We start from the raw sequence: 55,580 nt of genomic DNA, 5'->3' as shown, positions 1-55,580 counted from the left end.
AGCGGCATGTGACGGATGTCTCCAACGCCTCGCGCACGCAGTTGTTCAACATCCACGAACTGGACTGGGATGACACGCTGTTGGATGAGCTGGAGATCCCGCGGGCCATGCTGCCCGAGGTCCGTGCCTCCAGCGAAGTGCTGGGCCATACGGGAACCGAGATGTTCGGTGCCAACGAGATCCCCATCGCGGGCGTTGCCGGCGACCAGCATGCGGCGCTCTTCGGGCAGACCTGCTTCGAGCGCGGCATGGCCAAGAACACCTATGGCACAGGCTGCTTTCTCCTGATGAACACCGGCATCGAGCCGGTCGCTTCGCACTCGGGCCTGCTCACGACCGTCGCCTGGAGCGTCGATGGCCAGGTCGAGTATGCGCTGGAGGGCTCCATTTTCATCGCCGGTGCCGCGATTCAGTGGCTGCGCGACGAGCTCAAGCTGATCGACTCGGCCGAGGACTCGGAATACTACGCGAGCAAGGTGGAGGACTCCGATGGTGTGTATGTCGTCCCCGCATTTGCGGGGCTCGGGGCGCCGTACTGGGACATGTATGCCCGCGGGGCCATCTTCGGGTTGACGCGCGGTACGCGCAAGGAACACATCACCCGCGCCACGCTGGACTCGCTGGCCTATCAGACGAAGGACGTGATCGACGCGATGGAGCAGGACTCCGGCATCGCGCTGAAGGGCCTGCGGGTCGACGGCGGTGCCGTCGCCAACAACGTGATGATGCAGTTCCAGGCCGACATGCTCGGAGTCAATGTCGAACGCCCGATGGTCACGGAGTCCACCGCCTTGGGGGCCGCCTATCTGGCCGGTCTGGCCGTGGGCTTCTGGACGCGCGACGAACTGGAGCAAAACAGCCAGCTGGACCGGGTATTCGAGCCGCAGATGGATGCGGCCACCCGCGACCGCTACTACCGGGGCTGGAAGAAGGCCGTAAAGCGTACGATGGGCTGGGCGCGCGAGGACGGCAACGAGGCGAGTGACTAGCGGGCGGGTGACTGGGCCGGCGTGGGCAGGGGCTTCGCCGCCAAGGCGGCTCCCACAGGGGGCAGTGGGTAGAGCGATGACTTTTACCCGGCGCTACCCTGAAGTCTGTGGGAGCGGGCTTGCCCGCGAAAGCCCCTGCCAGAGTCAGACCCTGCCGGATCAGTCGATGCTGGCCGGTTCGGCCGCGAGCTGGCCGGACTGGTAGTCGCTGATCGCCTGCTCGATCTCGTCGGGGGTGTTCATCACGAACGGGCCGTAGTGGGCGATCGGTTCGCCCAGCGGGCGGCCCTTGAACAGCAGCACTCGCGCGTCCTGCTGTGCGATCAGGTGGATCTGCGTCTGCCCGCTCCAGGTGCCCATTTGGCCCGTCTTCAGACCAGTGAGCTCGCCGTCATAGACATAGGCGAGCACCCGGTCTTCCAGCTGGACGGCCAGCGACAGGCGGTAGCCCGCGGGCAGGCTCAGGTCCGCCATGGCCGCACCTTCGCCGATCTGATCCAGCGGGCCTTCGGTATCCCCGGCGCTGGTTTGCCAGGAGCCGGCGATCGCCTTGAAGTGCAGCGGGCCGTCGTCTTCCGGCAGGTGGCGCATCGCGTCGGCGCGCACGTCGCGGTAGCGCGGAGGGTCCATCTTGCGCCGTGCCGGCAGGTTCACCCAGAGCTGGAAGCCGTGCAGCCCGTCCGAGTCCAGCAGGGGCATCTCGGAGTGGATGACCCCGCGCCCGGCGCTCATCCACTGCGCCTCGCCTGCCTCCACACGACCCTGGTTGCCCATCGAATCTTCGTGGGTCAGGCCGCCATGGACGAGGTAGGTCAGCGTCTCGAACCCGCGATGCGGGTGGGAGGGGAAACCACCGATGTAGTCCTCCTTCGCACTGGCCTTCAGCTCGTCCAGCATCAGGAAGGGATCCAGGCCGCCGCGAAAGTCATGGATGCGGCGAATCTTCACACCCGCGCCGTCCTGGGTCGGGTGGGCTGTGCGTACGCTGTCCGGCGGTGTGGGGGTCATGACTTCTCCTAGGGAAACACTGATGAATGTACACGCTCGCGCTCGAGTCGCTTTTGCGTGCGAACAAGGCGCGGTGACCGCCGTGCAGTCATTCTGCACAAGGGAGCCGCAACGCCGTGCGCGCGCAAAAGCGGCCGAGCCCTTGCATTCAATGGCTTGTGGGGTTGGCACCCCAGGTTCCCCGATCCTGCGTTGCGGCCCTTGCCGGTAGAACCACTACCGGCTGCGCACCGCGCCTTGTCTCGGAGAACCTGGGGTGCCAACGCGAGTGTGTACATTCATCAGTGTTTCCCTTGATTAACCCTGCAACCATACCGACCATAAAAGCAAAAGAAAATTGCAGTCAGGGCCTGTCATGGGGCGGCTGCAGCGATGTCAGTTCGAGCCAGCTATCAGCAAAGAATTCAAGACTCTCCACGAAATCCGGGTCGTGTTCCTGGCGGTTGATGGTCAGGTGCAGCATGACCGCCTCCGGCTTCGGCGGATGCCCGGTCGTCAGGGTCCAGGCGAGGGCGTTCGGGCAGCTCGGCAGGGTGAAGCGCACACCGCCATTGATGCACTCGCGCCGGACACGAAACTCGCCCCACAGGCAGTAGACGACGCCGGCATCGGGCCCGGTCTCTTCAACAAGGGCGTCAATGGCGGGGCAAAGCCGGGGCAGGGCCGGTACGGTCAGCTCGGCCTGCAGGGAATCGGCGACAGCTTGCAGGGGCAGGGTGCGAAAGAATTCCACCGGGATTCCTCGTTACGGGATGGTCGGCATGAAGACCGGCTGGCCGTCGATCTCGCCGGTGCTCAGCGGCTGGTTGTACAGCCGTTCCAGCGCGGAGGGCACCAGCATGGTTCGGGTGGGGCCCCAGCAGGCCTTTCCGTCGGGGAACATCAGCAGCAGGTGATCGCAGTAGCGTACCGCCAGGTTCACGTCGTGCAGCACCAGGATCGCGGCGCGGTTGTCCCGGGCGATGCCCCGTATATGGTCCAGCACCGCCACCTGGTGGTGCAGGTCGAGCTGGCTGGTGGGCTCGTCCAGCAGCAGGAGCCGCGGGTTCTGGGTGAGTACGGTGGCGATGGCCAGGCGCTGGCGCTCGCCACCGGACAGGGTATCCACCAGGCGGTGCTCCAGTTCCGCCAGATCCATGCGGGCCAGGGCGGCGCGGGCCTGGGCGTAGTCCTCGGCGGACTCGATGTCCCAGGGCCGCAGGTACGGGTGGCGGCCGATCAGAGCCGTCTCCAGTACTGTTGCAGGGAAGCCGTCGTGGTGCTTCTGAAACACCAGGCCTAGCTCGCGCGCCAGATGCGCTCGCGAGTATTCAGGGAGCGGGCGGCCTTGCACATGGATCTCTCCGGTGCGGGCCGCGCGCAGCCCGGCCAGGGTATGCAGCAGGGTGCTCTTGCCCGCGCCGTTCGGGCCGAGGATGCCCCAGCACTGTCCCGGGTTGATGGTCAGGTCCAGGGGTGAGCCGCTGGCGCGTTCCGGGATGTCGATGACCAGATCGTGGGTGGCCAGCAGGGTGTCCGGCCCTGGCACCTCGTGCACGCTCTCGGCACCCGGCGCATGGGGGTCGCCGTGACGTTGGGGGTCGGCAGTGTGCGGAGGCATCAGCGGCTCCGGTACAGCAGGAACAGGAATACGGGGACGCCCAGCATCGCGGTGATCACGCCGACGGGCAACTGCTCCGGGGCGATCATCGTACGGGCGAGGGTGTCGGCCAGCGTCAGCAGGATGCCGCCGCCGAGTGCCGAGGCCGGCAGGATCACGCGCTGGTCGTTGCCGAAGATCAGCCGGAGCATGTGCGGCACGATTAGTCCGACGAAGCCCACCGCACCGACCTGCATGACCGCCGTGGCGGTGATCAGTGCCGCCGCGACGTAGATCGTCCATTCCACCGGCCGCACGGCCACGCCCAGTGCGGCCGCCTGCATCGGGCCGCGCGCCAGCACGTTCAGCGTCCGTCCCAGCGGCAGGGCCAGCAACACGACCAGCACCAGCACACCCCAGGCGGGGTAGGGGTTGCGGGCGTGGGAGACATCGCCCATCAGCCAGTACAGCATCCCGGGCAGCTCCGCGGTCGGGCTCACGGCGAGCAGGAAGCTGATCACGGCGCCCCAGCCGGCCGCCACGACCACGCCGGTCAGCAGCAATCGGGTCGGCGTCCAGCTGCCGGTGCCGTGCGCCAGGCCGAACACGATCACCGTGGACAGCAGCGCGCCTGCGAATGCGGCGACCGAGACCGAGAACATCGACAGCCCCGCGAGCATGGCCAGCAGGGCACCCACCGAAGCCCCGCCGGAGAGGCCCAGCACATAGGGATCGGCCAGCGGATTGCGCAGCAACACCTGCATCAGGGCACCGGCGACGCCCAGCAGCCCGCCGGCGGCGAATGCGGCCAGGGCGCGTGGCAGGCGCAGTTCCAGTACCAGCGTGTTGTGCAGGCGGCTCCCTTCGCCCTGAATCACCGCGAGCAGGTCGCCGGGAGCAATGGCGACGCTGCCATAGGCCAGCGCGATCAGGATCGCAAGCAGCGACGCCGGGAGCAGGACCCCCGTGGCGAGGAGGAAGGAGCGCGTCACGGCTGGTCAGTCGTCCCGGCGTGAACGGGCCCGTTCCAGCTCTTCGCACATCAGCCGGGTCCCTTCGGCAATCCGCGGCGTGTGACGCTGGAGCAGCGACGGCGGGATAAAGAACAGGTTGGCGCGCTGCACCGCAGTCATGTCCTCCCATTGTTCCCAGGCAATTACCCAGTCCGGCCGGTCCTCGCCCATGCCGCCGCCGATGATCACCTCCGGATCGGCCTCGATCACGGCCTCGCGGTCCATGCGCGGCACCAGGCGGTCCAGGTGGCCGAACACGTTCTTGCCCCCGCACAGGCGGATGGCCTCGCCGATCAGGTGATCGTCGTTGACCGTCATCAGGGGCTGTTCCCAGACCTGGTAGAACAGCGGGACCGGGTCACGGTCGGAATAGTCCAGCCGCAACGTCTCGATCTCGTCGAGAAAGGCCTGCACCGCCTCCTCGCCGCGTTCCTCGGTACCGGCCAGCTGCGCCATGCGACGCATGCTGGTGGCCACGCCCTCGAAACTGCGCGGTTCCGAGACATAGACGGTCAGCCTCAGATCGCGCAGGCGCTCGATCTGCGAGCTGGAGTTGCCACTGCGCCAGGCGACCACCAGGTCCGGGTCCATTTCGACCACGCGTTCCAGGTCGATGCGGCTGTAGCCACCGACTCGCGGGATCATCTCCGCCTCCGGCGGGAAGTCGCTGTGCTGCGTGACGCCGACCAGCTGCTCTCCGGCGCCGACGGCGAACAGGACTTCCGTGATGTGCGGGGCCAGGCTGACGATACGTTCGGCGGGCCGGTCGAGCGTGACCTCGCGATCGTCATCGTCGGTCACCGTGACCGGTTCGGCCAGTGTCGGCCCCGCGCACAGGAGTAGCGCGGCAAGGGCCGTTAACTGGCGTTTGAGGGAAGTGAAAGTCATTAAAAATCCGACTGTTGTGGATTGTTCGTAACGTAAACAATACCGTGTTTTCGGGGCGCCGCACGGGCAGCGAAAGCGCCTCATCATAGCAGCAAGGGCAAGATGGTTTGGTGCCCAAATTGGTCGGGGGCACCCTGAGCGCGTATCATGCTCCGCTTTCGTCAGGTGCCTGCAGTTGGCAGGTGAAACGGGAAGCTGGTGCAAGTCCGGCGCTGCCCCCGCAACGGTAAGCGAGCGGTAAATCGCTCGGCAGACTGGCCACTGGGTCCTGTGCCCGGGAAGGCGTCTGCCGGTCGGCATCCTCCGACGCTCGCAAGCCCGGAGACCGGCCTGGCGGTGATTCATCCTGCGACCGTGCGGCGGGCAACGGTCGAGGGCGCAGGTGCGTTCCTAAAAGCCTGTTCCTTCGTGTCTTCGCCGCGCCGTCGCCTCGACGGAACCTCATGACGGCCCCAGCTCCCAACCAGTCAGAAGAGAATCCGAACGCGTTCGCCTCGGCGGAGCGCGCAGCGGTCTATCGCGTGATCGGCGAGCGCCGGGACATGCGGCATTTCCGCCCGGACCCGGTGGACCCCGATACCCTGCGGCGCCTGCTGGAGGCCGCGCACCAGGCGCCCAGCGTGGGCTACATGCAGCCCTGGCGCTTTCTGCGGGTGACCGACGCGCGGCTGCGCGATGCGTTGCACGGGCATGTGGCGGCGGAGCAGACACGCACGGCCGAGGCCTGCGGCGAGCGTGCCGCCGAGGTGCACCGGCTGAAGCTCGAAGGTATCCGCGATGCGGGCGAGCTGCTGGTGGTCGCGTTGACCGATGGGCGCGAGCGCTACGTGCTGGGTCGGCGCACCATCCCGGAGATGGACCTGTGCTCCGCCGCGTGTGCGATCCAGAACCTGTGGCTCGCGGCCCGGGCCGAGGGCCTGGGCATGGGCTGGGTGTCGCTGTTCGACCCGGACTGGCTGGCCGGGGAGCTGGGGATGCCGAAAGGGGCCTGGCCGATCGCGATCCTTTGTCTGGGTCATGTGGATGCGTTCTACGAGCGGCCGATGCTGGAAACCGAGGGCTGGGATCAGCGACGGTCGCTGGACGAACTGGTGTTCGAGAATCGCTGGGGCAGCCGTACCGACGCACCCGGCGGTTCCTCAGCGAGTGGATGACCCGATGCTGATCGCGTTCCTCACGCTGCTTGGTGCGCTGGTGCTGGATCGCCTGATCGGCGATCCGCGCCGCTGGCACCCGCTGGCCGGGTTCGGGCTGCTGGTCCAGCGCCTGGAGGCCCGGTTCTACCGCGATGGTCGGGCCCGCGGCGCGCTGCTTCTGGCCGTCCTGGTGGTGCCCTTTGTGCTGCTGACGGTCTGGTTGCAGCAGCTCCTGCCGGTCTGGCTGGTAGGGCTGCTGGTACTGGCGTTGGCGCTGGGCTGGCGCAGCCTCGACGAGCACGCCGAGCGCGTGGCCCGGGCGCTGGAGGCCGGCGATCTGGGCCAGGCGCGGCAGCAGGTGCAGATGCTGGTCAGCCGCGACAGCGAGGCCCTGGATGTGGCGGGGGTCAGCGGCGCTGCGGTGGAGTCGGTACTGGAGAACGGCAACGATGCCCTATTCGGCACCATTTTCTGGTTCCTGGTGGCCGGTGCGCCGGGGGTGGTGCTGTATCGCTTGGTGAACACGCTGGATGCGATGTGGGGCTACCGCAATGCGCGTTACACGCGCTTTGGCTGGACCGCGGCGCGGCTGGATGACCTGCTGAACTGGGTCCCGGCGCGCATGACCGCGCTGGCCTATGCCCTGGCCGGGCGCACTCGCGATGCCCTGCAGTGCTGGGGCGAGCAGGCCGCGGCCTGGAAGAGCCCGAACGCTGGGCCGGTAATGGCCGCTGGGGCGGGCGCACTGGGGCTGGTGCTGGGCGGTGCCAGCCAGTATCACGGCGAGCGTCAGTGGCGTCCGCGCCTGGGGATGGGCGCGGCACCGGATGCCGCCGGCATCCGTGCGGCGATGGGGCTGGTAGATCGGGCGCTGGCGCTGTGGATGGGCGTGCTTGTCATCGGGGTGAGCCTTGCGATCTTCTGACCCGAACAGAGCGCGGCCGGCACCGACCGGGGCCGTGCTAACCCAGGTGCATGGTGGCGGACTGCGCGCAGCTGCCAGGCATTACGGGGTGGCGCCGGAGCAATGGCTGGACCTGTCTACCGGCATCAACCCGCACGGCTATCCGCTGCCCATGCCCCCGGCGGACGTCTGGGCGCGCCTGCCGGAGCCCGACGACGGTCTGGAGGCGGCCGCGGCGCGGTACTACGGCTGCAAAGGGCTGTTGCCCCTGGCGGGCTCGCAGGCGGCCATCCAGCTGCTGCCACAGCTTCGCCCAGCGGCTGCTCGGGTTGGCCTCCTCGCGCCCAGTTACAACGAACACGCGCGGGCCTGGCGCATGGCCGGGCATCGGGTCGAGGCGCTTCCTGCGCTTGGCGACGCGGCGCCGGCCGCGATCGAGGCACGCCTGCCGCAGCTGGATGTGCTGGTACTGGTCAACCCGAACAACCCGACTGGACTGCGCGTGACCGTGGAGACGCTGCTGCGCTGGCATAAGGGGCTTGCGGCACGCGGCGGCTGGCTGGTGGTGGACGAGGCCTTCATGGATACCAGCCCCCGGCACAGCCTGTTGGCGGCCGACCCGGGCACGGACCTGGGCCCGGGGCTGCTGGTGCTGCGGTCGCTGGGCAAGTTCTTCGGTCTGGCCGGGGCGCGGGTCGGATTCCTGGCGGCGGAGCCGGCGCTGCGGGCGGCGCTGGCGGAGCGGCTGGGTCCGTGGGCGCTGTCTGGCCCGGCGCGCTGGGCGGCCACCCGAGCGCTGGAGGATCGCGCCTGGCAGGAGCAGACGCGCGCGAACCTGACCGCGGCGGGTGCGCGGTTGGAAGAGCTGCTGTGGCGGTACGGAATCGCTACCGAAGGTGGCACCGCACTGTTTCGCTGGGGGCGCCGCGATGATGCGGTCGCGGTTCAGGATGCGCTGGCGCGACAGGCGATCCTGGTGCGGCGTTTCGACGACCCCGCCAGCCTGCGTTTCGGGCTGCCGGGCGACGAGGCCCAATGGCACCGCCTGGAACAGGGGCTGGAGGCGTTGTGAGCGCGACCACGCTGATGGTGCAGGGGACCACCTCGGATGCCGGCAAGAGCGTGCTGGTGGCCGGGCTGGCCCGGGTGCTGCATCGCCGTGGGCTGTCGGTGGTGCCGTTCAAGCCGCAGAACATGGCGCTGAACAGTGCAGTCACCCTGGACGGCGGCGAGATCGGGCGTGCCCAGGCCCTGCAGGCCGCCGCCTGCGGCCTGGAGCCGCATACCGACATGAATCCGGTGCTGCTCAAGCCCAGCTCCGATCAGGGGGCGCAGGTGATCATCCACGGCCGTCCTGCGGCCGAGCTGGATGCTCGTGCCTACCACGACTACAAGCCCGTCGCCCGCGAGGCCGTGCTGGCCTCGCATCGACGGCTGACCACGCAGTACGCGCATGTACTGGTGGAAGGCGCGGGCTCGCCGGCAGAGATCAACCTGCGCGCAGGCGATATTGCCAACATGGGCTTTGCCGAGGCGGTGGACTGCCCGGTGATCCTGGTCGCGGATATCGACCGGGGCGGGGTGTTTGCGCATCTGGTTGGCACGCTCGCGTTGCTGAGCGAGACGGAGCGCGCGCGGGTGCGGGGCTTCGTGATCAACCGCTTTCGCGGCGATATCTCGCTCCTGAAGCCGGGGCTGGACTGGCTGGAGCAGGAGACCGGCAAGCCGGTGCTGGGCGTGATCCCGTATCTGCACGGGCTGTACCTGGACGCCGAGGACGCCCTGCCGCGCGAGGCGGTGCCGGAGAAGCGTGCGGATGCCCTGAAGGTCGTCGTGCCGGCCCTGCCGCGCATCTCCAACCATACCGATTTCGATCCGCTGCGTCTGCACCCGGGTGTGGACCTTCGCTTCGCCGGCCCGGGCGAGTCGCTGCAGCCGGCGGACCTGGTCATCCTTCCGGGGTCCAAGTCCGTGCGCGACGACCTCGCCTGGCTGCGCGAGCAGGGCTGGGAAGACGAGCTGCAGCGCCATGTGCGTTATGGCGGCAAGGTGCTCGGGATCTGTGGCGGCTTCCAGATGCTGGGTCGTGCCGTGCACGATCCTGACGGCGTCGAGGGCCGGCCGGGCTCCACGCCGGGGCTGGGCTGGCTGGACATCGAGACGCGTCTAGCACCGGAAAAGCGCCTGGAACGTGTTCACGGGGACCGTGTGCTGGGCCGGGAGGCCCGCGTGGAGGGCTACGAGATCCATGCAGGAGTGACGACCGGCCCCGGACTGGATCACCCGCTACTGGAGCTGCAGCATGGCTCGGACGGCGCGCGCAGCGAGGACGATGCCGTGGCGGGGACCTATGTCCACGGGGTATTCGATACCTCCGCTGCCGCCGAGGCTTTGCTGCACTGGGCTGGCATGCGCAATGGGAAGGAGCACGGCGAAGACCTGGCGACCGCACGCGAGCGCGGCCTGGAACGCCTGGCCGATACCCTGGAGGCGCATCTGGACCTGGGGCGCATCCTTGCCCTGCTGCGGACAGGGAAGACGGAGCCTGTGACATGAAGACGCTGGTGCTCGGCGGCGTGCGTTCCGGCAAGAGTCGGCTGGCGGAGCAGCTGGCCGATGCCAGCGGCCTGCACGTGACCTATGTCGCTACCGCGCGTGCCGACGACGCCGAGATGGCACGCCGCATCGAACGCCACCGCGCCGACCGGCCCGGTGACTGGGACCTGATCGAGGCCGATACCGGCCTGGCCGCCGCGCTGGAAGAGGCCGCAAGGCCAGATGAGTGCCTGCTGGTGGATTGTCTGACGCTGTGGCTGACCCAGCTCCTGTGCACCGAGGACGAGGCCCTGATCGAACGCGAGCGGGAGGCCCTGATCGCCACCGTGCCGCGCCTGCCGGGCACCCTGGTGTTCGTCTCCAACGAGACGGGCATGGGCATTACCCCGATGGACGCGCTGTCCCGCCGCTTCGCCGACGAGGCGGGCTGGCTGCACCAGCGCCTGGCCCCCACGATGGACCGCGTCGTGCTGACCGTCGCCGGCCTTCCTCATGTGCTCAAGGGTGAGCCGCTGGAATGAATAGACCAACGCGCGAAACAGGCACCGTCATTGCGAGGCGCGCAGCGTCGAAGCAATCGGCCCGGGGTGAACTGACGGATTGCCACGTCGCCTTCGGCTCCTCGCAATGACGGGCGTCATTGATGAAGAGTGTTGGTTTCAACATCGGAGGAACACGTGACCGAAGACTGTGACTGGCTGCAGGTGCCGCCGGCGTCCCTGAGTGCCGACGCGCGCCAGGCGGCCGCCGAGCGGCAGGCCCAGCTGACCAAGCCGCCGGGTTCGCTCGGGCGGCTGGAGGCGATCGCCGAGCGCTTGGCCGCCATGCAGGGCGTGGGCCAGCCCACGCTGGAGCGGGTTCATGTCGCGGTGTTCGCTGGCGATCACGGTGTGGTGGCGGAAGGCATTTCGCGTTTCCCGCAGGCCGTGACCGCGCAGATGGTCGCGAACTTCGCGAACGGCGGTGCGGCGATCTCGGTGCTGGCGCGGCACCTGGGCGCGTCCATTGAGGTGATCAACCTGGGTACCGTGGCCCAGCCACCGGCCGTCAGCGGTGTGCAGCAGCTGAACCTGGGCCCCGGCACCGCAAACCTGGCCCGCGAACCCGCGATGACGCCGGCGCAGCTGGAACGCGCGCTGAACGCCGGCCGCCAGTGTGCCGAGCGCGCGCGGCGGAGTGGCACACAACTGTTCATCGGCGGCGAGATGGGCATCGGCAACACGACCGCTGCGGCTGCACTCGCCTGCTCAATGCTGGACCTGCCGCCGGTCGATCTGGCCGGGCCCGGCACGGGCCTGGATGCAAATGGGGTACGCCACAAGGCCGAGGTGATCGAGCAGGCGCTGCGCACCCACGCCGCGGTGCGCGGCGAGGCACTGGGCAGCCTGCGCTGTCTGGGGGGGTTCGAGATCGCGGGGCTGGCCGGCGCTTACATCGCCGCGGCGCAGATCGGGCTGCCGGTGCTGGTGGATGGTTTCATCAGCACCTCGGCGGCGCTGGTGGCCGAGCGACTTTGTCCGGGTACGGCGGACTGGTTTTTCTATGCCCACAGCTCGGCGGAGCCCGGCCACCAGCGCCTGTTGGCTGCGCTGGCGGCCGAGCCGCTGCTGGATCTCGGCATGCGCCTGGGCGAGGGCAGTGGGGCGGCCACGGCCGTGCCCCTGCTGCGCCTGGCCTGCGAGCTTCACGCCGGCATGGCGACCTTCGCCGAGGCTGGCGTGTCGGGCGATACCCCATGACCAAATCGGTCCGTATCGGTCTGCTGCGCCACGGCGAGACGACGGGTGCCGGCTTTCGCGGGCGCGGCTGCGATGATTCGCTGACCCCGGAAGGCGAGCGGGCGATGTGTGCGGCGTTCGAGGCTTCGGGCGAGTGGGATCGTGTCGTGTGCTCGCCACTGCAGCGCTGCCGGCTTCCGGCCGAGGGCTTCGCCCGCGCGGCCGGGCTCCCCGTCCAGTGTGATCCCCGCCTGCAGGAGCTACATTTTGGGGACTGGGAGGGGCAAACGGCCGAGGCCCTGATGCAGACGGACGCCGAGGCGCTGGGTCGGTTCTGGGAAGACCCGTTCGGCTACCCGCCACCCAACGGCGAAGACCTCGGCAGCTTCCGCGACCGGGTGCTGGCCGGCTGGGAGCAGAGCGTGATCGCGCCGGGCGGTCGTGTCCTCGTCGTCACCCACGGCGGGGTGATTCGCCTGCTGCGTGCACAACTGGAGGGCTGGCCGTTGGAGAAGCTATTGTCGATCGAAGTGCCGTTGGCCTCTTTGCACGTTGTCGAGCCGGGCCAGCGCGAGGAGATGCCCTCGTGATCAAGCAAAACAAATGTAGGAGGCCAGCCCTCTGGCCGATCGGGAATATGCCAACGCCCCATCGGCCAGGGGGCTGGCCTCCTACAGCAGGAATGGAAGGGGGGGCGCAATGAACTCGGTATTAGCCCCCTTCTGGCTGGCCCTGCAGTTCCTGACCCGCGTGCCGACGCCGGCGCAGGAGCCGCGGCCCGAGGACCTCGGCCGTTCGGTCCTGGCCTATCCGCTGGTGGGGCTGATCCTGGGTCTGGTTCTGGTGCTGGTGGGGATCGGGCTTTCCGCGATCCCCGGAGCGCCGGTGTTGCTGGTCGCGGCGCTGGTGCTGACCTTCTGGGTCGCGCTGACCGGCGCACTGCACCTGGACGGGCTGGCGGACACGGTGGACGCCTGGGTCGGCGGTCAGCGGCACCCGGAGCGGGCCCAGGCGATCATGAAGGACCCGGCCTGTGGCCCGATGGCGGTCGCGGCGCTGATCCTGATCCTGTTGCTGAAAGGTACGGCGCTGGTGGCGGTGGTCGATACCGGCGCCTGGGTCGCGCTGCTGCTGGCGGTGCTGCTGGGGCGCGTGGTGCCGCCGGTGCTGTTTCTGACTACGCCCTACGTGAACCCCGTCGGATTGGGCGCGGACATGGCCAGGCACCTTCCACGCAGCGCCGCCATCGGCGTTGTCGCAGTCTCGGCTGCCGTGGTGCTGGTGCTCGGCCTGCTCTCCGGCCTTTGGGGGGTGATACCGGCGTTGCTCGCCGCTGGGCTGACGCTGTGGGTGGCAACGCGCGTACTGAGACACTGGCTGGGAGGCTTCACTGGCGACACGGCCGGTGCGACGCTGGAGCTGGTGGAGACCCTGACCCTCGTGATTCTGGTGCTGACGCTCGCGGGCTGAGCCCGGGTCGATCAGGCCAGGGTCAAGGCAGACGTTGTCACGAAACCGTCACGGGATTGCCACATACTGACGGGATGAGCTCATTCCCCTCTCGCCTGAACCCGGGCCTTCTGGTCCTGCGCACGCTGACGAACCCCCTGCGGGCGGTGCGGGAGGTGGGCGAACTGGAGGCGACACCCCCCTGGTGGCAAACCTTTCTGCGTCTGGCGCTCCCGGTGCTGCTGGTCAGCGTGATTGCCAGCCAGTGGCTGTACCAGGTCATCCCGACCGGGCTGCCGCCGGAGGCGATGCCGGGGGCCTGGGGCTTCGGCGTCTACAGCGTGCTGGCGATGAGCATCGGGGTGCTGGGTCTGGCCTGGTCCGCGCACTACCTGACCGAGCTGTTCCAGGGCTACTCCCATCCGGACCGGGCGATGCTGGCGGTGACCATCGGCCTGCTGCCCGCCTGGGTGGGCAAGGTCGCCGCCGCCTTTCCCTGGCCGTGGGGCAACACGGTCGGCCTCCTGCTGATCCTCTACAGCTTGTGGCTGCTGTACTGGTCGCTGCGCGGCATCCTCGGGCTGCGCCGCGGCAATCGCATTGGCCTGTTCGTGGCCACCGTCTTCTGCGGCGCCTTCATCACCCTCATCTTCGGTTGGCTGCTGATGGACCTGATCCCCGGTGCTACCCCCGAGACCCGCATCGGCACCACCTGGCTGATCTGAGACCCCTCGTTCGCGGGATAACACTCGTAGGAGCCCAGCCCTCTGGGCGATGGGGGGGTTGGCCAGCCCCAATCGGCGAGAGGGCTCGCCTCCTACTGTAGCGGGATCACACCTGGGGGAGATGCTGATCTAATCGCCCGATGGGCAGGGGCTTGTGACGCCTCAAGGAAACATTGATCAGTGTTTCCTTAATGGCTGGCGGGCCCGATCCTCAGGTGCTCCTGCGCGTAGGTGCGCAGGGTCTGGTAGTCGGTGTGCATCTGGTCGGTGAAGTGGCAGGCGCGCTGCAGGGCCGGGGCCAGGTCGGCCGGCTTTTCCATGTATTCGTGGACCAGACGGTTGCGCAACTGGCGCATCTGCAGCCACGCGTCGGCGTTCTGGATGAGGCCGAGCTTTTCCAGACGGGACAGGTTGTCGATAGCCGGACCCGCGTTCTCCCCGGCACAGGCGAGAAACGCCGGGATGAACTTGTCCATGATGGTGTCCTGCATGCGACCGAACTTTGCGCCAAAGGATTCAAGCCGGTCCACCCCGGTGTCGCTGGCGAGCAGCGCCTGAACGCGGTCGGGATCGACGGTGCAATCGCCTTCAAGCAAGCGTTCTCTCACCGCCAGCAGGTGCTTGTCCTCACGATCCACCAAATCAATCAGCCGCGCGAGCCGCTGCGGTGGCGTCGCGACGGTCACAGGGCGACACCCGTGCGGTCGGCATGCGCATCGATGGGGCGGTGCGGCGTCCCGCGTGGATGCACCACGATGTCCACACGGCGTTCGCCCAAGCGGCGTTGCAATGCCGCAGACAGCCGAAGTTCCCGGTCCAGCAGGTCATTCGGGGTGCCGTCTGCCTCGATGTAGAGGTCGATGTCGCCACCGCGCGCGGTATCATCCACGCGCGAGCCGAACAGCTTCACGTGTGCATCCGGCCCGAATGCACGGGCCACTTCCTCGCGGATAATCGTCTGTTGTTCGTCGCTCAGGCGCATCGCTCAAGTATATCAAGGCCCTGGGCACATACCCGAACCGTCTCGCCTTCAACCACCACCGTCATCCCGCGAACCCACCACACCCCTGTCATTGCGAGGAGCGCAGCGACGAAGCAATCGGTCGGGAGCAACAAGGTGCTGGAATCAAGCGGCTTGCCACATGCAGCCGATTGCCACGTCGCCTACTGCTCCTCGCAATGACGGGGTGAAATCGCCACCCTTGAGGGGCCGGGGCGCGGCGCCCGTTTCCGTACCATCCTGCCACCCGAGTCATCCCGGAAACCGCGCAGCGGTTATCCGGGATCTCGGCGGTGGGGATTGGCAAGGCCAGTGGGTATGCCCGGCGCGTGAGATCCCGGCTCTCCGCTTCGCTGCGGCCGGGATGACCGTGTTGATGGGGGCTGCGGGCAGGATAACGACAGGGGCGTACTGGTCGCGTTCAGGAGGGCGCTGGAAAGCGTTGCGGCGGGTGGGGTGGCAAGGATTTGCCGGGGGTATGAAAAAAAATAGTGATGTAGGCCTAAAGGTTCTGTGGGGGAGGTCGTTAAGGGTCCTGAGAGCGGGGATCGTCCCGTTCACCAGAACCGCCCGAGGCGGTGACGAACGACTCTACAGGAGAGCGATCATGTCCCAAGTAATCAACACCAACGTTCTTTCCCTGAACGCGCAGCGCAATCTGGGCAACTCCCAGGGCGCGCTGGCCCAGAGCCTGGAACGTCTGTCCTCGGGCCTGCGTATCAACAGTGCCAAGGACGACGCGGCCGGTCTGGCCATTTCCGAGCGCTTCACCTCCCAGATCCGCGGCCTGAATCAGGCGGCGCGCAATGCCAATGACGGTATCTCCTTCGCTCAGACCGCGGAAGGCGCGCTGGGCACTGTTGGCGATGCCATGCAGCGAATTCGTGAACTCGCAGTCCAGTCCGCCAACGATTCAAATTCCGCATCAGATCGAGAAGCACTGAACAACGAAGTCCAGCAGCTGATTGAGGAGATCAATCGGGTTGCGGATTCGACGGAGTTTAACGGTGAAAGCATTTTGAATGGCGAGCTGGAGGATCTGGTCTTCCAGGTGGGAGCCAACCAGAACCAGACCATTTCAGTCGATGGTGTGGATGCCCGAGGTTCCCAATTGGGTTCGGGCGCGCTGGCCACTGGAGAATCGCTGCGGAATGACGGGGATCTGTTTGACGAAGGTGATCTGGATGTCGACGGAGATACCGACATTACGATCAATGGCCGTGCGGTTGATCTCGATGGCGCTGGCGACTTGGACGATGTTGTTTCTGCTATCAATGAGCTAACAGAGTCCACTGGTGTGGAAGCGGCCCGCGCCGAAGAGGTAGTCACGGAGGGATTGGAATTCACGGCTGGTGATGGTACTGCAACGTTCACCGTTGGTGACGACACCTATAACGTGGACATGTCGGGGATTGAAGATGCTGAAGACGCGGTAGACGAACTCAATCGTGTATTGTCCGATTCGGGTATCGTTGCGAGCCTCAACGACGATGATGAGATCGTGTTCACCTCCGATAGTGACTTTTCAATCTCGGTTGATGCTGATGGCGAACCCTTGGAGTTCGGCAATATCGGGCATGAGGACGATGTCGAATTTCTGCGTGGGATCGAGTTGACTGGACCGCTGGGCGATGAGATTTCTGTGGGCGGAGAGAATGCCGGCGATCTGTTCGGTACTGGGCTGGAAACGGAACAGCAGTCCCTGAACAACGTGAATGTTCTGACGCGTGAGGATGCCACCGATACGATTGGCGTGGTCGATGATGCGCTGCAGCAAATCAGCGGGCTTCGTGCCGAATTGGGTGCGGTGCAGGTGCGCTTCGAGAACACCATCGCCAACCTGGAAATCTCCTCGGAGAATCTGTCGGCCGCCCGGTCCCGCATCATGGATGCCGACTTCGCATCCGAGACCGCCGAGCTGACCCGTGCCCAGGTGCTGCAGCAGGCGGGTACCTCGGTGCTGTCGCAGGCCAATGCGGTTCCGCAGAACGTGCTGGCCCTGCTGCAGTAAGCTCGATCACTCGAGCTTCCGAGTTGAGGGTGGGTGGCGGTTTCGCCATCCACCCCTTCTGACGAGGACAGTGTCATGAGTGATGGTATTGGAAGTATCAGCTCGCCACTGGTGGCTGTGAATGGCCGAGGTGCCCAGGGTGGAGAACGTATGGCCACCGGTATGGGGCAAATAGCCAAGGAAGGTGGCTCGGCGGTGTCGGCCAGCAGTGGGTCTGGTGCTTCGCGGGTGGCCGAGCAGGCCGTGGCGGAGCGTACCAAGCCGGCGGAACCGGTCGAGGCTTCGGACATGGAGCGTGTCGTGGAGTCGATCAATGCCTATTTGCAGTCGACGAAGCGTGCACTGGAGTTCAGCGTGGATGACGTCAGTGGCCGGACCGTGATCACCGTAATGGATGGTGATCGCGAAAACGTGATCCGGCAGATCCCGCCGGAGCAGATGCGGGCCCTGGCCGAGCAACTGCGCGACGAGCAGACGCTGGATGGGACCGGGCTGGTGGACCGGGCCTAATGGCCGTGGTTTTACCCGCACGTTTGATTTGTTGTTGAGCCGGGCCCGGTAACGGGTCCGGCTTTTTCGTTCCCGTCCCCCGGTATTCTTGCCCGGCAGGTCCTCGGCCTCTCTTTTCCTGCGCGGTACGCTCAGGCCGTCATCCCGGCCGGAGCGCAGCGCAGAGCCGGGATCTCGGGGGCTGGTGCCACCCCGGCAGTGTGGGTTGGTCACGCGCCGGAGATCCCGGATAACCGCTGCGCGGTTTCCGGGATGACGGTAGTGGCGGTGTGGTGTGATCGGGGGATGGTTGTGCCGGTGGCGGTGGTGGGCGCTGGCTTATGGTTGTTCGCAATGACCGGTAAGGCCTGCGGCTGGAGGTTGGGCCTTGGGTGTGGGGTATGCCTGCCGGTTTTTTCTGCGCGTGGCTCAAGATTTGGGCTAGGCTGTCGTAATAGCAAGTACAAGCACGTGCATGGGGCCCGAGACGTCGGGTGCCGAGGAGCGGAAAGACGATGGCAATCAGTTCACTGGGTGTGGGTTCCGGGCTGGATCTCAATCAGATCGTCGGGGACCTGGTCAACGCGGAGCGCGCGCCGCGCGAGGAGCGTCTGGATCGCCGCGAGCAGAAGGTCGAGGCACAGATTTCGGCATTCGGGGAACTGACCAGCAGCGTTGACCTGCTCGGCTCATCGCTGTCTTCGCTCGCGGGCTTCGAGCCGCAGCAGGTGGTATCAGTCGGTGACGAGAGCGTCGCCCGCGTAACCACGGATGGCACTGCCGAGAACCGCAGCTTTTCGCTGGAGGTGGAGCAACTGGCGCAGGCGGAGATTCGTGCGACGGCTTCAGGCGCGTTTGCCGATGGTGACGAAGAAGTGGGCGCCGGCCAGCTCACGATTCAGGTGGGCGATAACGACGTAACGCTGGATATCGAGGAGGGCATGACCCTTCGCGATGTGCGTGATGCGATCAACGAATCCGGCGCGGGTGTCGCCGCGTCCATCGTGAACGACGAGAACGGCGCTCGGTTGGTTTTTGAATCGGGTGAGACTGGCGCGGCCAATACCATTGGGATTTCGGTAACCGGTGGCACGCCCGAGGGGCTGGGACGACTGGAAAATACCGAGGTGGCGCGCGAGGCGCAGGATGCCAGGGCGTTCATCAATGGTCTGGAGATCAACAGCGCCAGTAACACCCTGGGCAACGCGATCGATGGGGTGGAAATCGAGCTGACCGGCACCTCGGGGGGCGCACCGACGACCGTCTCGATCGACGAGGACCGCGACGAGCTCCAGCAGCTGCTGGAGGGCTTTGTCGAGAACTACAACGCATTGGTCGGACAGACCAGCCAGCTGACCCGGTTCGATCCGGAATCGGAAGAAGGCTCGGTACTGACTGGCGACAGTACGGTACGCAACATCCGCAGCCGCCTGGGCAATGCGCTGATGGGGAACGCACAGGTGCCGGAAGCGACGGCCTCGACGTTTGCGGAACTGGGCATTGTCTCCAACCGGGACGGGACGCTCAGCTTTGATTCCAGCCGTTTCAACGAGGCACTGGACCGGGATGGATTCGACACGGTGGCTGACGTGGTGCGCGACATCAGTGGTCAGGCGGAGGGTATCGCGAACAGCTTTACCGGGCGTGATGGCTTGATTGCGGCGCGCACCGATGGCCTGCAAGGAGAGCTGCGCCGCATCGGGTCGCAACGTGAAGACCTGGACATGCGTATGGAGCAACTGGAGCAGCGACTGGTGCGGCAATTCTCGCGGATGGACCAGATGGTGGCCCAGATGCAGAGCACTGGCGATTACCTCACCAACCAGCTGGCGAACATGCCGCTGGCCAACAACAACTCTCGTTGATGACCGCCGCCACGCGGTGAATAGATAACGGAGACACGCAGATGTATGGACCGGGGATGAATCGCGGCGTGAATCAGTACCGCCAGTCGGGGGCGTTGGCCGAGGCGCAAGTGGCCGACCCGCACCGGTTGATTCAGATGCTGTTTGAAGGTGCGCTGGAGCGGATTGCTGTAGCCAAGGGGGCAATGCAGCAGGGCAACGTGGGCCTCAAGGGCGAGAAGATCGGTAAGGCGATTGATATCGTCGAATCGCTGCGGGCCGTGCTGGACCACAAGCACAGCCCCGAGCTGTCCGGCAATCTGGATGCGCTATACGAATACATGAGCCGCCGTCTGCTGGAAGGCAACGCCCAGAACGACCCGGCGGCGCTGGACGAGGTCGCCAAGCTTCTGCGCGAGATCAAGGCCGGCTGGGACGAGATTCCGCCCGAGGAACGTCAGCGCAAGGCCGGTTGAGGCGTCTGACCTTGACCGCGGGATTGCCGCGTGCTGTCGTTCGCCGATCATGACGACAAACGATGCGGGTACAGAGGACTCCGGTGCAACGCTGGAGGATGCGGTGGAGGCCGTACGCGGCCTGATGGACCAGGCCATCCGCGAAGAAGACTGGGACCGCCTGGAAGAGCTGGATCTGAAGGCGCGTGTGCTGGTCGAGCGCGCGTTTGGCGAAGAGCCCGTACCATTGCGTGATGACACGGGCGAGGCCCTGCGCAGCGCGCTGGAACGCCTGTCGGCGTTCTACGAAGAAACCGTCCCGATCCTGGCCGAACGCCGCGGCGATGCCAGCCGCCAGTTGCGCGAACTGCGCGCGGGGCGGAAAGGCACCAACGCCTACGAGAACATCCGCCGTAACTCCATGCGCTCCGGGCCGATGAAGCCCGGCGGTTAGGGGCCTGTCCTACGTTGGATCGCGCAGAGGGCTGCGCTCCTACAGGTGGCCGTGTTGGCGTAGGAGGCCAGCCCTCTGGCCGATGCAGTAGTGCTTACGCAGCCGGAAGCTCAGGCTGATGGATTTGGGATGCGGCGCACGGACTGGACGCTGTCGAGGGATTGCAGGCGGTCGAACAGGGCGCTGAGTTCGCCGAGGTCGGTGATCTCGGCTTCGAGTTCCATGTGGACGCTGCGGTCGTAGGGGTCGGTGCGGGTGTTCACGCGCAGCAGGTTGATGCCGCTGGCGGAGAAGGCGTTGCCGACTTCGCCGAGCAGACCGGCGCGGTCGTGGGCCTCGAGCTCGAGGGTGATGGGTTCGCGTTCGGGTTCGTCGCCCCAGGAGACGGGGATCAGGCGGCCGCGCTTCTCCTCCGGCATACGCAGGATGTTGATGCAGTCGCTGCGGTGGACGGATACGCCGGCGCCGCGCGTGATGAAGCCGACGATCGGGTCGCCCGTTTGCGGGTTGCAGCAGCGCGCGCGGGAGGTCAGCAGGCCGCCGACGCCGCGGATGCGGATCTCGTCGTCCTGGATGCGTTCTTCCCGGCGCGGTTCGGTGGGCTGGGGCGGGGCCGCCTCTTCGGCACGGGCCTTTTCCGCCTGGCGCTGCTCGCGCAGCTGCTGGGAGATGCGCCCGGCGATCTGGTTCGTGGTGATATCCCCGGCGCCGAGCGCGATCAGCAGCTCGTCGAAGGTCTGGAACTTCATGGCTTCGGCGAGCGCATTGCGGTCCAGATTGGAACCGCAGCCCAGACGCTGACATTCCCGGTCGATCAGGTGTTTGCCGGTGGCCAGGTGTTCGTCCTGGTGCTGCTGGCGGAACCAGGTGCGTACCTTGGAGCGGGCGCGGGCGGTGTTCAGGTAGCCGAGATTGGGGTTGAGCCAGTCGCGGCTGGGGCCGCCCTCGCGGGTGGTCAGCACCTCGACGCGTTCGCCGGACTTCAGCTTGTAGGTCAGCGGGACGATATGCCCGTCCACCTTGGCCCCCCGGCAGCGGTGGCCGACCTCGGTGTGCACGGCGTAGGCGAAGTCCAGTGGCGTGGCGCCCTGGGTCAGGTCCATTACCTCGCCCTGGGGTGTGAGCACGAATACGCGCTGGTGCAGCGGCTCGCTCTGGATCTCGTCGAGCAGGTTCTGGTCGGAGTTGTCGGCGGCCTCCAGCAACTGGCGCAGGCTGCTGATCGCGCGGTTCAGCGCCTGATCCTCGCGCCCACCCTCCTTGTAGCGCCAGTGCGCGGCGACCCCGAGTTCGGCGAAGTCGTCCATCTCGCGGGTCCGGATCTGCACCTCGACGACCTTGCCCTCGGGGCCGACCACCGCGGTGTGCAACGACTGGTAGCCGTTGTCCTTGGGATTGGCGATGTAGTCATCGAACTCGCTGGGCAGGTGGCGCCAGTCGTTGTGCACGATGCCGAGCACGGTGTAGCAGGTGGCGAGCTCATCGACGATTACACGGGTGGCGCGCAGGTCGTAGAGCTCGTCCAGCGAGGTCTGCTTGCGCTGCATCTTCTTCCAGATGCTGTAGATGTGCTTGGGCCGCCCGAACACGCGCGCCTGGATGCCGGCTTCGGCCAGCCGGTCGCGCAGGGTATGGGCGAAGCGCTCTACATACGTCTCGCGCTCAGTTCGGTTCTCCTCCAGCCCCTTGGCGATCTCGCGGTAGGTCTCGGGTTCGAGGATGCGCAGCGCGAGGTCTTCCATCTCCCATTTCAGCTGGCCCACGCCCAGGCGGTTCGCCAGCGGGGCGATCACGTCCAGGGTCTCCTGGGCGAGCACACGCGCGCCGTCGTCCGGCTCCTTCACGGTCAGGCGCAGGTGCTGCACCCGGTAGGCGAGCTTGATCAGCACCGCGCGCACGTCGTCGACCATCGCCATCAGCATGCGGCGCAGGCGTTCGGCCTGTTCCGGTCGTCCGACCGGGGCCTCGAAGCGACGGCTGACCAGGGCCGCGACGTTGACGGTCAAGCGCGCAATCGAGTCGCCAAAGCGCTCCTTGAGGGCGCGCTCGTCGATCTGTCGGGCCAGATAGGCGCTGACCAGGAGCGCGGCGGTGATGGTCTGCCGGTCCACGTTCAGATGGCGCAGGACCTCGGCCACGTCCAGCGGATGAGACTCCAGGCCGGAGGCATCCACCGAAGCCAGCGCCAGGTCCAGCGCATCCGCCAGCGCGGTTGCCGACGCGGCATCGCCGTTGGGCCCGGCAAAGCGCGCGACCAGCTGGTCGCGGTCCAGGCCCTGCAGCTCGGTGTTGGTGAGTAGCGAATGGCGCATGATCGCTAGGTATTGTACGTCAGCCGTCCGCCGGGCAAAGGCTTTGTCCGAAGGGGATTCATACGACGGCCTACCGGTTTGGCTTGCCATCGGACCCCTGCCGGGTCACGATCGGATCATGCTGAACCTGTTCAAACTGGCGCTGATTCTGGCGGTTGGGTATGCCCTGTTCGTGGGGCTGATCTACCTGACGCAGGACCGGCTGATCTACATGCCCAGCAGCAATGTGGTCGGCAGTCCCGCGAACATCGGGCTGGAATACGAGGATGTGGCGCTCGAGACCGAGGACGGCGTGCGGCTGCACGGGTGGTATCTGCCGGGCCCCGAGGATGATGCGCCGGTCTTGCTATTCCTGCATGGCAACGCGGGGAATATCGGGCATCGCCTGGAGTCGCTCGAGCAGTTCCATCATCTGGGGCTCGCGGTGCTGATCATCGACTACCGTGGGTACGGCAACAGCCAGGGGCGACCTGACGAGGAGGGCACCTATGAAGATGCCCGTGCGGCGTGGAACTGGCTACGCGAGCATCTGGAGTACGAACCCGAGGAGATCGTACTGTTCGGCCGTTCCCTGGGCGCAGCCGTGGCGGCGCGGCTGGCCGAGACCAAGAGCCCTGCGGCCGTTATCCTGGAGGCGGCCTTCACCTCGGCAGCCGATCTCGGCGCGGAGGTCTACCCCTGGCTCCCGGTGCGTGCGTTGATCCGGCATGAATACGACGTGCTCGGACGGGTCGGGGCGATTGAGGCGCCGCTGCTGTTTGCCCATGCGCGCGACGACGAGATCGTGCCGTTTGCGCATGCCGAACGCCTGCTGGAGGCGGGCGGCGATGGGGCACAGTTGATGGAGATGGACGGCGGGCACAATGACGCCTTTCGGGCGACCGGCTCGCGCTACATCGAGGGGCTGCGCGAGTTTCTGGAGGATGCAGGCTTGGAGCTGCGCCCGCGGGATGCGACGAATGGGGACGGGGAGTAGGTGCGGTGCTAGAATCGGCGTCTTTTGTGCCCGTCTTGAACGGCATGGACGCATGAATGCCTCAGCTTGAATTAGGCCCACCGGGGCTCGCGATCAGCCGGCAGGAAGGCCGGGGTGACGCACCGGTACTCACGCTGCGTTTCGGTCCCGTTACCGGGGCCACGTTGCGCCCGGACGGGATCGATATTGCCCTTGGCCTCGAGCCACTGGAGATCCCGGAAGGCCGCGAGGCGGCGCCCGAGCTCTGGTACGCAGCGGGTGCGGTGCGCACCGAGCAGATCGATGACCTGATGCTGGCGCATGCGGGGGACCGGCTCGTGGGCTGCTGGTATCGGCCGCATGGCGCCGCCGAGGACCCCGGGGCCATAACCGAGCAGGCCTATCATGCGATCCTCGAGGCCTGCCAGGAGCGGGGGTTCGGACACCTGGTGCGGGCCTGGAACTACTTCCCTGCGATCAACCAGGAACTGAACGGCCAGGAGCGCTACCGCAGTTTTTGTGCCGGGCGCGCCCGGGTGTTCGAGGCCCTGCCGGATTTCGAGCGGCACCTGCCGGCGGCGACGGCCATTGGCACGCATGCCGACGGCATGCTGATCTACTTCATCGCCATGCGCGAGGCCACGCTGCGGATCGAGAATCCGCGCCAGGTCAGCGCGTTTCGCTATCCGCGGCAGTACGGGCCGCGCAGCCCGTCCTTCGCGCGGGCGCGGATGAGCCAGGAGGCGTGCGGGGCCGCGGAACTGTTCATCTCCGGGACGGCCAGCATCGTGGGCCACGAAAGCCGGCACGCGGAGGATCTCGAGGCCCAGATCGACGAGAGCCTGCGCAATATCGGGGTGCTGCTGGCGGCGGCCTCCGAGGAGGGCGCTGTGGCTCTGCGCGATCCCGGCGACCTGTCGATGCTGAAGGTCTATCTGCGCCACCGGGCAGACGGTGCTCGCGCGCAGCGGCATCTGCGCGAGTGCCTGGGCGAAGACGTCGACATCCTGCTGTTGCATGGGGATATCTGCCGCAGCGAACTGTTAGTGGAAATCGAAGGGCTGTACCGCGAGGGCTAGCCCGCAGGGCCCCGCCTCTCGCGGGCATTGAACTGGCATTGGGCGCGCGCGGCGCGCAGAAGGGGGAAGTGGATGAATGATCCGGGGTACAAGCCGCATCCGGTATTGAAGGACTATTACGGCGACGAGTCGGAAAAGCGGGCGTTTGTCGATGACCTGTTCGACCGGACGGCACCGCATTACGACCGCATCCTGCGCTGGGGCTTTCTGGGCACCGGCCAGGCGTATCGCCGCTACGCGCTGAAGCAGTCCGGCCTGAAGCCCGGTATGGATGTCCTGGATGTCGCGACGGGCACGGGCCCGGTGGCGCGCGAGGTGCGCAAGGTGGTCGGTGACGAGAACATCACCTGTGTCGATCCCAGCCGCGGCATGATCGACGTGGCCCGGCGCTCGATCAAGGCGCGCTTCATCGAGGGTCTGGGCGAGCAGTTGCCGCTGCCGGACAAACAGTTCGACCGCGTGTACATGGGGTACGGCCTGCGCCATGTGCGCGACCTGCATGAGCTGTTTGGCGAGTACTTCCGTGTGCTCAAGCCGGGCGGTCGCTGCATGATCCTCGAGGTCTCGCGCCCCAGCACGGAGCGCCAGTTCAAGATGGCGCGGTTCTACTTTCGCGACTTCATCCCGTTTCTCAGCCGCCTGCTGACCCGTGACCCGGATGGACATCTGCTGATGCGCTATTTTTGGGACACGATCAACGAGTGCGTGCCGCCGGAGAAGATCATGGGCGTGCTGGAGGATGTCGGTTTCTGCGACGTCGAGCGTGAAGTGCAGCTCGGCGTGTTCAGCGCCTACCTGGCGACGCGGCCGGCCGACTAGGCGGTTTGGCTCGCCTTAGGGTCCGCGTGGCGCCGGGCAGCAAGCGCGATGTTATCGGCCCCTGGATGGGGGATATCCTCAAGCTTCGCGTGCAGGCCCCACCAGAGAAGGGCCGGGCAAACGAGGCCGTTTGCGCCCTGCTGGCAAAGACGCTGGGCTGCCCGGCCCGTGACGTGACCGTCGTGGCGGGTGCGACCGCGCGCGACAAGACCGTGGCGATCGAGGGTTACGGCGAGGAGCAAATCCGCCGCGCGTTATCCTGATCGCCGGATACAATCAGCGTTTCCTCAATGGAGCCGCCAGGGCTCCCGCGACTCTTCCAGGATCCCATGAACCGTCTGACGATTACCCGACCCGACGACTGGCACCTGCATCTGCGCGATGGCGATGTGCTCGGCAGCGTGCTGCCGGATACCGCCCGGCGTTTTCGCCGCGCGATCATCATGCCGAACCTCAAGCCGCCGGTGACGACGGTCGAGGCGGCGGCCGAGTATCGCGAGCGCATCCTCGCGGCGCTTCCGGAGGAAGCGGACTTCGAGCCGCTGATGACGCTTTATCTGACCGAGGCGACCACGCCCGGGATGATCGAGGCGGCAAAGGCCAGCGGGTTCATTCACGGCGTGAAGCTGTACCCGGCGGGGGCGACGACCAACGCAGCCAGCGGCGTGTCGGATATCCGGCGTTGCTACCCCGTGTTCGAGGCGATGCAGCGGGTCGACCTGCCGCTCCTGGTGCATGGCGAGGTGACCGATCCGGAGGTCGACATCTTCGACCGCGAGGCGGTGTTTATCGAACGCCACCTGCAGCCGCTGATTCGCGAGTTTCCGGACCTGCGGGTGGTGCTGGAGCACACCACGACCGAATCGGGGGTGGCGTTTGTCGAATCGGGCCCGGAGAACATCGCGGCGACCATCACCCCGCAGCACCTTCTGTACAACCGCAATGCGCTGTTCGTCGGCGGCATCCGGCCGCATCATTACTGCCTGCCGATCCTGAAGCGCGAGCGCCACCGCCAGGCCCTGTTGCGTGCTGCTACCAGCGGGCACCCACGCTTCTTCCTCGGGACCGACAGCGCCCCGCACCCGCGGCATGCGAAGGAGTCCGCCTGTGGCTGCGCGGGCATCTATACAGCCCACGCGGCGATCGAGTTCTATGCCGAGGCCTTCGCCTCTGTGGATGCGCTGGACAAACTGGAGGGCTTCGCCAGCTTCCACGGCGCGGATTTCTACGGGCTGCCGCGCAACACGGACACCATCACGCTGGAGCGGGTGGACTGGACCGTGCCCGAAGCGGTGCTGTTCGGCCACGACCCGGGCGTACCCCTGCGTGCGGGCGAGACGGTCGCCTGGCAGCTGGCGCGCCACTGACCTCGCGGCGTGACGGACCCGGCACCGACGGTGGCGGGTCCGAACCTCAAGCCGTCCCCGTGGTCCCCGGTAGTACAGACATCGTTTGCATTGCGTAGCCAATTTCCGACCCCAGGGAGGGCACATGACCGAACCGGACGTACAACGCGGAACCCTGTGGTTCTGGCTGCTGATCAGTGTGGGGGTAGGCCTGCTGATCATCGCGCTGGGCGTGGGCCTGGAGCCGCATGGCGCGGCTATCCTGCGCGCGCCGCTGGAGTCGCCGGCCGCAGGCGCGCTGGCGTTTGGCATGGTGATGGTCTGGGCCGCCTATGGCTACGCGCTGACCGCGGGGCGTGCCGCAGGCTCGCAGGAGCTGGGCGTGGTGTTCCTGAACCTGGCGCTGCCGGTGGCCTTGATCGTGCTGTGGAGCAACGAGATCTTCGCACTGGCGTTTTTCGTCGCCTTCGGCTGGGCCCTGACGCTCATCGGGATGGCCTTCCGCCTGTTCCGGCGCGAGGCGCTGGCCGGGGTCATGATGCTGCCGGTGATCGGCCTGAGCATGACGGCCATCCTGCTGTCGCTGACGCTCTGGATGGTGCCGGCGTAGGGCAGCCATGATCTCGGTCGTACAGGGCGACATCACCACCCTGGAGGTGGATGCGATCGTCAACGCCGCCAACGAGAGCCTGCTGGGCGGCGGCGGTGTCGACGGGGCCATTCATCGCGCCGCTGGCCCCGAGCTGCTGGAGGCGACCCGGGCCCTTGGTGGCTGCCCGACCGGCGAGGCGCGCATCACCCCCGGGTTTCGCCTCCCGGCCAAATACGTGATCCACACCGTCGGCCCTGTGTGGCAGGGCGGCCAGGCGGGCGAGGACACGCTGCTGGCCTCCTGTTACCGCGCAAGCCTGGAACTGGCGATCGAATATGGCCTGCGCGAGGTGGCCTTTCCCCTGATCAGCACCGGCGTCTACCGCTTTCCCAAGGACCGCGCGGCCGGTATCGCGCTGAAACAGCTGCGGGCGCAGGAGGACCAGTTTCGCAGCTTGGTGGTCTGCGCATTCAGTGCGGCGGATGCGGATGTCTACCGCATCCGGCTCGAGCGGTGACGCATGCTGCTCTCCGAGACACAAGTCGAGGCGAAGCTCGCCGAGGCCGCTCGGCGGGGCGAGTTCGATGATCTGCCCGGGGTCGGGCGGCCGCTGGAACTCGACGATGACCGCGATGTGCCACAGGAGCTGCGGCTGGCGTTTCGAGTGATGAAAAACGCAGGGTATGTGCCGGAGGCCGTGCGCCTGCGCGGCGATATCGCCTCGGCGGAGGCCTTGCTGCAAGCCGCTGACGACGCGGCCACCCGCGACCGGGCGGCGCGGCGCCTGCGGATGCTGCTGGATCGGCTGAACCAGTCGGAAGAGGGGCGCGGCCTGATCTCCGAATCCGGGTATTTTCGCCAGCTCTGCGAGCGGCTAGGGAAACACTGATCCATGTACACGCTCGCGTTGGTACCCCAGGTTTTCCGAGACAGGGCGCGGTGCGTAGCCGGTAGTGGTTCTACCGACAAGGGACGCAACGCGGGATCGGGGAACCTGGGGTGCCAACCCCGAAGGGGCTCGGCCGCCCGTTGTTATCAAAAACGGGTGCGCGCACGGCGTTGCGGCTCCCTTGTGCAGAATGACTGCACGGCAGTCGCCGCGCCTTGTTCGCACGCAAAAGCGACTCGAGCGCGAGCGTGCACGTGGATGAGTGCTTCCCTTGACGGCCCGCGCCGATGAACCAGCGTGATGGACCGGTTCGTGGCCGCGGCGCGACGATCCAGCCCCTCGCGCGCTTCGAGACCACGCACCGCGAAGCATTTGACGATGGCTGGGTGGGTGAACACGAAGAGCCCCGGCCGCTGCGCACCGAGGTGACACCGGAACGCCCGCGCACGGTGCTGTCCTGGAACCAATCGCCGGATGTCCCGTTCGAATTGTCGCTGAACCCTTACCGGGGCTGTGAGCACGGCTGCGCGTACTGTTTCGCGCGACCGGCACATGCCTATGTCGGGCTGTCGCCGGGGCTGGATTTCGAGAGCCGATTATTCGCCAAGGTGGGCGCGGCCGACTGCCTGCGCCGCGAACTGGCACGCCCCGCGCACCGCGTGACCCCGTTGGCTCTGGGCATCAACACGGATGCCTATCAGCCCGTGGAGCGCGAGTGGCGTATTACGCGGGAGGTACTGGAGGTGCTAGCCGAGGCGCGGCATCCGGTCTCGGTCGTGACCAAGTCCGCGCTGGTTGAACGGGACCTCGACCTGCTGGGACCCATGGCGGAGGAGGGGCTGGTTCAGGTGGCGGTCTCCGTGACCACGCTGGATCGGGCGCTGTCGCGCCATCTGGAACCCCGCGCGGCCGCGCCCCAGCGGCGTCTGGAAACCATGCGGCGACTGAGCGAGGCCGGGGTGCCGGTGGCGGTGCTGGTCGCGCCCCTGATCCCGGTGCTGACTGACGGCGAGCTCGAATCGTTGCTGGACGCAGCGCGCGAGGCCGGGGCGAGCAGCGCCGGCTATGTCCTGTTGCGCCTGCCGCGGGAGGTGGCGCCGTTGTTCGAGGACTGGCTGCGCACGTACCACCCGCTGAAAGCGGACCATGTGCTGCAGCGCTTGCGCGAGGCGCACGGGGGCCAGTTGTACGATTCGACCTTCGGCCACCGGATGGTCGGGGCGGGCCCCTATGCAACACTGCTGCGTCAGCGCTTTCGCCTGGCCCGGCGCCGTGCGGGTCTGGCCGGCCGCCTGGCGGAACTGGATACGACGCGCTTCTCCCCGCCGGCAGCACCGGAGGCCGACCGCGGCCCCCAGATGGATCTGTTTTAGGAGTGCGCTACAGTGGTCGTCGAGCACATCGGCAACGGACACAGGACACCACCAGGGATGACCGACAAGGACAAGACAGGGAAGCGGCCGACCTGGTGGGGGCGCTGGTCGTTGCCACAGGGGCGTATCGGACGCTGGTCCGTCGGGCCGCTCGATATCTGGCTCGAACATACCCCGGCGGAATGGCGCCTGGGCCTGGACCGGCCGCGCGACGCCGCCGATGCGACGCTGGATATCGAGGTACCGACCGACGCCGAGTGGCCCGAGTCGCTCTCCGAGCGTCTGCGCTTCGCCGGTGCTACCGGCGACACCCAACCGGAACTGCGGATCGCTCTGGCCGACCGTCCGATGGTCAGTCGTCCGGAAAATCCGTTCTACGTGCCGGCTCAGGGCCGGATCACGCTGTTTCTCAGTTCGCCTGCCTGGGTCCAGTTCTATCTGGGCGATGCGCGGGCACATGAATTCCCGGTCTATGTGCCTTCGGACACCTGGTTCGGTCCCAGTACGGTCGAGGGGGAGCTGTGCTACGCCACGCGCACCCAGGCGCGGCTGGCTCTGGAGGATGTCCCGGAGCGTCCGCACCGCGTGGTCACGCCGCTGACGATCCACAACAAGGCGCTCGATGCGCTGTTCCTGGAGCGCGTGAACCTGCCGGTGCCGCGTCTGCCGGTCTATGCCGATCGCCACAACCGCCTGTGGACCCCGGCGGTCCGCATGGAGCGCGAGGAAGACAAGGACATGGCGGCGATGAAGATCGATGCCGGGCCGCCCGCTGAGGCCGAGGGGGCCGAGCGGATCGCCGAGCCGCGCGAGGTGGGCGGGCGGCATGTGATGGTGCGGGCGTTTAGCGCCCTGTTCCAATAGGGAAACACTGAATGGACGGCTGGATACAAGGCACCATGGACTTTCTGACCAGCGACGGCTTTCTGGCCGCGCTGCGGGCCTCGCTCTACATCGTCGTCGGGTTGATCGTGGCGCGACTGGTCTCGCGCAACCTTACGCGGGCCTTCGGCCGGCATATGGATGCCCAGCAGATCATGCTGATGCGCCGCATCAGCTTCTACGTGATTATCGTCCTGGCGGTTGTGTCCGGGCTGCGCGAGCTGGGTTTCGATCTCACCGTGCTGCTGGGGGCGGCCGGCATCCTGACGGTCGCGCTGGGCTTTGCCTCGCAGACCTCGGCGTCCAACCTGATCTCGGGGCTGTTCCTGATCGGGGAGCGGCCCTTCTCGGTGGGTGACATCATCAAGGTGGGGGACGCGACCGGGGAGGTGCTGTCCATCGACCTGCTATCGGTGAAGCTCCGCACCTTCGACAACCTGCTGGTGCGGGTGCCGAACGAGAGCCTGGTGAAGTCGCAGATCACCAATATGACGCGCTTCCCGATCCGCCGCCTGGACATGCAGATTGGGGTGGCCTATCGCACCGACCTGAAGGCGCTGCGCGACATTCTGATGGACGTGGCGGATCGCAATCCGGTCTGTCTGGAGGAACCCAAACCGCTGTTCATCTTCCTCGAGTACGGGGATTCCGCGCTGAAGATTCAGCTGTCCGTCTGGGCGCGGCGCGAGAAATTCCTGGATCTGCGCAACAGCATGCACATGCAGGTGAAGGCCGCGCTGGACGAGGCGGGTATCGAGATCCCGTTCCCGCAGCGCACGCTGAGCCATATCGATGGCGGGCCGATCCCCGTGCGGCTTATCCAGGACAATCTGAGCGACGAGGAGACGGAGGCCGCCGAGAAGGTTGGGGAAAAAGCCACCGAGCCGGAGGCCGACGCAGGAGCGTCAGAACAACTCCCGACCCGTGACTAGTCGACCCGCAGGTCCAGCCAGACGGGGTCGTGGTCGGAGGCGCGCCATGGCCCGTCGACGGGCTGGCTCCCGTCAAATCCCAGAAAGGCCGGTTCGTCGGCGTTGATCGCCCAGGAGCCGGCGTCCCCGACGTGTTCAGCGATTCCCCCGGGGCCGAGCAAGTAGTCCAGTTGCCCGGACTGGCCGCGAAAGACATAGCTGTAGGCCCGGTCAGGCTCGGTATGGACCAGATCCCGTTTCCCCGCCTCGCGTAGCACACGGAGCGGGTCTTCCGCGGCGTAGGCGTTCAGGTCGCCGGCAATGATCACGGGCAGCCCGTCGCGACGCTCCTGTTTGATCCACTGTGCCAGGCGTTCGGCCTGGGCCGTGCGCCGCTCGTTCCAGCAGCCCTGGCCGTGATCGACGTCACCGCTGGACGGACATCCGGATTTGGCCTTGAAGTGCACCGCCACGACTCCGAACAGGGGTTCACCTTCCGGTGTGCCGAACCATGCAAGCAGCGGTGGACGGTGATGCACACGGTCTTCGTCGGCGACGACTTCCAGTAATTTCAGCCGATCGGGGCGGTAGGTTATGCCCACCTTGATCGCGTCTGTCCCCGGCGCGGGGTGCCGTACCGCCTCGTAGGTGAGGTCGCCGTGCTGATTCAGGCGCTCGATCAGGCGTTCGCGGGCGACGGGGCGGTTTTCCAGTTCGATGGCCGCAATCAGGTCGGCGTTCAGAGGGAGCAGGGCGGCATTCAGCTTGGCCTCCTGCCGCTGGCGTTCGGCGCGATTGGCCGCGCCACGCTCGCCCAGCGTGACAAAGTCATTCTCCATGTTGGCAGTAACGATGCGCAGTGCACCACCTGTCGCCGGGTTCGGCGCCTCGGGTCGGGTGCCCCCCTCCCACTCAGGCGTTTCGGTCGGATGCAGGCGGTGGGCATCGAAGGCGTGGGTCAGGATGCCGGTCAGGCCCGTGACCTGGCTGCCGACGCGCCGCGTCCCCTGGTCGTCGAGATAGGGGATGGGGTCCGGACGGGCGCGGTAACTGCCGTCGTCCAGCACGATGCGGCGTTCGGCATGGTCGTGGTCGTCGAACGCGCCCGTTTGTCCCGGGTGCCACAGGCGCCCGCCGGCGGAGAGTTTCAGGTTGCCGTAGCGCTCGAGTTCATGGTGGCCCGATACGGTCAGCGTCTGATCAAAGCGCACGCGCACGTCCTCGAAGTCAGACAGTCGTTCGGCGTCGCGCGGGAGCTCGAGTGTCACCGGCTCGGGCAGCCGACCGTTTCCGCAGGTCTCGATGCCGTCGATGCGGGCGAGCTGGGGACGGCCGTGGTGATGGCCAAAGCGGCCCTGTACGCGCAACCGATCACCCGGCGTAACCGGCTCTTGGCGCGGGGCATAGACGAACAGCCCGGTTGGCCTGTCGGACTCGTCGTTCTGCAGGTAGAAGCCGCCCAGTTGATCGTCGCCCATGAAGACGCCGGTCACGATGCCCTCCAGAACGACGGAGGCGTCGTCCGCCGGAGGTTCGGCCAGCAGTCCGTCGGTCGTGAGGCTGGCTCTGTCGGACGGGCAGGCGGGTGCCAGCGCAAGCGCAGGCGGTGCGGCAAGCGCAAGGGCCACAAGCAGCAGGGTTGCGGCCGATAGCGGTCGGCGGGAGGTCACGTGCCGATCCATGGCGGCGTCCTCGGGGCAGTGGGGTCAGGCGCTATAGCGTAGCAGGGACCGCAGGTGCTCGGGTGACTGGGTGACATCGCGCACCGTGTATTGATCGAGCACCGCGAGGAAGGCATCGCGGGCGTCGTCCAGTACCCCGCGCAGCTGGCAGCCGGGCAGGATCGGGCACATCGGGCTCTCGCAATCGACGACCTTGAGGTTGGGCTCCATGTCGCGTACGACGGCCCCGATATTGATCGACTCGGGGGCGCGAGCGAGCGAGATGCCGCCGCCCTTGCCGCGGCGGGTGATCAGATACCCCTTCTGGCCCAGCTGGTGAACGATCTTGACCAGGTGGTTGCGCGGAATGCCGAAGCGTTCGGAGATCTCGGTGACGGTGACGCGCTGGTCGTCGGGCTGGACCGTGAGGTACATCAGGACGCGCAGGGAGAAATCAGTGAAGCGAGTTAGTTGCATGGGGTGACTCGTTGGCGGTTTGCAGGCCAGATCGGCGCTCGCCAGGTCCCGTACGTTCTCGCGGGTCGCACGGGTTCGGTTGGTCGGCTGCCAAATATACGGCGATGTGAATGTATAACGGCAAGATAAGGGTGTACTGGCGCAAAAACAAGTACGTTGGGTATATGAAAGCGAGTGCCGGGGCGCGAACCCGGTAACACCGTTTCCCGGGCCGTTTCCGTATACTGCGCCCGCCTTTGGGACAAAACCGGAATCGGAATGACAGTTTGGGTTGCCACCCTGCTCGGCGTCGTGCAGGGCATCTTCATGTTCTTGCCGGTCAGTTCGACCGCGCACCTGGTGCTCACCCAGCACTGGCTGATTCTCAGTGGCGAGCCGCTGCCGCCGCCGGAAAGCCCGGAGATGATCCTGTTCGATCTGGTTGTGCATGTCGGCACGCTGGTATCGATTATCTACGTATTCCGCCAGAGTCTTTGGCGCCTGAGCGGCGGGATCGCCCGCGAGAGCTGGCAATGGGCGTCGGCCGGTGGCAGCGCGGGCCGAGAGATGCTGTTCCTGCGCCTCGCGCTGCTCTGCGGCTTGTCGGTTTTCGCCACCGCCGCAATCGGCTTTACGCTGAAGGCGAGCTTTGAGCACGTGTTCGCCAATCCGACGCTGATCGCCGGCACCCTCACGCTGACGGGCATCCTGCTGTGGTGGACGGATCGCCTGAGCCGACGTCCGCTGGGGCTGCGCAAGCTGGGGCCGAAGATCGCCACGGTGATTGGCGTGGCCCAGGGCTTTGCGCTGGTCCCCGGGCTGAGCCGCAGCGGGATGACCATCACCTTCGCGCTGTTCTCGGGCCTCAAGCGGCGCTGGGCAGCCGAATACAGCTTCTTCCTCGCAATCCCGACGATCCTGGCGGCCACCGCCGTTCAGTCGCTGGATGTCTGGACGAATGGCAATGGGCTGGGGGATCTGACCTGGACGCCGCTGATCGTCGGGTTCGTGGTCTCCGCGGTGGTCGGGGTGGTCTCCCTCAAGATGGTGCTGTTCTTCCTCTATCGCGCGCGCCTGAAGGTCTTTTCCTTCTATGTCTGGGCGCTGGCGGCCCTGGTGCTGTTCGGCTTCCTCGACGTGGACATCATGTACGGCCACTGATGGTCGTCGGGCGCATCACTCGGGGCCGCGCAGGACCCCGAGTGGCGCCTGGCGCAGTACGCTGCGCGTCCCCAGCCATCCGGCCAGCGCGATCCCCAGGGTCCCGCCGACGATCCCGAAGACGAAGGTCATCGGATTGATCCGGTAGTCGAACTCGAACACCTGCCAGGCCAGCAGGGCCCCCACCGCGGTGGCGATGATGGCTGCCAGCAGACCCGCCAGAAAACCCAGGCTGCCGAACTCGGCCAGCAGTGCCCGTCGGATGTGGTGCCGCCGCGCCCCCAGCGTGCGCAGCAGTGCGGTCTCGCGGCGGCGGACGTCGCGCGTGGCCTGTACCGCCGCAAACAGCACGGTCAGGCCCGCGACCAGGGTAAACAGAAAGACGTACTCGACCGCGCGGGTGGCCTGGTCCATCACGTCGCGGACCTGCTCGATGATCGCGCCGACGTCGATCGCGGAGACGGCCGGGAATTCGCGCAGCCAGCGGTTCTGCTCCGCTCCCATATCTTCCGGCACATGCAGCGCGGTGATATAGGTGCGCGGCTGCTCGCCCAGCAGGGCGGGCGGGCCGATCACAAAGAAATTGACCCGGAAGCTGTCCCAGTCGACCTCGCGTACGTTGGCGATGACCCCGCGCACGGGTTGCCCGCCCACCCGGAAGGTCAGGCTGTCGCCGATCTCCAGTCCAAAGCGTTCTATCAGCCCGGCCTCGACGGACCAGGCACCGTCGGCCGCTTCGCCGGTCGGCCCGTGGTGGAACCAGTGGCCCTCCGTCACGCGGTTGTGCTCCGGCGGTTCCTCCGCGTAGGAGAGGTTGAACTCGCGATCCACCAGGCGCCGGGTCTGGTCGTCGTCAAAGTCATCGGGCTGGACCGGCTGGTCGTTGATCGCGATCAGGCGTCCGCGAATCATCGGGTCCATCTGCGGGCGTTCGAGCCCGGAGGCCTCGATCCGGTCGGCGAACGCCTCTTCCTGTCCGGGCTGGATATTGACGAAGAACTGGTTTGGTGCATCGGCGGGGATGCTGGCATCCCAGGCCGAGAGCAGGTCCACACGCACAATCGCCAGCAGCAATAGCGCAAGGATGCCGATGCTGAAGGCAACCAGTTGCACGGCGCTCAGCCCGCCGCGGCGGGAGAGGTTGGCCAGACCAAAGCGCATGGCCATGCCCCCGTGATTGCGCAGCGGGCGCAGGGCCAGCACCAGCAGCAGGCCCAGTGCGCCAAGCACGACCAGGGCGCCCGCGGTCCCCAGCAGGACCCAGGCGGCCAGGCGCGGGTCGGCCGCCTGCCAGTACAACAGCGCACCGAAGGCCAGAAGGGCCAGCAGCCCCGACAGCCAGACGGAGGCGGGCGGGAGCCCCAGATCACGGCGCAGTACGCGCAGGGGGGACACCTGGCCGATGCGCAGCAACGCGGGCAGGGCGAAGCCGATCGCGGTAATCAGGCCCACACCGAGGCCCGCCGCTACTGGGCGTAACCCCGGGGACGGCAGGTCGCCCGCCAGCCACTCACCGAGCAGCGCGGAGAGCACGAACTGCGCCGCGAACCCAATGACCAGGCCCAGTGCACTGGCCAGCAGCGCAATGATCAGGACGTGGCCAAAATAAAGCCTGAGTACATGGCGTCCGCTGGCCCCCAGCGCGCGCATGACCGCGGCGGCGTCCGCACGGCGCTGGGCAAAATGATGGGCGGCCACCGCGATCGCCGCGCCGGCTAACAGGACCGCCATCAGAGAGGCCAGCCCGAGGAAGCGCTCGGCTCGCTCGATCGCGACCTGCAACTGCGGATTGGCGTCGTCCAGCCCGCGCAGTCGCTGGCCCGGCTCCAGGCGCTCCTCGATCCAGTCGCGGTAGCTTTCGATCGGGGCCGCCGGGCCGGTCACGAAGAGCTCGTAGCGCACGCGGCTGCCGGGTCCGATCAGGCCGCTGACCTCGAGATCCTCATAGGCGAGCATCAGCCGGGGTGCGATATCCAGCAGGGCGCTGCCGCGGTCCGGCTCCCGCGTGATCTCGCCGGCCACTTGCAGTTCCAGTTCGCCGACCTCGACGGTATCGCCGACCTCCCGTTCCAGCGCCTGCAGCAGGGCGCCCTCCAGCCAGGCCGTACCGGGTTCCGGTCCCTGGGTGCGTACCTCGGGGTCCGCGTCCGGGTCGGTTCGTACGAGGGCCTCGCCCAGCAGGGGCCAGTCACGATCCACCGCGCGCAGCGCGGACAGGCGGGAGTCGTCCTCGGGGGTGAACAGCACGCTGGGCAGGGCCGCGGTGCGGGCGGTCTGCAGGCCTCGACGTTCGGCCTCCGCGAGCCAGTCCTCCGGGATCGGCTGGTCGCCGACCACGGCCATGTCACCGCCCAGCAGCAGGGTCGCCTGCTGCGCCATGCCGCGATCCACCCGATCAGTGAAGAACCCGACCGCCGCGACCGCCGCCACCGCGACGACCAGGGCTGCGGCGAGCACACGCAGTTCGGCACTGCGCCATTCGCGCCAGGTGCCACGAATCCATTCGCGCGGACCGCCGCGCCTAGAAAGCCAGGTCATGCCAGCACGCCGTCCTCGATATGAAGGATACGATCGCATTGCTGCGCGAGATCGGCGTCGTGTGTCACCAGGATCAGCGCCGTGCGCTGGCCCTGGTCATCCGGTTGGCGGGCCAGGCTGAACAGCAGTTCGATGATGCGGCTGCCGGTCTGGCCGTCGAGATTGCCGGTGGGCTCGTCCGCGAACAACACGGCCGGGCGATCCACAATCGCGCGGGCGATGGCGACCCGCTGCTGCTCGCCTCCCGAGAGCTGGTGCGGGTAGTGAGCTTCGCGCTCGCTGAGCCCGACGCGCTTCAGCGCGTCGCGGGCCCAGGCGGAGATCTCGGTTTGCGAGCGCGCCTCGTGCTCGGGGTTAAGCTCCAGCGGCAGGAGCACGTTTTCAAAGGCCGTCAGTGCCGGGAGGAGTTGGAAAGACTGGAACACGAAGCCGACGCGCCCGGCGCGCAGGGCTGCCCGGCCATCTTCGTCCAGCTCACTGATCGTTTGGCCGAGCAAGCGAACTTCTCCGGCACTTGGGGCGTCCAGACCTGCAAGAAGTCCGAGCAATGTGGACTTGCCGGAGCCGGAGGCGCCGAGGATGGCGACCGTCTCGCCGGCGTGCACCGCGAGCGAGACTCCGCGCAGAATATCCAGTACACCGCTGGGGCCGGCGATCCGCTGTTGCAGGTCGCGGGCTTCCAGAACCGAAGATGAGGATGCATCCATGTGGCGTTATTCCCTGGTCATTTTTGCGTGGCTCGCGTTGCTATGGAGTCCGCTTGGCCTTGCGAATTCCATCAGCTCGGAAAATTCAGGGGAAGAACCCGCGAAGGTGCTGGTGTTCGGTGATTCCCTGAGCGCGGCATTCGGGATGAACGATTCCGAAAGCTGGGTGGGGCTCCTGGAGGCGCGTCTGAGCGAGCGCAATCATCCCTGGCGTGTGGCCAATGCCTCGATCAGTGGCGAGACGACGGCCGGGGGGCGCGAACGACTGCCTGAGGTCCTCGAACGCGAGAACCCCGACCTCGTGATCCTGGCCCTGGGAGGCAATGACGGCCTGCGCGGGCTCTCGCCACGGGCCATGCGCGAGAACCTGGAGGCGATGCTGGAGGCGATCGACTCGGCGGGCGCCCAGACGCTGTTGCTCGGGATTCGCATTCCGCCCAACTACGGCCCCCAGTACAGTCAGCGCTTCGAGGCCGTCTTCGCCGATCTGGCCCGGGAGCGTGGGCTGGTGTTCGAGCCCTTCTTCCTGCACGAGGTTGCTCTTCGCGACGGGATGATCATGGATGACGGGATCCACCCGACGCCCGAGGCGCAGCCCTACATGCTGGATGCCGTGTGGCCTCATCTGGAGCCCATGATGCGCGGGATAGAGGCTTGTCTGGACGACGCGGTTTCAGTTTCCGAGCGCGCGGCGCAGATCGGTCAGGACGTCCTCGGGGAGGAGCTGGCGCAGCACCGGATGGATATCGCGTTCGACCTCGGATAGCAGCGGCAGGGTGCGAACCAGCGAGTGCCGCGAAAGTGGGTCGCCGTACTGATTCGTCTGAATCGGGCGGTCCAGGCCGGTCTCCATCAACGCGATACCCGGCTCGCCGCGGGGGCCCTCGTCGAGGACCTCGACCAGTTCCACCATGCGGCCATCCACTTCCCCCTGCACCCCGATCAGCGGTGCCAGGAGATCGACCAGTCGTTCGGCCTGTTCCGTGGTGAGCGTCTCCATTGGGGTACCTTACGGTGGATTTTCCGCCGACACCAGTTCGTTAAGGAAACACTAATGGAAGGTGGTGTCCCCGGCAGGATTCGAACCTGCGACCTGCCCCTTAGGAGGGGGCTGCTCTATCCAGCTGAGCTACGGAGACAGCCGCGCCGCGAGTATAAGCATGTGTCGGGATTCGCGCCAAAGCGATGTGGCGGTTCCCAGGCTGTGGCGACGGTCACCCTTGAACGTCCAGGCGATGGTGGGCCCAGGCGACAAAGTCCATCACAGGGCAGCGACCTTCCTCGGGGACGCCTGCGCCGCTAATGACGCGATACGTGATCAGGTCGCCATCTCGCGCCAGGACCTTGCGCACGCTCCAGGCGTGGTCCGCGGCGCCGTTGCTGTAGCACTGTCCGGGACGAACATCCGCAGGATCGATCGCGTCCGGGTGCGAATGGTGGCGTCGTGCCAGGAGGTACAGGCGGGCCAGGTCGTCCTCCGTCATGTCGAGATACAGATTGAGATCGCGCATCGCGTGTTCCAGGTCGGCCTGGCTGAGGCCGGCACGCTCCAGTGCACCGGATGGGCCGGCGGGCGAGGGCTCGCCCAGGCGCGCCAGGGCGGCCGGGTAGCGGCGCCATGGAAACGGGTAGTTGATCATGAAGGCGACCAGCAGCATGACAGCCACGCTGGAGAGAACGGGGTGCAGGATGAACAGCAACCCCAGCTCCTCGACCGAGGCGCCGCCCAGCACGGCATACAGCGCCGTGGCACCCCCGGGAGGGTGCAGGCAGCGCAGGTAGTACATCGCGTAGACGGTGAGGCCGACCGCGAGTGCGGCGGCCACCAGCGGGTGATCGACCAGGTGACGGACGGCGACCCCGACCATAGCCGCAATGGCATGCCCACCGAGGACATTCCAGGGCTGCGACAGCGCGGCCCGGGGTGCGGCAAAGAGCAGGACGGCGGTAGCTCCCAGGGAGGCGAGGATGAGCCCGTTGATGCCGCTTTCGGTGACCGAGGCCGCGACCTCCAGTGACAGATACAGGCCGATCACGGCCCCGATCAGAGCGATCAGCTTGTCCTTGTGATTGGTGGTGTCGAGGAAGTCGCCGAGTAGGAGGCCGCGTCCTGTGCGCATGTCTGCCCGTTGCTCATAAGCTGAATAACGTGCGCATCTTTATGGGCGCAGGGCCCGTGGTCAAGTGGTGGGTTGCGTGCTGCGGGATTCCCGGGGAAGGTATGGGAATCCCTCGGGCGTCATGGATCCGCGGCGGTTGGAGACTCGAGGATCAGCGCGACGCGCCGATTCTCGGCACGGCCGCGTGCGGTGTCGTTGCTGGCCACAGGCTGGGTGTCGGCGCGGCCCACGGCGCGCAGTCGCTCGGCGTCGAGTCCCTGGTCCAGCAGGTAGCGGACCACGCCGCTGGCGCGGGCGGAGGAGAGCTCCCAGTTGGAGGGAAAGCGCTCCGTCCCAATCGGGATGTTGTCGGTGTGCCCCTCGACGGTAACCAGGCCGTCGTGCTCGTCCAGTAGGGTCTCCAGCTGCGCCAGTAGCGCCCGGCCTTCCGGTTGCAGGTCGGCCTGTCCGCTGGCGAACAGGATCTCGTCCTGGATGCGCAGCTCGGTGCGGCCGGGGTGCTCGACGACCTCGACGCCCTGAGGTGCCTGCTCGCGCATCCTGGATGCGGTCGTGGCCGTGCCCTCGGGATCGGGGTCGTCCACTTCCGGCAGCAGTTCATGGAGCCGGCCTTCGAGATCGCCCAGGTCTCCTGTTAGGGGCGCGACCAACGGGTCGAGGAGGGCCTGGTGATCGGGGTGGGCGAGCTGGATCGGTTGGGCCGCGCTGGCCAGTGGGCGGTCGTCGCGCGGGTCCATGAAGGTCAGCATGATCACGAATATGACGATGACCAGGGTGAGGACGTCGAGATAGGTGAGGATCCAGGCGTGCTCGTCGTCGCGCTGGCGCTCGCCCGGATAGGAGCCGAGAAAGGCCTGTTCCGGTCGCGTGGCCGCCTGGGCATCCATCTCGGCCTGCATGGCCGCGCGGTTGGAGGTGGAGTATCCGGGGCTGGGCATGCTCAGGTGCGTTCCTGGCGTTCGGCTTCATCCGGATCGGGTTCGCCGTTGGGCTCGGTCTGGCGGATCTCGTCGCGGTGGTTCTCCATGAACGAACGCAGGGTCTCGCGGATGTACCCCGGGGTGCGGCCCTTGCGCATCAGCATGATGCCTTCGAGCACCATCGTCATCAGCACCACGCGGCCCTCGGTGCGCCGTTCCAGCTTGATCGCGATCGGGCGGAACACGAGGTTTGCCAGCAGGATGCCGTAGAACGTGGTGATCAGGGCGATCCCGAGGTTGACCGCGATGATGGTGAAGTCATCGGTCTCGGTGGTCAGCAACAGGTTAATCAGTCCGATCAGCGTCCCCAGCATGCCGAAGGCCGGGGCATAGGTGGCCATGGTGCGAAACATCTGCGCATCGGCCTGTTCGCGGGCGCGCAGGCGGGCCATGCGCCAGTTGAGCAGGTCCTGGATGTCGTCCATCGGGGTGTCATCGATCACCAGCTGGATGCCGGTGCGCAGGAACGGATTCTGGACCTGCTCCAGGCGCTGCTGGACGCCGCGCAGGTTCTGCGAGTACCAGTAGCGCGAGACCTGAACGATCTCTTCCAGGTCGCTGGCGATGTCGTAGCGCTCCTCGCGGATGGCATGCGCCCCCGCACGGAAGACTCGCACCACCTCGTGAAAGGGATAGCTCATCAGGGTCGCGGCGATCGTACCGCCGAGCACGATACCCAGCCCCGGCAGGTTCAGGAAGGCATGCAGGTCCTGCGAGGAAAAGGCGATCACGCTGCCGAAAACCAGCAGGCTGCCGATGATGCCGAGAAGGGTCGAGAGATTCATTCAGGAATCCGTAAGGCTCCGGGATTGATGGGGGTCAGGGTATAGCACGGCCGCGCCGGGTTCACGCAGTCCCGGGCGTTCGCCGGCGGCGTCGTTCCTGCGTACACTCGGGGCTTTGTTTGCTGAGGGAGAGGCCGGCATGGAATGGGTGCTGATCGCGATTGTGGTGCTGCTCGTGGTCTGGGCGGTCTGGACATACAACCGGCTGGTGACGGCGCGCAACCGCTACAAGAACGCGTTTGCCCAGATCGACGTCCAGCTGACCCGCCGCTACGACCTGATCCCGAACCTGGTGAAAGTCGCGGAACGCTACATGAGCCATGAGCGCGACACGCTGGAAGCAGTGATCCAGGCGCGCAATCAGGCGATGGACCGGCTGAAGCAGGTGGGCGGGGACCCCACGAACACTGAGGCCGTGCGCCAGCTGTCCGGGGCCGAGCAGGGGCTGTCCGGCGCCCTGGGACGCTTGTTCGCGCTGTCCGAGAACTATCCGGACCTGAAGGCGAACGAGAACATGATGCAGCTCTCCGAAGAGCTGACCAGCACCGAGAACCGGGTGGCCTTCGCGCGTCAGGGCTATAACGATGCGGTGATGCAGTACAACATCCTGCGCGAGATGTTCCCGAACACCCTGATCGCGAACAACTTCGCCTTCCGCCCGGCGCAATTGCTGGAGATCGAGGACCCGCAGAAGCGCGAGCCGGTCGAGGTCAACTTTTCCTAGGGACAGGGCATGAATTTCTTTGAACATCAGGACCGTGCCCAGCGGCGCACGCGGGTGCTGCTGGGCCTGTTCATGCTGGCTGTGCTGGCGATTGTGGTGGTGATGAACCTGATCGCGCTGGTGCTGTTCGGCCAGGCGCAGGCGACCGCACCGGGCGAACCCTGGCTGACCCGGGCGTTTCTCCGCGACAACCTGGACGTGGTTGGCTGGACCAGTGCGTTCACCGTGGGGCTGATCGGTCTGGGCAGTCTCTATCGCATGCTGAGCCTGCGCGATGGCGGTGGCGCGGTTGCGCGCGAGCTTGGGGGCACGCGGATTGAAGGGGACACCCGTGATCCGTTGCGCCGCCGCCTGATGAACGTGGTGGAAGAGGTCGCGATCGCCTCGGGGGTTCCGGTGCCCGAGGTCTACGTGCTGGAGCAGGAGCCGGGCATCAATGCCTTCGCGGCCGGGTATTCGCCGTCCGATGCCGCGGTCGCGGTGACGCGCGGCGCGCTGGAACACCTGAACCGGGACGAGCTGCAGGGCGTGGTCGCCCACGAGTTCGGGCACATCCTCAATGGCGATATGCGCATGAACATCCGCCTGGTGGGGATGCTGTTCGGGATTCTGGTGATGGCACTGATCGGGCAGCGTGTGCTGCTGGCGATGCGCTTTTCCCGCAACAACCGGAACGCCGGTGGGATCGTGGTCGCGGGCCTGGTGCTGATGATCGTCGGCTATATCGGACTGTTCTTTGGCCGCTGGATCCGGGCATCGGTTTCGCGTCAGCGCGAATACCTGGCGGATGCCTCAGCCGTGCAGTTCACGCGCCAGCCGGAGGGTATTGCGGGGGCGCTGAAGAAGATCGGGGCCAGCTACTCCGGGCTCAACGCGGACAGCGAAGAGGTCGGACACATGCTGTTCGTCAATGGGGGCCTGGGCCGGATGTTTGCGACCCATCCGCCGCTGGAAGATCGTATCCGCAAGATCGAGCCGAGTTTTGATCCCTCGGAGCTGGAGGCTGTACAAAAGCGCATGCAGGACGATGCGCGGCGCCGGCGCGAGGAGCAGGAGGCCGAGGCCGCGCGCGAACAGGCCGAGCCGAAGGCCGGGGGTGGGCTGGCGTTGCACCCCGAGGCCCTGCTCGAAGCGATTGGCGACCCCGGCCTTGCGCATATCCTCGGCGCCGGCTTCCTGGTCGCCGCAGTGCCCAGCGCCCTGGAACGCTCGGTGCATTCCGATCGCTGGGCCGCCGAGGCCGTGCTGTATCTGTTGATCTCCAATGACGCGGAGGTGCGAGATGCCCAGCTGATGCGCATCCTCGAGACGCGCGGCGAGGACAGCGAGAAGCGCGTGCGCGACCTGCTGCAGGCAGTACCGGAGCTCAGTCCCGATCTGCGCATCCCGGTGCTGGAGATGGCCTTCCCCGTGCTCCGCCGTCACCCCCCACAGGAACGCGAGGTCTTGTCAGGGCTTGTAGATGAGCTGATTCAGGCCGATGGACGGGTGTCGGCCTTCGAGTACGCGCTCGGGCGCCTTGTACGGCGTCAGCTGCAGGATATCGAACGGCCGTCGCAGGCCCGTTCAGGTGGCCGCCGCCGGCTGGCCGACAACAGTGGACAGGCACGCTACGTGCTGGCGGTCCTGGCCCACCACGGGCACCCCGACGATCCCGATGCGGCCATCACGGCGTTCAATGTCGGCGTGGCGGCGCTGACCGGCATCATGCCGCTGGAGTCGGAGGCCCCGCCCGAACTCGAGCAGGCCACCACCGGCAATGCCTGGGCAGCCGTGCTGGACAAGGCCCTGGAGCGGCTCGACGACCTACGGGTCAAGGACAAGCGGACGCTGGTAGAGGCGATGCTGGCGACGGTTCAGCGCGGCGGTGGCGTCCAGGTAGCCGAGATCGAGTTGCTGCGCGCGATGGCCGCTGCGCTGCACATCCCGTTGCCCATCGCCGAGATGGCGGATGGCTCGCAGGGGAGCGGGTCAGCGGGATAAGGCTCCACACCCGGCTGGTGTAGCCGGTATGATGCGAGTCCCCGGGGGCGTGGCGGAACGGGTAGACGCAAGGCACTTAAAATGCCTCGGCCGCAAGGCTGTGCCGGTTCGAGTCCGGCCGCCCCCACCATTATCTTTCCTTGCACTTGAAGTGCCACAGCTAATCGTCACTTCCAAAAGCATATTTCTGCGCCTCGGGTGAGCAGCGATCTCACCGTTCACAGGGGGGTGTTTTAGGCGCATAGTGGGTAATACCGCTGGTAGTGACAGGTCTGGGCATGGATGACAGCACCCACACGCGCACGGAAGCCCCGCACGACGCGCCTCGCCACAGGGGCCGGGATTCGGGGTCCACGGCGGGCCCCTTTGCCCTGGGCCTGGTGGCCGCCCTGATATTCCTTGGGCTGTTTCTGCTGATTGATCGCGCCTGGAAGATCGAGCTGGAAGATCGCCAGAGTGCCGCGGTGGCGAGCGAGCTCGCCAGTCTGCGCACGCAGGTGGAAAGCGTGATCAATGGGCTGGTGCATTCGACCATCGGGCTGGCGGCCTACGCCTATGTTCATCCGGACCTGGGGACCGACGAGTTCGAGCGCGTAGCCGAGCGCATTTACCGCGGGCATGAAGACCTCGTGATTTCCCTGACGCTGGCACGGGGGCCGATCGTCGAATTTGTCTATCCCCTTGAGGGGAACGAAGGCGTGGTCGGGCTCAACCTCGCCACCCACCCGGAACAGGCGGATTCCTTTCGCCGAGTCCTGAACGAACGAGAGGTGGTCGTAGCGGGCCCCTGGCCGCTGATTCAGGGCGGTTATGGGCTCCTGGTGCGCGCCCCGGTCGACACGGAGCCCGTTCCAGACAGTCCTGCTCACCTCGCCGCTGACGAGCCTATGGACCAGCTGAGTATCAGCAGCATAGCGCTGGATTTTGAGGCCTTGCTCGAGCGTGCGGGCATCGGCGAACAACTGGGTACGCTGTTGCTTGCCCTGCGCGGCCGGGATGGTGTGGGCGAGGCTGGGCCGTTTTTCTACAATCCTCATGACCTCGCCGAGGAGGCGCCACACCGGCATCGGATTCGTTTCCCGGGGGGCGAATGGCAACTCCTGGCCGATGTAGATCCGGCGCACAGGGAGACGGATCGTCCCATGGCCTGGTGGGCATTGGGGTTCGTGGGCGCACTGGCAGTGGGCGGCTACACCTATCGCGTCGGGACGGGCATGCAGGCACGTCGACGTGACCTTGATCGCTACCGGGGCCTGGTGAATCGCTTGGAAGACCCGACGCTCGTGGTGTCCGGGCGACGTATCCTCTGGGCAAACCCGGCGTTTGTTCGAATGCTGGGACAACAACCGCCTGTGAATACGGAGCTGGCACAGTTGGACCTTGTGCACCCGGATGATCTCGACCGGCTTCCACCCAACCTCGATTTCACCGATTCACCGCCCGAGACGCATGGACGCGAGGTACGGATATGCGTGTTTCACGGGGGATGCCGCTTTTTCCTGTTGCGCTGGGTGCCTGTGGACTGGGAGCGAGGCCGTGCGTGGCTGCTGACCTTCGTCGACGTCAACGAAAACCGATTGCTGTTCGATGCCCTGACCGCCGCGCGGGATCTGCAGGATGCGATGTTCGAGGCCATTCCGGGGTATGCCTTTGTGGTCGATTCGGAGGGCACGGTTCGACACGTGTTCGGGGAGGCTTGCCATCGACAGGAGATGGCCCCGGCCCTCCTTGGCGACACCCTGGATCGGTTGTTTCCCTCGGACGTGGCGGCGAACTTCCTCGAGATGGTGAACCGGGCGATCGATGAGGGGACGCTGCAGATGCACGAATACCGCCTGGATGTGGATCTGTTGAAGCGCCTGGGGATTCCCGAGCATGAAACCGGCGCGCGCTGGTTCGAGGCACGGATCCGGCCTCTGGCGCGCGCAATCAACGGCCTCCCCGCAGTCGTCTGGCACGCGCTTGATGTCACGGATCGGCGGGAGCTGGAGGTCAAGCTGAAGACCATGGCCTGGGAAGACCCCCTGACCGGGATGGCCAATCGGGCGGCACTGGATCGTGCGTTCCCGCGGCTGGTGGCGCGTGCCGAGCGTCAGGGGGGACGCCTCGCGCTGCTGTTCATCGATCTGGACCACTTCAAGCCGGTGAATGATCGCTATGGCCATGTCGTGGGCGATCAGCTCTTGCGCCGGGTCGCGGAAAGGCTGAAATCGCATCTGCGCCCGGACGACGTCCTCGTCCGTCTGGGCGGGGACGAGTTCATCGTCCTGACCGCGCCGCTGGAGGAGCGTGAAGAGGGCCTTCATCTGGCCCAGCGGGTGCAGCAGGATCTCGATAACGCGTTCGAGGTCCACACCGGTCCTGGCGAATTCGTGGAGCTAAAGGTCACATCCAGTATTGGTGTGGCCTTCTATCCGGATGTGGGCCGGCATCTGTCGGACCTGATGGTCGCAGCCGACCGGGCCATGTATCAGGTGAAGGCGCAGGGGCGCAATGATGTCGGCCTGGCCGGTGATGCACCCCCTAACCATGGGCGCCCCACGCCGAGGGTGTAGTCCACAACAACCGGCGAATGGGACGACTAGGCGAGCGGGCGTTGCGGGTCGAGGCGGCCGGCGGTGCTGTCCAGCAAGGGCTCTGGCAGACCCAACAGGCGGTCGGCCACCAATTCCGCGGCCAGGGGTGCGTACAACAGCCCGCGCGAGCCGTGGGCCACATTGAGCCAGACGCGGCGGCCGGGGTCGCGAAGACTCGCACCGGCCAGAGGCAAGCGATCACGTACCACAGCACGGTTACCCGCCCAGCGTTCCAGCGTCTCGACCTGGGCGGGGTCACCCAGACCGGGAACCCAGCTCAGGTGCTCGAGGTTGAGCTGGTCGTCCTCGCGGCGAGGCGTGGTGTCGGGTGCGGCTTCCACTGTATCCGGCATCTGTGTCCGCCGATACGTAGCGCCAATCCAGGCCTCGCCCGGGCCTAGCGGGATGCAGTACCCCTGGCCCGTCGTGACCTGTCCACCCCAGTCCGGGAGCGGGGCACGGATCCGGGTCATTTGCCCCGACACGGTCGATACCTGTTCCAGTTCGGGGCACAGGGCGTGTAATCCGGGAGCCGCTGTCGCGACCACTACGTGATCCCATGGGAGAGAATCGGCGCTGGACCCGGCCGGTTGGCCTTCCAGTATCAGGCCCTCGTCGGTGAGGCGCAGGCCGGCGATCCGGCGGGTCTCCACAGGCGGGAGCGACTGCGCGAGGGCCGTACAAAGCCGGGCGAGATTGAGGCCGCAGCCCCCGGGATAGTACAGACGTGGCTCCGGACCCGAATCCGGTCCGCCCTCGAGGTCGAACAAAGCCCCGGTGTACTCCCGCCCAGCGCGCAGCAGGCGCTGCACCCGTTTCCGGCCGTGGGCGCTGACACCATGAAAGGAGACCCCTTCCGCCAGCACGGGGTCAATGCCGGTTTGCGCGGTAATCTCGCCGAGCAGGCCCCGGGTCGAGCGCATGCCGGCCAGGGCCAGATGATTCAACTCCGTGTCCCTGGGGTGGGGGTTCGGCAACAGGACCGCGGCCGGGTTTCCGGATGCGCCGCCCCCGGCGCCGGCAGGGTCGAACAGTCGAACCTCGCAGCCTCTGTTATGCAATGCGAATGCAGAGGCCAGCCCGGCAACGCCGGCACCGATGATCGCAACCCGGGGCCGCTTGAGCGCGTCGGGTACAGGTCCGCGATAGCTGCCTTCCAGGCGTTCACGCTTCTGGCCATGTCCCGGGGCACGTTGGACTTCAAATCCCACTGCCTCCAGATCCCGGCGTACCTGTCCGGCGGCGGTATAGGTGCCAAAGGTGGCGCCGGGGCGCGAAAGGCGCGCGATCTGGCGAAAGACCGCCGTGTTCCACAGGCCCGGGTTCGAGCGTGGCGCGAAACCGTCCAGGAACCAGGCATCGATACCGCCGCGGATCTGCGCCAGCAGGGGAGCGGCATCGCCCAGGCCGAGCGTCAGGATTGCGCGGGCTCCGGGAAACACAATCCGGTGCAGGCCACTGATCGGTGGGGGGTACTGCGCACGGAGGGCCCGGCTATCGGCGTCGTCCAGGTCCAGGTGCCGATGGACCTCCCGCAGATCGTCGAGTGACAATGGATGGGCTTCCAGACTCAGTATCGACAGGAAGGCCCCGGGCGGCGCGTGTTGCCGCCACTGTTGCAGCGTCAGCAGGACGTTGAGGCCTGTACCAAAACCAGTTTCCCCGATGGCGACCGTTCCGCCGGCGGCAAATCGACGCGGGAGGTCGTTGGCCTTGATGAAGACCTCGAAGGCCTCGGCCCCGGGGTCGTCCGAGCCGAAATAGGCGTCCTGGTATTCGGGTGCGTACGGTCGCCCGTCGCGCCAGACGAGGCGCGCCTGCGCCAGTGGTTCACATGGAATAGCGGGAGAATGTGCGGGGGTCACAATCGAAGCGCGCCCCACCTGTAAAGGGGTGGGGCGCCGACCTTTGGCAAAAGCAATGCGTTACTGGCTCAGCAACTCGTCGTAGGGTGTGAACGCGACCTGCGTGTTGCGCACGCCGTTGTCGAGTTGCGCCAGGAGGGTCTGGCTCAAACTCTTGAACTTCTCCAGTTCCTCGCCCGCGAGCGACTCGCTTTCGGGGAGCTCCACACGCATCGGGTCGCGCGGCTGGTTGTTCACGTGGACCTCGTAGTGCAGGTGCGGCCCGGTCGAGCGGCCGGTGTTGCCGGACAGCGCGATACGGTCCCCGCGTTCCACGGTGTCTCCGACGCTGACCAGTTGCCGGTGCAGGTGGAGGTACCGGGTAGAGTAGCCCTGCCCGTGCTCGATCACGATAAAGCGGCCTGCGTAGGGATGGTTCTCCACACGGGTGACGCGGCCGTCAGCTGGCGCGTTCACCGGGGTGCCGATCGGCATGGCGAAATCCGTCCCGGAATGCGGTGCCACACGGCCCGTGACCGGATGCCGCCGACGCGGATCAAAACCGGAACTGATGCGGTAATTGCCCGAGAACGGACGACGATCAAATGGTGGCAAAAGGCTTTCGCCGTCCGGCGTGTAGAAGCGGCCATTGGAGTTGCGGGCCGCGCGTACCGTGATGCGCTGTCCCTCGTAGTCGAAGGCAAGCAGGCGGAGATTGTGCGGGGTGTCGTCACCGACCAGGGTTTCCATCTCCAGCAGCAGAGTGAACTCGTCGCCGGTACGGGCGTGTGTGCGGACCGGGAGGTAGCGGTCCAGCAGCACGGCGATGGCGCCGGCCGCGCGGGGCGAGAGGTCGGTGCGTTGTGCTAGCGCGGCGGACACATTGCCCTCAATCTCGGCACTGATCACCATGTGGCTGACTTCGCGCCCGTTCTCGACCTCACCGCGCTGGAAATCCCAGCCATCTTCCTCGCGGACCCATTCGTAGCCGCTTGCGCGGTCGGTCCAGAGACGCAGGTGGGTCAGGTAGCCGTCTTCGTCCACCTGCCACTCGATCTCCTGCCCCGGCCGTATGCGGTTGAGGATCGATGCGTTCTCGTCATCGTCCAGGAGTCGGTAGAGGGTTGCCAGCGGCAGGTCCCAGTCGCGTTGCCACAGGCTGGTCAGGCGCTCGCCGCTCTCGAGCTTGTGGTTGTTCCAGTCCGAGCGGTCCTCTTCGGCCACGCGGTCCTCGCCTTCGTCGAGGTCGAAGGTTTCGTATGAAGTGGGGTAGTCGGTCTCGTCGTCGAACCCGGAATCATTAATCAGGTCGGTTGCGTAGGCGACCTTGGTGGCTTCGGCGTCGAAGTGCGAACCGGCAGATCCGGCCGCTCCCGGTCCATGCGGCTGGGAGAGTTGCTCGGCCTGGCCGTTCTGGCTATCGGGGGAAACGGTGGGGACCATCGGCGACATCTTGCCGTTGGCCCCGGCTTGCAACGCCGCGATATCGAGCGGTTGCGAGGTTTCTGCGGGCTGAGAAGCGAGAAGAAGACTGGCGCTGATTGCAACAGCGACCCCGGCTGCGCCGAGAAGAAAGACGGGTGGGATCTTTCGTTTGACGCCCATATGGCCTCTGCCCGGAAAAGTTTCCGCTTTATACCACGTTTTTTCCGGTAATAAACCCCCTCTTGCCCACGTTGCGCGGTGTCGCAGGCAGGGTGGCGTTCTCGTGATGCATCAGGACCGGATCCCGATGCCCTTGTTCAACAGTATCAGGGCCGCCGTGTACAGGGCCGCGATGAAGGCCACAATTACGGCAAACGAGACCATGATCGGGAAGTCGCTGGACCCGAGGCTGCCGTAGCGGAAGCCGTCCACCATGTAGAGGATCGGGTTGAGCATCGATACGCCCTGCCAGAACTCCGGGAGCAGGCTGACGGAATAGAACACCCCGCCGAGATAGGTCAGGGGCGTGAGCACGAAGGTGGGCACGATCGCGATGTCGTCAAAGGTACGCGCGAACACGCCGTTGATCAGCCCGGCCAGTGCGAACAGGATCGAGGTGAGCAGGACCACGATCAGCATCACGCCTGCGTTGTGGATACTCAGAGGGCTGAAGAACAACGAGACCAGCAGCACTGCCACGCCGACGCTGAGCCCGCGGGCGACACCCCCGAATACAAAGCCCAGGATGATCACGCTGTTGGGGATCGGCGAGACCAGCATCTCCTCGATGTGGCGCTGGAACTTGGAGCCAAAAAAGGACGAGACGACGTTCGAGTAGCTGTTGGTGATTACCGCGAGCATGATCAGCCCGGGGACGATGAAGTCCATGTAGCGAAAGCCGTCCATGTCTCCGATGCGTTCGCCGATCAGCCCCCCGAAGATGATGAAGTACAGGGCGGTGGTAATCACCGGCGGCAGGATGGTCTGCACCCAGATACGCGCGAAGCGCAGCACCTCCTTGGTCACAATGGTGCGAAAGGCGACCCAGTAGTCATGCAGGTGGCGCTCGCTCATTGCGGGTTCTCCGGCTGCTCGGCGGCGCCCGTGGCCCCCTGCGTCAGGTGGCTGGGGGCGGCGTCACTGCGGGTCATGCGCAGAAACAGCTCTTCCAGCCGGTTCGACTTGTTGCGCATGCTCTGAACCCGCAGCCCGGCATGGTCCAGGACACGGAAGAGGTCGTTCAGGTGCTGCCCGCGCTTGATGTCGGCCTCCAGCGTCAGTTCGTCGATTTGCCGCAACGGGATCTCGGAGTCGTGGGGCAGTTGCCGGACCGGCTCGCTCAGGTCCAGAACCATGGTCTCGGTCTCGAGCTTCGCGAGGAGCTGCTTCATCGTGGTGTTTTCGACGATCTGGCCGTCATCGATGATCGCGATGTTGCGGCAGAGGGACTCCGCCTCTTCCAGATAGTGCGTGGTCAGGATGATGCTTCGGCCATCGGTATTGATGCGACGGAGAAAATCCCACATCGAGCGACGCAGCTCGATGTCCACTCCGGCCGTGGGTTCGTCCAGGATCAGCAGTTTCGGTTCGTGCACCAGGGCGCGGGCGATCATCAGGCGCCGTTTCATCCCGCCGGACAGGGTGCGTGCCATGTCCTTGCGCTTCTCCCACAGCCCCAGCTCGCGCAGGTAGTGCTCGGTGCGGCGCCAGGCCTCGTGGCGCGGGATGCCGTAGTAGCCGGCCTGGTTCACCACGATCTCGCCGATCGGTTCGAAGTTGTTGAAGTTGAACTCCTGCGGGACCAGGCCGATCGAGCGCTTCACGGACTGTTGATCACGGTCGAGGTCGTACCCGAACACGCGCACCTCACCGGCCGTCTTGTTGATCAGCGAGGTGATGATGCCGATGGTGGTCGACTTGCCCGCCCCATTGGGCCCGAGCAGGGCGAAGAAACTCCCGGGCGCCACCTCCAGGTCGATGCCCTTGAGGGCCTCGAATCCGTTCTTGTAGGTCTTGCGCAGGCCGCGAATTTCCAGCGCTGGTGTCATGCTCACATCCTGTGACGGTGGGTGTACCGGCCGGGGCGGCCGACGGGCGTTATTATGGCCATTTTGACCGAACCGGGAGGAAAGCCGCGTGGATTCTGCCTTTGTTGAAGCCGCCGACGATGCCATCGATCTGGTACCCGTCACCACCGACACCCTGGAGTCCCGTCTCGAGGCGGCCCCGCCAACGTGGCGTGCCTGGGCCGAGGCGGGGCGCTTCGAGGGCAAGGACGGGCAGGTCCTGCGTGTTCCCGGGGATCAGGGACAGCTTGCCGCGGTCCTGGTGGGATTCGATGCCGAGACACCCCTGTGGATGCTAGCCGCGGCGGCCGAGACCCTGGCGACGGGCCACTATCGCCTGGTCACGGAGGGTCTCGACCCGACCACTCAGGAGCAGGCCGCGATCGGCTGGGGTCTGGGGTGCTACCGCTTCGACCGCTATCGGGCGGCCGAGGATCGGCCGGCGCCCAGGCTGTTCTGGCCCGAGGCGGTCGATCGCAAGCGAGTGATGGCCTATATCGATTCCATCGCCATGACCCGGGACCTGATCAACACCCCGGCCGCCGACATGATGCCAGCGAACCTCGCCCTGACGGCGCGCGAGCTGGCCGAGGCCTTTGGCTGCAGCCTGCACGTGGTCAGCGACAGCGACGCGCTGGAGAAGTCGTTCCCCTGCGTGTACGCGGTGGGCGAGGCGAGTGCGCACGGCCCGCGGGTGATCGAACTCACCTGGGGCCCCGCGGGTGCCCCGTCCGTCGTGCTGGTGGGCAAGGGCGTCTGTTTCGATTCCGGAGGCCTGAACCTGAAACCGGGCAACTCCATGCGCCAGATGAAAAAGGACATGGGCGGGGCTGCGATCGTGCTGGGGCTCGCGCGCCTGATCATGGCGACGGAACTGCCGGTTCGGCTGACAGTACTGATCGGCGCGGTCGAGAACGCGGTGGGTTCGCGTGCGTTCCGCCCCGGGGACGTGCTGACCGCGCGCAATGGCAAGACGATCGAGGTGGACAACACCGACGCGGAAGGAAGGCTGGTGCTCGCGGACCTGCTGGACCGGGCGGGCAGCTTCCACCCGGACCTGCTGGTCGACTTTGCCACCCTGACCGGCGCGGCCCGCGTCGCGGTGGGGACGGAGATCAGCGCTGTCTTTGCCAGCGATGAGAACTGGGCGAACGCGCTGGAAGCCCCGGCCAGAGCCTGGGACGACCCGGTCTGCGCGCTACCGCTGCATGCCCCGTATCGCTACATGCTGGACAGCGACGTCGCCGACATCGTCAACAGCTCGACCGGTGGCTACGCCGGCGCGATCACCGCAGGGCTGTTCCTGAAGGAGTTCGTGCCGGAAGACGTGCCGTGGCTGCACTTCGACATCATGGCGTTCAACGTGCGCGCCCGGCCGGGCCGCCCCAAGGGGGGCGAGGCGATGGGGCTGCGCGCGCTGCACGGGGCACTCGAAGAGCGCTACGCCAGCCAGAAAGCGTAAGCGGGGATTCAGCGGGCGAGGCGTTCGATCGGGAAGGAGGCGGTATCAGTGATCGCCTGGGCCAGCCCCTCGGCGTAGTGGTCGATCAGGGCCTGACCCAACTCGGGCGTGGCGCGGTCCGCGGCGCCTACGACGCCCTCTGGATTGAGGTCATCCGCCATCCAGGCGAACGCAGTCTCGCCGGTGGGACCCAGGCGTCCGGTCGTGCCCTCGAGATCCTCGCCCAGCGAACGGGCGTCCGGCGCGCGGTCCATCTGGACGAGTGTCGGTGCCAGCACACGCATCATTGCGGTCTCGCTAAGACCACCGTGCAGGCCATGTCGGCACTCGCGTTCGGGGATGTCGATGGTGTCCGGCAGTGGCTGCAGGAAGTAGTGGTGCTTGGTGACCAGCAGTCCATGGTCCCGGCGCAGATCCAGTGCGGCGAGCTCCATGATCGCGGTGTTGCCCCCGTGGCTGTTGGCCAGCACCAGGCGGCGAAAGCCGGCGTGGGCGACGCCCGCGCCGATCTCGCGCAACACCGCGAGCGCCGTCTCCGGTGTGAGGCTCAGCGTCCCTGCGAAATGGGTGTGTTCGGCGCTGGTGGCGATCGCCAGCGGCGGCAGCACCAGCGGCTCGAGATCGCTCGGGAGTATCGTCGCCGCCGCGTCCAGCAGGCCCAGGCCGATGCGCAGGTCCGTTTCCAGCGGCAGGTGGGGGCCATGCTGCTCGATCGCGGCCATGGGCAGCACCACGACCGCGTCGCGACGGGCATGGTCGGCAATGGCCTCGGTGGTCAGGTCCTGCCAGCGGATCAGGGTGCGGGTGTCCATTCAGGGAGCGTTGTCCGCGAGCGCGGTCCGGGTCAAGCCCCGCGCAGCCGGGCGTAGATGTCGCCGGAACCTACACGCTCCACATGCTGTTCCAGCCAGGCGCGGATGGCATCCGCGCTCTGCCAGGTGTCGAACCGGAAGCGGCGCTGTTCACCCACGATCAGGTTGTACTCGTAGTCACCCAGGGCGGTCAGTTGCGCCAGGCACTCCTCGGTGACCTCGTCGGCGCCGGCGACGAACTCGAAGGACAACGCCGGGACGGGTTGGCTGAGTCCGCGCAGGACCTCGGCCTCCAGACCCTCGACATCGATCTTGCAGAAGGCCGGCAGGCCGTGATCGGCGATGAGCTGGTCCAGGGTGACCATCGGGACCGCGATCTGGTCGTCCCAGGTCACCTTGCGGAAGCTGCGATTGCGTTTCGCGATCTCGCTTGTGAAACGTCGCGAGACCGAGGAGACGGTCGGGGTGCTGCGACTGACCTCGAGCTGCGCGGTACCATTCTCGGGCCCCACGGCCTCGCGGCGAACGCGCACGCCGGGGAGCCTGGAGGTCGCCTTGCGCAGCAGCCGCAGGATATGGGGCTGCGGCTCGAGCGCGATCACGTGCGCCCCGAGTGCGGCGAAGGCGCGGGTGCGATCTCCGATATGGGCGCCGATGTCGAACACGAGGTCACCGGGCCGCACGAACTCGGCGTAGAGGCGGCGCAGGCCGGCCTGGCGCCCGGGTCGCCAGTAGATCGCCATCGAGCGCAGGGTGCCCAGCCATGCCTGCAGGTGCTGGGGGAGCCGGTTGCGCGCGGCGGTGTCCTCGGGCGTGTCCATGTCGGCAGGCTACCGGACGCGGAACGTGCCGGCCATCGGGGGGTCCGAGAGTAGGTCTATCACCGGGGATGGTGCCTCAAACA

54 protein-coding genes, 2 tRNA genes and 1 riboswitch (1 of these 57 only partly in view) are annotated in these 55,580 nt (G+C 66.6%); of the genes, 33 read left to right on the top strand and 23 right to left on the bottom strand.

The window, feature by feature from the left end; genetic code table 11:
- On the top strand, positions 1–989 hold the 3' portion of the coding sequence (glpK, locus tag G015_RS0111815; RefSeq protein ID WP_020146784.1) for a glycerol kinase GlpK. The gene continues 529 nt to the left of window position 1, outside the view; only the last 989 of its 1,518 coding nucleotides appear in the window; its start codon lies off the left edge, out of view; its stop codon occupies positions 987–989.
- A gap of 159 nt (positions 990–1,148) precedes the next feature.
- On the opposite strand, the gene G015_RS0111810 is transcribed toward glpK, so the two are convergent.
- The 5 genes from G015_RS0111810 to G015_RS0111790 all read right to left on the bottom strand — a co-directional run bounded on the left by G015_RS0111810 (position 1,149) and on the right by G015_RS0111790 (position 5,477).
- Positions 1,149–1,997: a pirin family protein gene (locus G015_RS0111810; protein ID WP_018994225.1), complete on the bottom strand. Its 849-nt coding sequence runs from the start codon at positions 1,995–1,997 to the stop codon at positions 1,149–1,151.
- Between the two features lie 343 nt (positions 1,998–2,340).
- A complete protein-coding gene (locus G015_RS0111805; protein ID WP_018139647.1) occupies positions 2,341–2,730 on the bottom strand; it encodes a hypothetical protein in 390 nt (129 codons plus the stop codon).
- Between the two features lie 12 nt (positions 2,731–2,742).
- Positions 2,743–3,597, bottom strand: a complete 855-nt coding sequence (locus tag G015_RS0111800) for an ABC transporter ATP-binding protein (protein WP_020146783.1) — start codon at positions 3,595–3,597, stop codon at positions 2,743–2,745.
- A complete protein-coding gene (locus G015_RS0111795) occupies positions 3,597–4,568 on the bottom strand; it encodes an iron ABC transporter permease (RefSeq protein WP_018139649.1) in 972 nt (323 codons plus the stop codon). The genes G015_RS0111800 and G015_RS0111795 overlap by 1 nt, the downstream gene beginning before the upstream one ends.
- Positions 4,569–4,574: 6 nt before the next feature.
- On the bottom strand, positions 4,575–5,477 hold the full coding sequence (locus G015_RS0111790; RefSeq protein ID WP_020146782.1) for a cobalamin-binding protein: 903 nt from the start codon (positions 5,475–5,477) through the stop codon (positions 4,575–4,577).
- Positions 5,478–5,623: 146 nt separating this feature from the next.
- A riboswitch (cobalamin riboswitch) is annotated at positions 5,624–5,826 on the top strand.
- A gap of 94 nt (positions 5,827–5,920) precedes the next feature.
- Here G015_RS0111790 and bluB point away from each other — a divergent pair.
- The 9 genes from bluB to G015_RS0111745 all read left to right on the top strand — a co-directional run bounded on the left by bluB (position 5,921) and on the right by G015_RS0111745 (position 13,965).
- On the top strand, positions 5,921–6,631 hold the full coding sequence (bluB, locus tag G015_RS0111785) for a 5,6-dimethylbenzimidazole synthase (protein ID WP_018139651.1): 711 nt from the start codon (positions 5,921–5,923) through the stop codon (positions 6,629–6,631).
- Positions 6,632–6,635: 4 nt separating this feature from the next.
- The gene (gene cbiB / locus G015_RS0111780) at positions 6,636–7,538 is read left to right on the top strand and encodes an adenosylcobinamide-phosphate synthase CbiB (RefSeq protein ID WP_018995374.1); all 903 of its coding nucleotides are present in this window, start codon (positions 6,636–6,638) and stop codon (positions 7,536–7,538) included.
- Positions 7,539–7,626: 88 nt separating this feature from the next.
- Complete coding sequence (gene cobD / locus G015_RS0111775; RefSeq protein WP_020146781.1) at positions 7,627–8,589, top strand: threonine-phosphate decarboxylase CobD; 963 nt, start codon at positions 7,627–7,629, stop codon at positions 8,587–8,589.
- Positions 8,586–10,073, top strand: a complete 1,488-nt coding sequence (locus G015_RS0111770) for a cobyric acid synthase (RefSeq protein WP_020146780.1) — start codon at positions 8,586–8,588, stop codon at positions 10,071–10,073. Before cobD ends, G015_RS0111770 begins: the two co-directional genes overlap by 4 nt.
- Positions 10,070–10,594, top strand: a complete 525-nt coding sequence (cobU, locus tag G015_RS0111765; RefSeq protein WP_018994220.1) for a bifunctional adenosylcobinamide kinase/adenosylcobinamide-phosphate guanylyltransferase — start codon at positions 10,070–10,072, stop codon at positions 10,592–10,594. The genes G015_RS0111770 and cobU overlap by 4 nt, the downstream gene beginning before the upstream one ends.
- Positions 10,595–10,750: 156 nt before the next feature.
- Entirely contained in the window at positions 10,751–11,812 is a 1,062-nt protein-coding gene (gene cobT / locus G015_RS0111760; protein ID WP_019592648.1) for a nicotinate-nucleotide--dimethylbenzimidazole phosphoribosyltransferase, read from the top strand.
- Positions 11,809–12,381, top strand: a complete 573-nt coding sequence (locus G015_RS0111755; protein WP_019592647.1) for a histidine phosphatase family protein — start codon at positions 11,809–11,811, stop codon at positions 12,379–12,381. Before cobT ends, G015_RS0111755 begins: the two co-directional genes overlap by 4 nt.
- 109 nt (positions 12,382–12,490) lie before the next feature.
- Complete coding sequence (cobS, locus tag G015_RS0111750) at positions 12,491–13,261, top strand: adenosylcobinamide-GDP ribazoletransferase (protein ID WP_019592646.1); 771 nt, start codon at positions 12,491–12,493, stop codon at positions 13,259–13,261.
- Positions 13,262–13,335: 74 nt separating this feature from the next.
- Positions 13,336–13,965: a YIP1 family protein gene (locus tag G015_RS0111745; protein WP_020146779.1), complete on the top strand. Its 630-nt coding sequence runs from the start codon at positions 13,336–13,338 to the stop codon at positions 13,963–13,965.
- 188 nt (positions 13,966–14,153) lie between these two features.
- Here the strand turns inward: G015_RS0111745 and G015_RS0111740 are convergent, their stop codons facing one another.
- Together G015_RS0111740 and G015_RS0111735 are read right to left on the bottom strand one after the other, a co-directional pair.
- Positions 14,154–14,651 (bottom strand): hypothetical protein, encoded by a 498-nt coding sequence (locus tag G015_RS0111740; RefSeq protein ID WP_020146778.1) that lies wholly within the window; start codon positions 14,649–14,651, stop codon positions 14,154–14,156.
- Positions 14,648–14,947, bottom strand: coding sequence for a nucleotidyltransferase family protein (locus G015_RS0111735; protein WP_018139661.1), 300 nt, complete (start codon positions 14,945–14,947; stop codon positions 14,648–14,650). Before G015_RS0111735 ends, G015_RS0111740 begins: the two co-directional genes overlap by 4 nt.
- Before the next feature lie 625 nt (positions 14,948–15,572).
- Between G015_RS0111735 and G015_RS14450 the strand changes: the two genes are divergently transcribed.
- The 5 genes from G015_RS14450 (at position 15,573) to G015_RS0111710 (ending at position 20,218) form a co-directional block, all read left to right on the top strand.
- Positions 15,573–16,976 carry a flagellin gene (locus tag G015_RS14450; RefSeq protein ID WP_020146777.1) on the top strand — a complete coding sequence of 468 codons (1,404 nt, stop codon included), beginning with the start codon at positions 15,573–15,575 and terminating at the stop codon, positions 16,974–16,976.
- A 75-nt stretch (positions 16,977–17,051) separates the two neighbouring features.
- Entirely contained in the window at positions 17,052–17,486 is a 435-nt protein-coding gene (locus G015_RS14150; RefSeq protein ID WP_369773952.1) for a flagellar protein FlaG, read from the top strand.
- Positions 17,487–17,980: 494 nt separating this feature from the next.
- Entirely contained in the window at positions 17,981–19,330 is a 1,350-nt protein-coding gene (fliD, locus tag G015_RS0111720) for a flagellar filament capping protein FliD (protein WP_020146775.1), read from the top strand.
- A 41-nt stretch (positions 19,331–19,371) separates the two neighbouring features.
- Positions 19,372–19,785, top strand: a complete 414-nt coding sequence (gene fliS / locus G015_RS0111715) for a flagellar export chaperone FliS (RefSeq protein ID WP_018139665.1) — start codon at positions 19,372–19,374, stop codon at positions 19,783–19,785.
- Positions 19,786–19,834: 49 nt separating this feature from the next.
- Complete coding sequence (locus G015_RS0111710) at positions 19,835–20,218, top strand: flagellar protein FliT (RefSeq protein ID WP_020146774.1); 384 nt, start codon at positions 19,835–19,837, stop codon at positions 20,216–20,218.
- 110 nt (positions 20,219–20,328) lie between these two features.
- Here the strand turns inward: G015_RS0111710 and G015_RS0111705 are convergent, their stop codons facing one another.
- Entirely contained in the window at positions 20,329–22,530 is a 2,202-nt protein-coding gene (locus G015_RS0111705; RefSeq protein ID WP_020146773.1) for a bifunctional (p)ppGpp synthetase/guanosine-3',5'-bis(diphosphate) 3'-pyrophosphohydrolase, read from the bottom strand.
- A 118-nt stretch (positions 22,531–22,648) separates the two neighbouring features.
- Here G015_RS0111705 and G015_RS0111700 point away from each other — a divergent pair, with 118 nt between their 5' ends.
- The 11 genes from G015_RS0111700 (at position 22,649) to G015_RS0111650 (ending at position 31,397) form a co-directional block, all read left to right on the top strand.
- Positions 22,649–23,506, top strand: coding sequence for an alpha/beta hydrolase (locus G015_RS0111700; RefSeq protein WP_018139668.1), 858 nt, complete (start codon positions 22,649–22,651; stop codon positions 23,504–23,506).
- A 164-nt stretch (positions 23,507–23,670) separates the two neighbouring features.
- Positions 23,671–24,564, top strand: a complete 894-nt coding sequence (locus G015_RS0111695; protein ID WP_018139669.1) for a hypothetical protein — start codon at positions 23,671–23,673, stop codon at positions 24,562–24,564.
- Between the two features lie 72 nt (positions 24,565–24,636).
- Entirely contained in the window at positions 24,637–25,383 is a 747-nt protein-coding gene (locus G015_RS0111690) for a class I SAM-dependent methyltransferase (protein ID WP_018994211.1), read from the top strand.
- A 5-nt stretch (positions 25,384–25,388) separates the two neighbouring features.
- A complete protein-coding gene (locus tag G015_RS0111685) occupies positions 25,389–25,646 on the top strand; it encodes a DUF167 domain-containing protein (RefSeq protein WP_232196824.1) in 258 nt (85 codons plus the stop codon).
- A 66-nt stretch (positions 25,647–25,712) separates the two neighbouring features.
- Entirely contained in the window at positions 25,713–26,750 is a 1,038-nt protein-coding gene (pyrC, locus tag G015_RS0111680; RefSeq protein WP_020146772.1) for a dihydroorotase, read from the top strand.
- A gap of 124 nt (positions 26,751–26,874) precedes the next feature.
- Positions 26,875–27,339 (top strand): hypothetical protein, encoded by a 465-nt coding sequence (locus tag G015_RS0111675; protein WP_018139673.1) that lies wholly within the window; start codon positions 26,875–26,877, stop codon positions 27,337–27,339.
- A gap of 7 nt (positions 27,340–27,346) precedes the next feature.
- Complete coding sequence (locus G015_RS0111670) at positions 27,347–27,838, top strand: O-acetyl-ADP-ribose deacetylase (RefSeq protein WP_020146771.1); 492 nt, start codon at positions 27,347–27,349, stop codon at positions 27,836–27,838.
- Between the two features lie 3 nt (positions 27,839–27,841).
- Positions 27,842–28,210 carry a DUF1992 domain-containing protein gene (locus tag G015_RS0111665; protein WP_018139675.1) on the top strand — a complete coding sequence of 123 codons (369 nt, stop codon included), beginning with the start codon at positions 27,842–27,844 and terminating at the stop codon, positions 28,208–28,210.
- Between the two features lie 287 nt (positions 28,211–28,497).
- Complete coding sequence (locus G015_RS0111660; RefSeq protein WP_020146770.1) at positions 28,498–29,583, top strand: PA0069 family radical SAM protein; 1,086 nt, start codon at positions 28,498–28,500, stop codon at positions 29,581–29,583.
- Positions 29,584–29,640: 57 nt separating this feature from the next.
- Positions 29,641–30,447: a hypothetical protein gene (locus G015_RS0111655; protein ID WP_020146769.1), complete on the top strand. Its 807-nt coding sequence runs from the start codon at positions 29,641–29,643 to the stop codon at positions 30,445–30,447.
- Positions 30,448–30,458: 11 nt separating this feature from the next.
- Positions 30,459–31,397, top strand: a complete 939-nt coding sequence (locus G015_RS0111650) for a mechanosensitive ion channel family protein (protein WP_018173923.1) — start codon at positions 30,459–30,461, stop codon at positions 31,395–31,397.
- On the opposite strand, the gene G015_RS0111645 is transcribed toward G015_RS0111650, so the two are convergent.
- Entirely contained in the window at positions 31,394–33,058 is a 1,665-nt protein-coding gene (locus G015_RS0111645) for an ExeM/NucH family extracellular endonuclease (RefSeq protein ID WP_020146768.1), read from the bottom strand. The genes G015_RS0111650 and G015_RS0111645 overlap by 4 nt on opposite strands.
- A gap of 24 nt (positions 33,059–33,082) precedes the next feature.
- Positions 33,083–33,514, bottom strand: coding sequence for an Rrf2 family transcriptional regulator (locus tag G015_RS0111640; protein WP_018139680.1), 432 nt, complete (start codon positions 33,512–33,514; stop codon positions 33,083–33,085).
- Between the two features lie 258 nt (positions 33,515–33,772).
- Between G015_RS0111640 and G015_RS0111635 the strand changes: the two genes are divergently transcribed.
- Entirely contained in the window at positions 33,773–34,654 is an 882-nt protein-coding gene (locus G015_RS0111635) for an undecaprenyl-diphosphate phosphatase (protein WP_018139681.1), read from the top strand.
- 15 nt (positions 34,655–34,669) lie between these two features.
- On the opposite strand, the gene G015_RS0111630 is transcribed toward G015_RS0111635, so the two are convergent.
- Together G015_RS0111630 and G015_RS0111625 are read right to left on the bottom strand one after the other, a co-directional pair.
- The gene (locus tag G015_RS0111630) at positions 34,670–37,192 is read right to left on the bottom strand and encodes an ABC transporter permease (RefSeq protein ID WP_020146767.1); all 2,523 of its coding nucleotides are present in this window, start codon (positions 37,190–37,192) and stop codon (positions 34,670–34,672) included.
- The gene (locus G015_RS0111625) at positions 37,189–37,899 is read right to left on the bottom strand and encodes an ABC transporter ATP-binding protein (protein ID WP_020146766.1); all 711 of its coding nucleotides are present in this window, start codon (positions 37,897–37,899) and stop codon (positions 37,189–37,191) included. The genes G015_RS0111630 and G015_RS0111625 overlap by 4 nt, the downstream gene beginning before the upstream one ends.
- Between G015_RS0111625 and G015_RS0111620 the strand changes: the two genes are divergently transcribed.
- Positions 37,898–38,665: an arylesterase gene (locus G015_RS0111620; protein ID WP_020146765.1), complete on the top strand. Its 768-nt coding sequence runs from the start codon at positions 37,898–37,900 to the stop codon at positions 38,663–38,665. The genes G015_RS0111625 and G015_RS0111620 overlap by 2 nt on opposite strands.
- Here G015_RS0111620 and G015_RS0111615 read toward each other — a convergent pair.
- From G015_RS0111615 to G015_RS0111595, 5 genes are all read right to left on the bottom strand, one after another.
- On the bottom strand, positions 38,573–38,899 hold the full coding sequence (locus tag G015_RS0111615; protein WP_018139685.1) for a hypothetical protein: 327 nt from the start codon (positions 38,897–38,899) through the stop codon (positions 38,573–38,575). The genes G015_RS0111620 and G015_RS0111615 overlap by 93 nt on opposite strands.
- A gap of 62 nt (positions 38,900–38,961) precedes the next feature.
- Positions 38,962–39,038, bottom strand: a tRNA-Arg gene (locus tag G015_RS0111610).
- Between the two features lie 75 nt (positions 39,039–39,113).
- On the bottom strand, positions 39,114–40,019 hold the full coding sequence (locus G015_RS0111605; protein WP_020146764.1) for an HPP family protein: 906 nt from the start codon (positions 40,017–40,019) through the stop codon (positions 39,114–39,116).
- Between the two features lie 119 nt (positions 40,020–40,138).
- Positions 40,139–40,957 carry an OmpA family protein gene (locus tag G015_RS0111600; protein WP_020146763.1) on the bottom strand — a complete coding sequence of 273 codons (819 nt, stop codon included), beginning with the start codon at positions 40,955–40,957 and terminating at the stop codon, positions 40,139–40,141.
- Between the two features lie 2 nt (positions 40,958–40,959).
- Positions 40,960–41,784: a motility protein A gene (locus G015_RS0111595; protein ID WP_018139688.1), complete on the bottom strand. Its 825-nt coding sequence runs from the start codon at positions 41,782–41,784 to the stop codon at positions 40,960–40,962.
- Positions 41,785–41,923: 139 nt separating this feature from the next.
- Between G015_RS0111595 and G015_RS0111590 the strand changes: the two genes are divergently transcribed.
- The 4 genes from G015_RS0111590 (at position 41,924) to G015_RS0111575 (ending at position 47,046) form a co-directional block, all read left to right on the top strand.
- Entirely contained in the window at positions 41,924–42,508 is a 585-nt protein-coding gene (locus tag G015_RS0111590; RefSeq protein ID WP_018139689.1) for a LemA family protein, read from the top strand.
- A 9-nt stretch (positions 42,509–42,517) separates the two neighbouring features.
- The gene (locus G015_RS0111585; RefSeq protein ID WP_018994302.1) at positions 42,518–44,491 is read left to right on the top strand and encodes a M48 family metallopeptidase; all 1,974 of its coding nucleotides are present in this window, start codon (positions 42,518–42,520) and stop codon (positions 44,489–44,491) included.
- 43 nt (positions 44,492–44,534) lie between these two features.
- Positions 44,535–44,621 (top strand) — tRNA-Leu (locus tag G015_RS0111580).
- 148 nt (positions 44,622–44,769) lie between these two features.
- A complete protein-coding gene (locus tag G015_RS0111575; protein WP_020146762.1) occupies positions 44,770–47,046 on the top strand; it encodes a diguanylate cyclase in 2,277 nt (758 codons plus the stop codon).
- A gap of 26 nt (positions 47,047–47,072) precedes the next feature.
- Here G015_RS0111575 and mnmD read toward each other — a convergent pair whose 3' ends face one another.
- From mnmD to G015_RS0111555, 4 genes are all read right to left on the bottom strand, one after another.
- Entirely contained in the window at positions 47,073–48,932 is a 1,860-nt protein-coding gene (gene mnmD / locus G015_RS0111570) for a tRNA (5-methylaminomethyl-2-thiouridine)(34)-methyltransferase MnmD (protein ID WP_020146761.1), read from the bottom strand.
- Between the two features lie 60 nt (positions 48,933–48,992).
- Entirely contained in the window at positions 48,993–50,363 is a 1,371-nt protein-coding gene (locus tag G015_RS0111565) for a peptidoglycan DD-metalloendopeptidase family protein (RefSeq protein ID WP_018993152.1), read from the bottom strand.
- 264 nt (positions 50,364–50,627) lie between these two features.
- Positions 50,628–51,410 carry an ABC transporter permease gene (locus G015_RS0111560; protein ID WP_018139694.1) on the bottom strand — a complete coding sequence of 261 codons (783 nt, stop codon included), beginning with the start codon at positions 51,408–51,410 and terminating at the stop codon, positions 50,628–50,630.
- Positions 51,407–52,384, bottom strand: coding sequence for an ABC transporter ATP-binding protein (locus G015_RS0111555; RefSeq protein ID WP_018139695.1), 978 nt, complete (start codon positions 52,382–52,384; stop codon positions 51,407–51,409). The genes G015_RS0111560 and G015_RS0111555 overlap by 4 nt, the downstream gene beginning before the upstream one ends.
- Before the next feature lie 88 nt (positions 52,385–52,472).
- Here G015_RS0111555 and G015_RS0111550 point away from each other — a divergent pair, with 88 nt between their 5' ends.
- On the top strand, positions 52,473–53,864 hold the full coding sequence (locus G015_RS0111550; protein WP_020146760.1) for a M17 family metallopeptidase: 1,392 nt from the start codon (positions 52,473–52,475) through the stop codon (positions 53,862–53,864).
- 8 nt (positions 53,865–53,872) lie between these two features.
- Here the strand turns inward: G015_RS0111550 and G015_RS0111545 are convergent, their stop codons facing one another.
- Together G015_RS0111545 and G015_RS0111540 are read right to left on the bottom strand one after the other, a co-directional pair.
- A complete protein-coding gene (locus tag G015_RS0111545) occupies positions 53,873–54,676 on the bottom strand; it encodes a creatininase family protein (protein ID WP_020146759.1) in 804 nt (267 codons plus the stop codon).
- A 32-nt stretch (positions 54,677–54,708) separates the two neighbouring features.
- Positions 54,709–55,497 carry an FkbM family methyltransferase gene (locus tag G015_RS0111540; protein WP_018994307.1) on the bottom strand — a complete coding sequence of 263 codons (789 nt, stop codon included), beginning with the start codon at positions 55,495–55,497 and terminating at the stop codon, positions 54,709–54,711.
- Between the last annotated feature and the right edge of the window lie 83 nt (positions 55,498–55,580).

The organism is Thioalkalivibrio sp. ALJ15, assembly GCF_000383695.1.
Taxonomy (GTDB): domain Bacteria; phylum Pseudomonadota; class Gammaproteobacteria; order Ectothiorhodospirales; family Ectothiorhodospiraceae; genus Thioalkalivibrio.
Note: the sequence above shows the minus strand (reverse complement) of the source record. Positions and strands in the feature narration are given on the sequence as shown.

What these genes read in the sequence shown, in the direction of transcription:
- G015_RS0111810 (WP_018994225.1), bottom strand. Translation starts at nt 1,997, where the DNA reads ATGACCCCCACACCGCCGGACAGCGTACGCACAGCCCACCCGACCCAG.
- G015_RS0111800 (WP_020146783.1), bottom strand. Translation starts at nt 3,597, where the DNA reads ATGCCTCCGCACACTGCCGACCCCCAACGTCACGGCGACCCCCATGCG.
- G015_RS0111790 (WP_020146782.1), bottom strand. Translation starts at nt 5,477, where the DNA reads ATGACTTTCACTTCCCTCAAACGCCAGTTAACGGCCCTTGCCGCGCTA.
- bluB (WP_018139651.1), top strand. Translation starts at nt 5,921, where the DNA reads ATGACGGCCCCAGCTCCCAACCAGTCAGAAGAGAATCCGAACGCGTTC.
- cbiB (WP_018995374.1), top strand. Translation starts at nt 6,636, where the DNA reads ATGCTGATCGCGTTCCTCACGCTGCTTGGTGCGCTGGTGCTGGATCGC.
- cobU (WP_018994220.1), top strand. Translation starts at nt 10,070, where the DNA reads ATGAAGACGCTGGTGCTCGGCGGCGTGCGTTCCGGCAAGAGTCGGCTG.
- G015_RS0111755 (WP_019592647.1), top strand. Translation starts at nt 11,809, where the DNA reads ATGACCAAATCGGTCCGTATCGGTCTGCTGCGCCACGGCGAGACGACG.
- cobS (WP_019592646.1), top strand. Translation starts at nt 12,491, where the DNA reads ATGAACTCGGTATTAGCCCCCTTCTGGCTGGCCCTGCAGTTCCTGACC.
- G015_RS0111745 (WP_020146779.1), top strand. Translation starts at nt 13,336, where the DNA reads ATGAGCTCATTCCCCTCTCGCCTGAACCCGGGCCTTCTGGTCCTGCGC.
- G015_RS0111735 (WP_018139661.1), bottom strand. Translation starts at nt 14,947, where the DNA reads ATGCGCCTGAGCGACGAACAACAGACGATTATCCGCGAGGAAGTGGCC.
- G015_RS14450 (WP_020146777.1), top strand. Translation starts at nt 15,573, where the DNA reads ATGTCCCAAGTAATCAACACCAACGTTCTTTCCCTGAACGCGCAGCGC.
- G015_RS14150 (WP_369773952.1), top strand. Translation starts at nt 17,052, where the DNA reads ATGAGTGATGGTATTGGAAGTATCAGCTCGCCACTGGTGGCTGTGAAT.
- fliD (WP_020146775.1), top strand. Translation starts at nt 17,981, where the DNA reads ATGGCAATCAGTTCACTGGGTGTGGGTTCCGGGCTGGATCTCAATCAG.
- fliS (WP_018139665.1), top strand. Translation starts at nt 19,372, where the DNA reads ATGTATGGACCGGGGATGAATCGCGGCGTGAATCAGTACCGCCAGTCG.
- G015_RS0111710 (WP_020146774.1), top strand. Translation starts at nt 19,835, where the DNA reads ATGACGACAAACGATGCGGGTACAGAGGACTCCGGTGCAACGCTGGAG.
- G015_RS0111705 (WP_020146773.1), bottom strand. Translation starts at nt 22,530, where the DNA reads ATGCGCCATTCGCTACTCACCAACACCGAGCTGCAGGGCCTGGACCGC.
- G015_RS0111700 (WP_018139668.1), top strand. Translation starts at nt 22,649, where the DNA reads ATGCTGAACCTGTTCAAACTGGCGCTGATTCTGGCGGTTGGGTATGCC.
- G015_RS0111690 (WP_018994211.1), top strand. Translation starts at nt 24,637, where the DNA reads ATGAATGATCCGGGGTACAAGCCGCATCCGGTATTGAAGGACTATTAC.
- pyrC (WP_020146772.1), top strand. Translation starts at nt 25,713, where the DNA reads ATGAACCGTCTGACGATTACCCGACCCGACGACTGGCACCTGCATCTG.
- G015_RS0111675 (WP_018139673.1), top strand. Translation starts at nt 26,875, where the DNA reads ATGACCGAACCGGACGTACAACGCGGAACCCTGTGGTTCTGGCTGCTG.
- G015_RS0111670 (WP_020146771.1), top strand. Translation starts at nt 27,347, where the DNA reads ATGATCTCGGTCGTACAGGGCGACATCACCACCCTGGAGGTGGATGCG.
- G015_RS0111665 (WP_018139675.1), top strand. Translation starts at nt 27,842, where the DNA reads ATGCTGCTCTCCGAGACACAAGTCGAGGCGAAGCTCGCCGAGGCCGCT.
- G015_RS0111660 (WP_020146770.1), top strand. Translation starts at nt 28,498, where the DNA reads ATGAACCAGCGTGATGGACCGGTTCGTGGCCGCGGCGCGACGATCCAG.
- G015_RS0111655 (WP_020146769.1), top strand. Translation starts at nt 29,641, where the DNA reads ATGACCGACAAGGACAAGACAGGGAAGCGGCCGACCTGGTGGGGGCGC.
- G015_RS0111650 (WP_018173923.1), top strand. Translation starts at nt 30,459, where the DNA reads ATGGACGGCTGGATACAAGGCACCATGGACTTTCTGACCAGCGACGGC.
- G015_RS0111645 (WP_020146768.1), bottom strand. Translation starts at nt 33,058, where the DNA reads ATGGATCGGCACGTGACCTCCCGCCGACCGCTATCGGCCGCAACCCTG.
- G015_RS0111640 (WP_018139680.1), bottom strand. Translation starts at nt 33,514, where the DNA reads ATGCAACTAACTCGCTTCACTGATTTCTCCCTGCGCGTCCTGATGTAC.
- G015_RS0111635 (WP_018139681.1), top strand. Translation starts at nt 33,773, where the DNA reads ATGACAGTTTGGGTTGCCACCCTGCTCGGCGTCGTGCAGGGCATCTTC.
- G015_RS0111630 (WP_020146767.1), bottom strand. Translation starts at nt 37,192, where the DNA reads ATGACCTGGCTTTCTAGGCGCGGCGGTCCGCGCGAATGGATTCGTGGC.
- G015_RS0111620 (WP_020146765.1), top strand. Translation starts at nt 37,898, where the DNA reads ATGTGGCGTTATTCCCTGGTCATTTTTGCGTGGCTCGCGTTGCTATGG.
- G015_RS0111625 (WP_020146766.1), bottom strand. Translation starts at nt 37,899, where the DNA reads ATGGATGCATCCTCATCTTCGGTTCTGGAAGCCCGCGACCTGCAACAG.
- G015_RS0111615 (WP_018139685.1), bottom strand. Translation starts at nt 38,899, where the DNA reads ATGGAGACGCTCACCACGGAACAGGCCGAACGACTGGTCGATCTCCTG.
- G015_RS0111605 (WP_020146764.1), bottom strand. Translation starts at nt 40,019, where the DNA reads ATGCGCACAGGACGCGGCCTCCTACTCGGCGACTTCCTCGACACCACC.
- G015_RS0111600 (WP_020146763.1), bottom strand. Translation starts at nt 40,957, where the DNA reads ATGCCCAGCCCCGGATACTCCACCTCCAACCGCGCGGCCATGCAGGCC.
- G015_RS0111595 (WP_018139688.1), bottom strand. Translation starts at nt 41,784, where the DNA reads ATGAATCTCTCGACCCTTCTCGGCATCATCGGCAGCCTGCTGGTTTTC.
- G015_RS0111590 (WP_018139689.1), top strand. Translation starts at nt 41,924, where the DNA reads ATGGAATGGGTGCTGATCGCGATTGTGGTGCTGCTCGTGGTCTGGGCG.
- G015_RS0111585 (WP_018994302.1), top strand. Translation starts at nt 42,518, where the DNA reads ATGAATTTCTTTGAACATCAGGACCGTGCCCAGCGGCGCACGCGGGTG.
- G015_RS0111575 (WP_020146762.1), top strand. Translation starts at nt 44,770, where the DNA reads ATGGATGACAGCACCCACACGCGCACGGAAGCCCCGCACGACGCGCCT.
- G015_RS0111565 (WP_018993152.1), bottom strand. Translation starts at nt 50,363, where the DNA reads ATGTCGCCGATGGTCCCCACCGTTTCCCCCGATAGCCAGAACGGCCAG.
- G015_RS0111560 (WP_018139694.1), bottom strand. Translation starts at nt 51,410, where the DNA reads ATGAGCGAGCGCCACCTGCATGACTACTGGGTCGCCTTTCGCACCATT.
- G015_RS0111555 (WP_018139695.1), bottom strand. Translation starts at nt 52,384, where the DNA reads ATGACACCAGCGCTGGAAATTCGCGGCCTGCGCAAGACCTACAAGAAC.
- G015_RS0111545 (WP_020146759.1), bottom strand. Translation starts at nt 54,676, where the DNA reads ATGGACACCCGCACCCTGATCCGCTGGCAGGACCTGACCACCGAGGCC.
- G015_RS0111540 (WP_018994307.1), bottom strand. Translation starts at nt 55,497, where the DNA reads ATGGACACGCCCGAGGACACCGCCGCGCGCAACCGGCTCCCCCAGCAC.